This window comes from Acetobacter malorum, from assembly GCF_002153605.1.
Taxonomy (GTDB): Bacteria; Pseudomonadota; Alphaproteobacteria; order Acetobacterales; family Acetobacteraceae; genus Acetobacter; species Acetobacter malorum_A.
Genome location: NZ_JOPG01000022.1, coordinates 1 through 56,313, shown reverse-complemented (window position 1 = coordinate 56,313; position 56,313 = coordinate 1). Strand labels below are relative to the sequence as shown.

58 protein-coding genes, 1 tRNA gene and 1 riboswitch (1 of these 60 only partly in view) are annotated in these 56,313 nt (G+C 57.7%); of the genes, 31 read left to right on the top strand and 28 right to left on the bottom strand.

Annotation, left to right across the window (positions count from 1 at the left end):
* A protein-coding gene (locus tag HK23_RS10015) for a hypothetical protein (RefSeq protein ID WP_086653853.1) crosses the window boundary here: on the bottom strand, positions 1-405 show its 5' portion. The gene continues 72 nt to the left of window position 1, outside the view; only the first 405 of its 477 coding nucleotides appear in the window; the start codon lies at positions 403-405; the stop codon falls past the left edge of the window.
* Positions 406-437: 32 nt separating this feature from the next.
* Here HK23_RS10015 and prmC point away from each other — a divergent pair, with 32 nt between their 5' ends.
* Complete coding sequence (gene prmC, locus HK23_RS10010; protein WP_086653852.1) at positions 438-1,325, top strand: peptide chain release factor N(5)-glutamine methyltransferase; 888 nt, start codon at positions 438-440, stop codon at positions 1,323-1,325.
* A 46-nt stretch (positions 1,326-1,371) separates the two neighbouring features.
* On the opposite strand, the gene HK23_RS14950 is transcribed toward prmC, so the two are convergent.
* The 3 genes from HK23_RS14950 to HK23_RS09995 form a co-directional block, all read right to left on the bottom strand.
* Positions 1,372-2,106, bottom strand: a complete 735-nt coding sequence (locus tag HK23_RS14950; RefSeq protein WP_475638734.1) for a hypothetical protein — start codon at positions 2,104-2,106, stop codon at positions 1,372-1,374.
* Between the two features lie 157 nt (positions 2,107-2,263).
* A tRNA-Met gene (locus tag HK23_RS10000) sits at positions 2,264-2,338 on the bottom strand.
* Between the two features lie 88 nt (positions 2,339-2,426).
* A complete protein-coding gene (locus tag HK23_RS09995) occupies positions 2,427-2,885 on the bottom strand; it encodes an MlaD family protein (RefSeq protein ID WP_086653851.1) in 459 nt (152 codons plus the stop codon).
* A gap of 129 nt (positions 2,886-3,014) precedes the next feature.
* Here HK23_RS09995 and HK23_RS09990 point away from each other — a divergent pair, with 129 nt between their 5' ends.
* Together HK23_RS09990 and HK23_RS09985 are read left to right on the top strand one after the other, a co-directional pair.
* On the top strand, positions 3,015-3,863 hold the full coding sequence (locus HK23_RS09990) for an undecaprenyl-diphosphate phosphatase (protein WP_086653850.1): 849 nt from the start codon (positions 3,015-3,017) through the stop codon (positions 3,861-3,863).
* A gap of 100 nt (positions 3,864-3,963) precedes the next feature.
* Positions 3,964-5,493 carry an amino acid permease gene (locus tag HK23_RS09985; protein ID WP_086653849.1) on the top strand — a complete coding sequence of 510 codons (1,530 nt, stop codon included), beginning with the start codon at positions 3,964-3,966 and terminating at the stop codon, positions 5,491-5,493.
* A gap of 30 nt (positions 5,494-5,523) precedes the next feature.
* Here HK23_RS09985 and HK23_RS09980 read toward each other — a convergent pair whose 3' ends face one another.
* Both HK23_RS09980 and HK23_RS09975 read right to left on the bottom strand, forming a co-directional pair.
* The gene (locus HK23_RS09980) at positions 5,524-6,606 is read right to left on the bottom strand and encodes an ATP-grasp domain-containing protein (RefSeq protein ID WP_086653920.1); all 1,083 of its coding nucleotides are present in this window, start codon (positions 6,604-6,606) and stop codon (positions 5,524-5,526) included.
* A 29-nt stretch (positions 6,607-6,635) separates the two neighbouring features.
* Positions 6,636-7,211, bottom strand: a complete 576-nt coding sequence (locus HK23_RS09975; RefSeq protein WP_086653848.1) for a DedA family protein — start codon at positions 7,209-7,211, stop codon at positions 6,636-6,638.
* 222 nt (positions 7,212-7,433) lie between these two features.
* Here HK23_RS09975 and HK23_RS09970 point away from each other — a divergent pair, with 222 nt between their 5' ends.
* Genes HK23_RS09970 through HK23_RS09935 form a run of 8 tightly spaced genes read left to right on the top strand, consistent with a single transcriptional unit; the run spans position 7,434 to position 15,296 of the window.
* Positions 7,434-8,438, top strand: a complete 1,005-nt coding sequence (locus HK23_RS09970; protein ID WP_086653847.1) for a lytic murein transglycosylase — start codon at positions 7,434-7,436, stop codon at positions 8,436-8,438.
* Positions 8,435-9,316, top strand: a complete 882-nt coding sequence (locus HK23_RS09965) for a septal ring lytic transglycosylase RlpA family protein (protein WP_086653846.1) — start codon at positions 8,435-8,437, stop codon at positions 9,314-9,316. Before HK23_RS09970 ends, HK23_RS09965 begins: the two co-directional genes overlap by 4 nt.
* A gap of 8 nt (positions 9,317-9,324) precedes the next feature.
* Positions 9,325-10,542 (top strand): D-alanyl-D-alanine carboxypeptidase family protein, encoded by a 1,218-nt coding sequence (locus HK23_RS09960; RefSeq protein WP_063908207.1) that lies wholly within the window; start codon positions 9,325-9,327, stop codon positions 10,540-10,542.
* 3 nt (positions 10,543-10,545) lie between these two features.
* Positions 10,546-11,184, top strand: coding sequence for a dTMP kinase (tmk, locus tag HK23_RS09955; protein ID WP_086653845.1), 639 nt, complete (start codon positions 10,546-10,548; stop codon positions 11,182-11,184).
* On the top strand, positions 11,171-12,136 hold the full coding sequence (locus HK23_RS09950; RefSeq protein WP_086653844.1) for a DNA polymerase III subunit delta': 966 nt from the start codon (positions 11,171-11,173) through the stop codon (positions 12,134-12,136). The genes tmk and HK23_RS09950 overlap by 14 nt, the downstream gene beginning before the upstream one ends.
* Entirely contained in the window at positions 12,133-13,674 is a 1,542-nt protein-coding gene (gene metG, locus HK23_RS09945) for a methionine--tRNA ligase (protein ID WP_086653843.1), read from the top strand. The genes HK23_RS09950 and metG overlap by 4 nt, the downstream gene beginning before the upstream one ends.
* Positions 13,675-13,685: 11 nt before the next feature.
* Complete coding sequence (locus HK23_RS09940) at positions 13,686-14,474, top strand: TatD family hydrolase (protein ID WP_086653842.1); 789 nt, start codon at positions 13,686-13,688, stop codon at positions 14,472-14,474.
* 18 nt (positions 14,475-14,492) lie between these two features.
* Positions 14,493-15,296 (top strand): MBL fold metallo-hydrolase, encoded by an 804-nt coding sequence (locus HK23_RS09935; RefSeq protein WP_086653841.1) that lies wholly within the window; start codon positions 14,493-14,495, stop codon positions 15,294-15,296.
* A 135-nt stretch (positions 15,297-15,431) separates the two neighbouring features.
* Here the strand turns inward: HK23_RS09935 and HK23_RS09930 are convergent, their stop codons facing one another.
* Entirely contained in the window at positions 15,432-16,310 is an 879-nt protein-coding gene (locus HK23_RS09930) for a universal stress protein (protein WP_062140187.1), read from the bottom strand.
* Positions 16,311-16,373: 63 nt separating this feature from the next.
* Positions 16,374-17,009, bottom strand: a complete 636-nt coding sequence (gene pdxH, locus HK23_RS09925) for a pyridoxamine 5'-phosphate oxidase (RefSeq protein ID WP_086653919.1) — start codon at positions 17,007-17,009, stop codon at positions 16,374-16,376.
* Between the two features lie 167 nt (positions 17,010-17,176).
* On the opposite strand from pdxH, the gene fabI reads away from it, so the two are divergent.
* Together fabI and aroC are read left to right on the top strand one after the other, a co-directional pair.
* Positions 17,177-18,016 carry an enoyl-ACP reductase FabI gene (gene fabI, locus HK23_RS09920; protein WP_086653840.1) on the top strand — a complete coding sequence of 280 codons (840 nt, stop codon included), beginning with the start codon at positions 17,177-17,179 and terminating at the stop codon, positions 18,014-18,016.
* Positions 18,017-18,024: 8 nt separating this feature from the next.
* Complete coding sequence (gene aroC, locus HK23_RS09915; RefSeq protein WP_086653839.1) at positions 18,025-19,095, top strand: chorismate synthase; 1,071 nt, start codon at positions 18,025-18,027, stop codon at positions 19,093-19,095.
* A 3-nt stretch (positions 19,096-19,098) separates the two neighbouring features.
* Here the strand turns inward: aroC and HK23_RS09910 are convergent, their stop codons facing one another.
* Positions 19,099-19,530 (bottom strand): OsmC family protein, encoded by a 432-nt coding sequence (locus HK23_RS09910; protein ID WP_086653838.1) that lies wholly within the window; start codon positions 19,528-19,530, stop codon positions 19,099-19,101.
* Between the two features lie 257 nt (positions 19,531-19,787).
* Between HK23_RS09910 and HK23_RS09905 the strand changes: the two genes are divergently transcribed.
* The gene (locus tag HK23_RS09905) at positions 19,788-21,290 is read left to right on the top strand and encodes a malate:quinone oxidoreductase (protein ID WP_256940146.1); all 1,503 of its coding nucleotides are present in this window, start codon (positions 19,788-19,790) and stop codon (positions 21,288-21,290) included.
* Positions 21,291-21,345: 55 nt separating this feature from the next.
* Here the strand turns inward: HK23_RS09905 and HK23_RS09900 are convergent, their stop codons facing one another.
* The 7 genes from HK23_RS09900 to HK23_RS09870 form a co-directional block, all read right to left on the bottom strand.
* Complete coding sequence (locus HK23_RS09900) at positions 21,346-22,755, bottom strand: carbohydrate porin (protein ID WP_256940152.1); 1,410 nt, start codon at positions 22,753-22,755, stop codon at positions 21,346-21,348.
* A 315-nt stretch (positions 22,756-23,070) separates the two neighbouring features.
* On the bottom strand, positions 23,071-23,595 hold the full coding sequence (locus tag HK23_RS09895; protein WP_086653837.1) for a 6-pyruvoyl trahydropterin synthase family protein: 525 nt from the start codon (positions 23,593-23,595) through the stop codon (positions 23,071-23,073).
* Positions 23,588-24,316 (bottom strand): 7-cyano-7-deazaguanine synthase QueC, encoded by a 729-nt coding sequence (gene queC, locus HK23_RS09890; protein WP_086653836.1) that lies wholly within the window; start codon positions 24,314-24,316, stop codon positions 23,588-23,590. The genes HK23_RS09895 and queC overlap by 8 nt, the downstream gene beginning before the upstream one ends.
* Positions 24,317-24,319: 3 nt before the next feature.
* Positions 24,320-24,964, bottom strand: a complete 645-nt coding sequence (gene queE / locus HK23_RS09885) for a 7-carboxy-7-deazaguanine synthase (protein WP_086653835.1) — start codon at positions 24,962-24,964, stop codon at positions 24,320-24,322.
* 45 nt (positions 24,965-25,009) lie between these two features.
* The gene (gene bioB, locus HK23_RS09880; protein WP_086653834.1) at positions 25,010-26,011 is read right to left on the bottom strand and encodes a biotin synthase BioB; all 1,002 of its coding nucleotides are present in this window, start codon (positions 26,009-26,011) and stop codon (positions 25,010-25,012) included.
* A gap of 135 nt (positions 26,012-26,146) precedes the next feature.
* Entirely contained in the window at positions 26,147-27,187 is a 1,041-nt protein-coding gene (locus HK23_RS09875) for a threonine aldolase family protein (protein WP_086653833.1), read from the bottom strand.
* A 55-nt stretch (positions 27,188-27,242) separates the two neighbouring features.
* A riboswitch (SAM-I-IV-variant riboswitch) is annotated at positions 27,243-27,359 on the bottom strand.
* Between the two features lie 95 nt (positions 27,360-27,454).
* Positions 27,455-28,228, bottom strand: coding sequence for an SDR family oxidoreductase (locus HK23_RS09870; RefSeq protein WP_086653832.1), 774 nt, complete (start codon positions 28,226-28,228; stop codon positions 27,455-27,457).
* A 147-nt stretch (positions 28,229-28,375) separates the two neighbouring features.
* Between HK23_RS09870 and HK23_RS09865 the strand changes: the two genes are divergently transcribed.
* Together HK23_RS09865 and HK23_RS09860 are read left to right on the top strand one after the other, a co-directional pair.
* A complete protein-coding gene (locus HK23_RS09865) occupies positions 28,376-29,299 on the top strand; it encodes a LysR family transcriptional regulator (protein WP_086653916.1) in 924 nt (307 codons plus the stop codon).
* 101 nt (positions 29,300-29,400) lie between these two features.
* The gene (locus HK23_RS09860) at positions 29,401-29,682 is read left to right on the top strand and encodes a putative hemolysin (RefSeq protein ID WP_063908220.1); all 282 of its coding nucleotides are present in this window, start codon (positions 29,401-29,403) and stop codon (positions 29,680-29,682) included.
* A 599-nt stretch (positions 29,683-30,281) separates the two neighbouring features.
* Here the strand turns inward: HK23_RS09860 and HK23_RS09855 are convergent.
* The gene (locus HK23_RS09855; RefSeq protein ID WP_086653831.1) at positions 30,282-30,536 is read right to left on the bottom strand and encodes a hypothetical protein; all 255 of its coding nucleotides are present in this window, start codon (positions 30,534-30,536) and stop codon (positions 30,282-30,284) included.
* Between the two features lie 291 nt (positions 30,537-30,827).
* Between HK23_RS09855 and HK23_RS09850 the strand changes: the two genes are divergently transcribed.
* The 14 genes from HK23_RS09850 (at position 30,828) to HK23_RS09785 (ending at position 45,602) form a co-directional block, all read left to right on the top strand.
* Positions 30,828-31,514, top strand: coding sequence for a phosphoadenylyl-sulfate reductase (locus tag HK23_RS09850; protein ID WP_063908221.1), 687 nt, complete (start codon positions 30,828-30,830; stop codon positions 31,512-31,514).
* A gap of 51 nt (positions 31,515-31,565) precedes the next feature.
* A complete protein-coding gene (gene cysD / locus HK23_RS09845) occupies positions 31,566-32,360 on the top strand; it encodes a sulfate adenylyltransferase subunit CysD (RefSeq protein ID WP_061491034.1) in 795 nt (264 codons plus the stop codon).
* Between the two features lie 24 nt (positions 32,361-32,384).
* On the top strand, positions 32,385-34,277 hold the full coding sequence (cysC, locus tag HK23_RS09840) for an adenylyl-sulfate kinase (protein WP_086653830.1): 1,893 nt from the start codon (positions 32,385-32,387) through the stop codon (positions 34,275-34,277).
* 136 nt (positions 34,278-34,413) lie between these two features.
* The gene (cysT, locus tag HK23_RS09835) at positions 34,414-35,265 is read left to right on the top strand and encodes a sulfate ABC transporter permease subunit CysT (protein ID WP_086653829.1); all 852 of its coding nucleotides are present in this window, start codon (positions 34,414-34,416) and stop codon (positions 35,263-35,265) included.
* On the top strand, positions 35,262-36,065 hold the full coding sequence (locus tag HK23_RS09830) for a sulfate ABC transporter permease (RefSeq protein WP_086653828.1): 804 nt from the start codon (positions 35,262-35,264) through the stop codon (positions 36,063-36,065). Before cysT ends, HK23_RS09830 begins: the two co-directional genes overlap by 4 nt.
* Complete coding sequence (locus HK23_RS09825; RefSeq protein WP_086653827.1) at positions 36,062-37,135, top strand: sulfate/molybdate ABC transporter ATP-binding protein; 1,074 nt, start codon at positions 36,062-36,064, stop codon at positions 37,133-37,135. The genes HK23_RS09830 and HK23_RS09825 overlap by 4 nt, the downstream gene beginning before the upstream one ends.
* Before the next feature lie 146 nt (positions 37,136-37,281).
* Positions 37,282-37,626, top strand: a complete 345-nt coding sequence (locus tag HK23_RS09820) for a DUF2849 domain-containing protein (RefSeq protein WP_086653826.1) — start codon at positions 37,282-37,284, stop codon at positions 37,624-37,626.
* 26 nt (positions 37,627-37,652) lie between these two features.
* Complete coding sequence (locus tag HK23_RS09815; protein WP_086653825.1) at positions 37,653-39,347, top strand: nitrite/sulfite reductase; 1,695 nt, start codon at positions 37,653-37,655, stop codon at positions 39,345-39,347.
* Positions 39,334-39,822 carry a DUF934 domain-containing protein gene (locus HK23_RS09810; RefSeq protein WP_086653824.1) on the top strand — a complete coding sequence of 163 codons (489 nt, stop codon included), beginning with the start codon at positions 39,334-39,336 and terminating at the stop codon, positions 39,820-39,822. Before HK23_RS09815 ends, HK23_RS09810 begins: the two co-directional genes overlap by 14 nt.
* Before the next feature lie 18 nt (positions 39,823-39,840).
* Entirely contained in the window at positions 39,841-41,853 is a 2,013-nt protein-coding gene (locus HK23_RS09805; RefSeq protein WP_086653823.1) for a glycosyltransferase N-terminal domain-containing protein, read from the top strand.
* A complete protein-coding gene (gene lpxK / locus HK23_RS09800) occupies positions 41,853-42,839 on the top strand; it encodes a tetraacyldisaccharide 4'-kinase (RefSeq protein WP_373270325.1) in 987 nt (328 codons plus the stop codon). Before HK23_RS09805 ends, lpxK begins: the two co-directional genes overlap by 1 nt.
* On the top strand, positions 42,836-43,756 hold the full coding sequence (locus HK23_RS09795; RefSeq protein ID WP_086653821.1) for a lysophospholipid acyltransferase family protein: 921 nt from the start codon (positions 42,836-42,838) through the stop codon (positions 43,754-43,756). Before lpxK ends, HK23_RS09795 begins: the two co-directional genes overlap by 4 nt.
* A 100-nt stretch (positions 43,757-43,856) precedes the next feature.
* A complete protein-coding gene (locus HK23_RS09790; RefSeq protein WP_086653820.1) occupies positions 43,857-44,654 on the top strand; it encodes an inositol monophosphatase family protein in 798 nt (265 codons plus the stop codon).
* A 93-nt stretch (positions 44,655-44,747) separates the two neighbouring features.
* On the top strand, positions 44,748-45,602 hold the full coding sequence (locus tag HK23_RS09785) for a lipid-binding SYLF domain-containing protein (RefSeq protein ID WP_082881782.1): 855 nt from the start codon (positions 44,748-44,750) through the stop codon (positions 45,600-45,602).
* Positions 45,603-45,645: 43 nt separating this feature from the next.
* On the opposite strand, the gene mltG is transcribed toward HK23_RS09785, so the two are convergent.
* The 10 genes from mltG to HK23_RS09735 form a co-directional block, all read right to left on the bottom strand.
* Positions 45,646-46,641, bottom strand: coding sequence for an endolytic transglycosylase MltG (mltG, locus tag HK23_RS09780; RefSeq protein WP_086653819.1), 996 nt, complete (start codon positions 46,639-46,641; stop codon positions 45,646-45,648).
* A gap of 11 nt (positions 46,642-46,652) precedes the next feature.
* Positions 46,653-47,939 (bottom strand): beta-ketoacyl-ACP synthase II, encoded by a 1,287-nt coding sequence (gene fabF / locus HK23_RS09775; protein WP_082881756.1) that lies wholly within the window; start codon positions 47,937-47,939, stop codon positions 46,653-46,655.
* A gap of 84 nt (positions 47,940-48,023) precedes the next feature.
* Positions 48,024-48,263 (bottom strand): acyl carrier protein, encoded by a 240-nt coding sequence (locus tag HK23_RS09770; RefSeq protein WP_006557907.1) that lies wholly within the window; start codon positions 48,261-48,263, stop codon positions 48,024-48,026.
* A 274-nt stretch (positions 48,264-48,537) separates the two neighbouring features.
* Positions 48,538-49,281, bottom strand: a complete 744-nt coding sequence (gene fabG, locus HK23_RS09765) for a 3-oxoacyl-[acyl-carrier-protein] reductase (protein WP_063908232.1) — start codon at positions 49,279-49,281, stop codon at positions 48,538-48,540.
* A 20-nt stretch (positions 49,282-49,301) separates the two neighbouring features.
* Positions 49,302-50,246, bottom strand: a complete 945-nt coding sequence (fabD, locus tag HK23_RS09760; protein WP_086653818.1) for an ACP S-malonyltransferase — start codon at positions 50,244-50,246, stop codon at positions 49,302-49,304.
* 111 nt (positions 50,247-50,357) lie between these two features.
* Positions 50,358-50,909 (bottom strand): YdcF family protein, encoded by a 552-nt coding sequence (locus HK23_RS09755; protein WP_256940145.1) that lies wholly within the window; start codon positions 50,907-50,909, stop codon positions 50,358-50,360.
* On the bottom strand, positions 50,906-52,165 hold the full coding sequence (locus tag HK23_RS09750) for a class I SAM-dependent methyltransferase (protein WP_086653817.1): 1,260 nt from the start codon (positions 52,163-52,165) through the stop codon (positions 50,906-50,908). Before HK23_RS09750 ends, HK23_RS09755 begins: the two co-directional genes overlap by 4 nt.
* Before the next feature lie 14 nt (positions 52,166-52,179).
* Positions 52,180-52,926 carry a glycine betaine ABC transporter substrate-binding protein gene (locus HK23_RS09745; RefSeq protein ID WP_086653816.1) on the bottom strand — a complete coding sequence of 249 codons (747 nt, stop codon included), beginning with the start codon at positions 52,924-52,926 and terminating at the stop codon, positions 52,180-52,182.
* 240 nt (positions 52,927-53,166) lie between these two features.
* On the bottom strand, positions 53,167-53,541 hold the full coding sequence (locus tag HK23_RS09740; RefSeq protein ID WP_231866173.1) for a hypothetical protein: 375 nt from the start codon (positions 53,539-53,541) through the stop codon (positions 53,167-53,169).
* A gap of 190 nt (positions 53,542-53,731) precedes the next feature.
* Positions 53,732-54,778 carry a lipid A deacylase LpxR family protein gene (locus HK23_RS09735; protein WP_086653914.1) on the bottom strand — a complete coding sequence of 349 codons (1,047 nt, stop codon included), beginning with the start codon at positions 54,776-54,778 and terminating at the stop codon, positions 53,732-53,734.
* A gap of 320 nt (positions 54,779-55,098) precedes the next feature.
* Here HK23_RS09735 and HK23_RS14865 point away from each other — a divergent pair, with 320 nt between their 5' ends.
* Positions 55,099-55,803 carry a cold-shock protein gene (locus tag HK23_RS14865; protein ID WP_082779481.1) on the top strand — a complete coding sequence of 235 codons (705 nt, stop codon included), beginning with the start codon at positions 55,099-55,101 and terminating at the stop codon, positions 55,801-55,803.
* Positions 55,804-55,907: 104 nt separating this feature from the next.
* Here the strand turns inward: HK23_RS14865 and smpB are convergent.
* Positions 55,908-56,313: SsrA-binding protein SmpB (smpB, locus tag HK23_RS09725; RefSeq protein ID WP_143217545.1), on the bottom strand; the 406-nt coding region annotated here is incomplete at its 5' end.

The window sequence follows — 56,313 nt, the reverse complement described above, 5'->3', positions numbered from 1 at the left end:
TTGCAGGAAAAACTCGGTAAAGTTATCTGACCCTAAAGCGTAAAAATGATGGTGGTCAGGGTTGTGCAGGGTGCCATCACTGTTGACTTCGTGCGTCTCTACCCGGCCTTCCGGGGTGCGGATCGTAATCTCCCCGCAGAGCGTATAGGTGTGCTCAAGGCGGCCAGCTGGTGTGGTGACCCGAATAGTTTTTTCCGGGGTCTGATCATTGAGCCGGATAGTGGCTGCGAGTGTGCCATCAATATAAATGCGGGAGACTTCCGAGATTTCAGCGCTCGCTTTGCCGTCCGTCACGGTAAATTCGCCCGCCAGTGCGGGCGCTGCGGCAAGCGGTGCTGTGACAAGAGCAGCACAAACCGCTAAGGCCGTGCGGGAGATGGGGGAGATGCTGAAAAAACGCGTCATGAAACCCGAACCGCTGACAGGAAAGTAATCTTGTGACTAGAGCAGAAAACAACCAGACCGGCCAGACTCTGGAGCAACTGCTCGCTCTGGGCGCCCGGGATCTGGCTGACGCCGGGATTGAGTCGCCACGACGGGAAGCGCGTCTGTTGCTGACTTACGCTCTGGGACTAACGCCGGAACAGATGCTCTCTCGCTCCCCGCGTGATCTGGTGCCAGAACAGCCTTTTCTGGCCTATCTGGCACGGCGAGCCGCGCGGGAGCCTATGGCTTTTATTACCGGCAGCCAGGGCTTCTGGACGCTGGATCTGGCGGTTTCGCCCGCCACTCTGGTGCCTCGTGGCGATAGTGAAACTCTTCTGTCCTGCCTGCTTGATTATTGCCCGGAAACGCAAAGCCCCAAAACCATGCTGGATCTGGGGACGGGCACGGGTTGCCTGTTGCTGGCCGCTCTGGCGGAATATCCGCACTCCTGGGGGATTGGGGTGGATATCAACCCGGAGGCTGCCGTGCTGGCGCAGGAGAATGCCCGGCGTTGCGGGCTGGCGGAGCGGGCGCTCTTCATGGCCGGGGTGTGGGACAACGCCTTGCAGGGCAAGCGCTTTGACGTTGTGCTGAGCAATCCGCCCTACATCCCCACAGCCGATCTGGCCGGGCTGATGCCGGAAGTGCGGCTGCATGAGCCTCTCGCCGCGCTGGATGGCGGGGATGATGGGATGGAAGCCTATCGGGTGCTGTGTGCCCGCATGCCCCATGTGCTGACGCAGGATGGTGTGGCGATCTTTGAAATTGGGATCGGGCAGGGGGATGATCTGCGCGCTGTGGCGGCTGAGACTGGTCTTGAAGTTCTGGAAATCCGTTCCGACTTTGGAGATGTGCCAAGAGCCGCAGTTTTGCGGGTCTGTCGTGAAACAGGCGCATAAAAAACAGGTTGGCTTTATGGCTGCTGATTGATAATATGTCGAAAGCTTATCCTTTTGGTAGCGATGGTCTTCTTTTAGCCGCTACCCGGACAAGCCATGGGGCTTTTTCACTCAGCAGCGGTTTTTTCTGCGCTGGACTAAGCCCGTTCCGAAAGACAATTCGGCCTTCAGTCAGGAAACGCGTCTTAACACAATAGTCTTGGACTGTTTCTTCATGCAGAACGCCATGAACAGGAAAGTGCTGCGATAGCTCATGAATGTAAAACGGATGCGAACCAGAAATCATCGCTCCAGCGGTGGGAGTGGTGGTACTTCCCGGCATCTGAATGGTCAGATCCCGATGAACCGGAATCATGTTTTTGATAGCCATGGACCGGATGTCCGTGTGCGTGGGACAGCCCAGCAGCTTTTTGAAAAATATCTCCAGCATGGTCGGGATGCGACAGGCGCGGGTGACCGTGTTGCCGCTGAAGCCTATTTTCAGCATGCCGAGCATTATTTCCGCATCATGAACGCCATGGCGCAGGCCGCTCAGCAAAGCCAGCAGGAGCGTGCAGAACGTCAGGCCGCACGTCAGTCCAGCCGGCCACAGATGAACGCTGGCGACGAAAATAATGAGAACCGTCAGGACGCTGAGGATGCACCTCAGCCGCACGGCGAAGCCGAGCCTCAGCCGGAATTTTCTGAGCACTGAGAAAAAAAGACCATGTGCTTCAGCCCAGACTTTGATGATGGGCTGAAGGGCAGGGTATGCCGCGTTCCATGCTGTAGTTTGCAGCATGGGAACAGCATTGCCGCGGCAGCTGTGTGCAACGTGCAATGTTGCCCGCTTAGCGATTTTTAAAACGGGAAAAGACCGAACCCTTTAAAATCAGCCTGACATGCCGCCGGTAAGTTTAAAACTTACTGCGACTAAGCGCCTGATTTTTAAGGAAAGATGGTAGCGGCGGACGGATTTGAACCGCCGACCAAGGGATTATGATTCCCCTGCTCTACCGCTGAGCTACGCCGCCATCGTTCGGTGGAGGTGATCTACTATCGTGAGGGGGAGGCCGTCAAGACTGAAGTCTGAATTTGTTACAAAAAATGTGCAGACCGCTCTTACTGGGCCAGATTTCCGCCTCCAAAGATATAATTGCTGACCTGCTGCTCCAGGCTGGACGGTTCAATCGTGTGGGTCATCAGGCTGCCGGGTGTGACCGGGGTGTGAGATTTGCCCGGTTCGATAATCAGGGCATTATCGGATGAAAGCGTACTGCTGCCGATTGTCAGCGTGCTGTCTTCCGGCAGTTTCAGCTCCGAATTCAGCCGGAAGCGGACAATGGCCATCTGAGAGACCGGATCCAGCGTGATGGAAGAAACACGGCCGACATTTACACCGGCAAGATTCACATCCGCACCACGGTTCAGGCCATTGGCGGAGACAAAGCGGGCGGAAAGGTCATACCGATCCTGCCCCGGTGCTGTCTGGGTGGCACGGGCATAGAGCGCAAACGCCAGAGTGCCTGCCAATACTGCGCCGCTAAAAATGCTTGCGCCTGCGCGGCCACGTCCAATCATAAGTGTAATCTCTCCATTTATCCTGCTGTGGCGTGGGGCGCCTGAACCCATCAATGCTTGCAGCACGTACGCACATGGTGCAAGGACAACCTTCCTTCTTTGATGCGGCCAAATCAGGGTTTGTAACGGATGTCTTTCATTCAGGCGATGATCATAGCGCTCCTGCAAGGGGCGACGGAGCTTTTTCCAGTCAGTAGTCTGGGGCATGCCGTGATCTTGCCTGCGCTGCTGCACTGGTCTTTTGACCAGCACGCTCCGGCGTTTCTGCCGTTTCTGGTCATGCTGCATCTTGGCACTTCCGTCGCCTTGCTGATCTTCTTCTGGAAAGACTGGGCCGCTCTGGTCAAAGGCGCGCTGGGTGGGGCGGGTCAGAGCCTGCAAATGCAGAGCCTGCATATCCTGAGCCTGCTGGTGGTTGCGACTATCCCCGCCGTGGTTATCGGGGGCCTGTTTGAACATATGCTCCGCAGCCTGTTCGGCTCAGCCTCTGCCGCTGCCATTTTCCTGTTTCTGAACGGTTTTATGCTGCTTCTGGCGGAAAGACTGCGCGGTATTTCCGGGCGGACAGACGTTCGTACCGTGGCGGATATGACCTACAAAGATGCGGTCATTATTGGTCTGTTCCAGTGCATCGCGTTCTTCCCCGGCTTTTCCCGCTCAGGGGCGACCATCTGCGGCGGTCTGCTGCGTGGACTGCGGCACGATACAGCCGCGCGCTTTTCCTTTCTGATGGCCGAGCCCGTTATTATCGCTGCGACGGTGCGGGAGGCCTTCAAGCTCCGCTCCGAGCCGTTTGATCCCGCCCAGATGCATCTGGCGATGATTGCCGCGGTTGTGTCCGGCGTTACTGCGCTGGCCAGCACGGCTTTCCTGATGCGGTATTTCCGTGACCATGATAGATGGGCGCTTTCCCCATTTGCCTACTATTGTATGGCGGCTGGCGCGATCGCGACCGTAATTTTTCATTTCTCTTCGTGAACGAATAACCTACGCTGTGCCGGGTGTAGGGTAATACTGTATTGGCAAGCCGGGCTGGATTATCAGGCCCGGTTTTTGGTTGGAGGTTACACAGGCTCTCATGGGGTTTTCATCCTGCCCGGACACAGGGCGGTCTCGTCGCAAATCACTTGAGAGAATTGAGCAGGAAAACGGTGCTCAACGGCTGAAGAGAACGCTGGGGCCTGTGCAGCTCACCATGCTCGGCGTTGGCTCAACCATCGGGGCTGGCATTTATGTCATGACCGGTACGGCTGCCGCCAACTATGCCGGGCCGTCCATTTTGCTCTCCTTCATTGTGGCCGGGCTGGCTTGTCTGTTTACCGCGCTTTCCTACGGTGAGCTGGCCTCGGCCATGCCGGTTTCAGGCTCAGCCTATACCTATGCCTATGTGTCCATGGGTGAGGCCTGTGCGTGGGGTGTCGGGTGGCTGCTGTTGCTGGAATATGGCATTTCCTGCGCAGGTGTTGCAGCAGGCTTTTCCGGCTATGCTGTCAGCCTGCTTCAGGATTTTGGTATCCAGATCCCACATGCACTGACCACCACTACCTTGCAGGTGATTTTTGATAATGCCGGGCGGCATATTTCCGGCGGGGGTCAGCTGGATCTGGTTGGAGCCTTTTCCATCCTTGTCGTGACGGGCCTGCTGATTCTGGGGGTGAAGGAATCCCTGCGGATCAATACCGCCATTGTCTTTCTTAAGGTGGGGGTTCTTGCTGTCTTTGTGGGGGTTGGCCTATGGCAAATTCACCCCGCTTACTGGACGCCTTTTATCCCGCCGCATGAAGGCGGATTCCGCTACGGTATACCGGGGATCTTCCGGGCAGCCTCCATCATTTTCTTTGCCTATGTGGGGTTTGAGGCGGTTTCAACAGCCTCCTCCGAAGCGCGGAACCCCCGGCGAGATATTCCGGTCGGGATTATCCTCTCTCTGCTGATTTGCACGGCAGTCTATATGATTGTGGCAGCTGTTCTGATTGGGGTTGTGCCCTGGAAACTCCTGGACGTAGCGGACCCGTTGGCAGTGGCGGTCAATGCCATGCATCAGCCCTGGCTGGCGTTTTTTGTTAAAATCGGTGCGGTTATAGGCCTGTGCTCCGTGCTGTTCGGGCTGCTGTATGCCCAGAGCCGCATCTTCTTCGCGATGGCGGAAGACGGCCTGCTGATGCCGCTTTTCAGCAAGCTGCACCCGCGTTACTGCACGCCATGGATCGGCACCATTCTGCTGGGTGTGGTGGTAGCCATTGCGACCGCGACGTTGCCGATCGATATCATTGGCGATCTAGTCAGTCTTGGAACGGCGACAGCCTTTGGGATTGTCTGTTTTACGGTCATCTGGATCCGTAATACGGCTCCCGACTTCCCGCGCACGTTCAGTGTGCCGGGTGGCGGTTTCACCGTGAAGGGGATCTGGATTGGCTATGCGCCGCTGCTGGGCATCCTGTTCTGCGTGATTATGGCAGCACCTCTGTTTGTCGATATGATTTTTGCGTTGTTTTCCGGAGACCCGGTGCCCGCCACTCTGCTGGCGGTCTACTGTGGGATCGGCTGGGCCAGCTACCGGTTTTATGGCCGCAAACATTCCCGCCTGGGGCGGGAACTGGCAGACTAAAGCTGTGGAGAGGCTGCTTAAGGCAACCTCTTAGTCGTTCATGGGGTAGGAGGCCAGCAGGCGCTTCTGCCGCCGCCACAGGCGCACCCCGTGCCACAGACCGCTGGATTTCCAGCCTTCCTTTTTCTTCTTGGCCCCAATGCGGAATGTTTCCCGATAGTGGTGAAACTGGGCGGCATAAGCCTCGCGCAGGGTCGTGCTGGAATCCCAGATGTGGGTTGCTTCCGAGCCGACACCGTTGATTTCGATAATCTCGAATTTCTCGCCCTGTTTGAGCGCCTCAACGGACTCGAACTTCACATCCACGCGGCCAAAATGGAAGTCGGGGATGTCCTGCATGATCTCATCCAGCCGGTTGACCAGAGCCGGGGTGATATCCGCAGCACCATTATGGAAAATGGCGCCTTTGCAGTGGTTGCCAGCAAACACGAGGTCGAGCGTTTCCCCTTCAGCCAGCACGTCATTCAGGCGCGCTTGCAGGCGAGGGGTGTAAATATGCAGCAGTAGGCTGGTCCGGGGATCCTGCTTGAGCAGATCCAGAACCGTGGAGCGGCCATCTCCCACCAGAACGGGAATATCTTTGTAGGTGAGGGAGGAAATCTCACCGCGCGGGCTGTCCGGGTGGCGGATATAGAACAGGCCAGCTTCGTGCTTGTAGGGAATCAGGCGCTGGAGAACCAGTTTGATCCGGCGCGGGAAGGCGGCCAGAGCAGCCGTCAGTTCCGCTTCCGTGCGGGCCAGTTTGACGCCGGTACCGTTACAGCCGACATCGGGCTTGACTACAACAGGAACGCTCAGCCCTTTATCCGCCAGCGCTTCCAGCGCACGCTTTGTGTCATCTGTGCCTGTGATGAGCGTGGTGTAGGGCGCAATCCAGCGGGAGGCGACGCTGCCTGCCATATCCAGAATGCCGCTTTTGCTCTCACCACACAGGCCGCCGGTTTCAATTCGCGGGTTGGCGGCGGTCGGGGTGCTGAAGTCTCCGTACCGGATGCCCAGCAGGATCCAGTAAATGACAACGGGCGTATAGAATGCCCAGCCCGGCCAGAATTCAAAGCTGGACAGCGGAGAGCCGGGTTTGCTTTTGGTCTGTCCTGAAGGAGTGGAAGCCATCTGGGGCTGAGACGATGTGGGCAGCTGGGTCATTTTCCCTGCTTCTGAATGCGGGCGGCAATGCGACCCATAATGATAATGACCAGCACAAAGCCGAAAATACCGACCCAGCGCCAGGTTCCGAGATGGGTCAGCAAAAACCCACCGATGCGCAGCGATAGCGCAAAAAGGGCAGATGTCCAGATCATGGTGGCCAGAATGGTGGCCAGAGTGAAGGTGCGCAGGCCAGCATTGAAAAACCCGCAGGCCGTATAAAGCGGCAAACGGGTGCCGGGCACAAAGCGACTGATAAACACGACCTTAAACAGTTTTTGCGTCAGCCACTGGCGTTGCACATCTCGCTCCGGCGTTTCAATCCATCTGCGGGCTGGAGGCCACCGGGCGGCGAGGTAACCTAGCCCATACAGGCCGACATCTCCTGCAACAATTCCGACATAAAGCGCGATTAAAGCTGTGCCGGGCGCCAGTGTGTGCAGATTGACCTGTATGGCGGTAAGAACTGTTGCAGCATCTTCAAGAATAAAGGTGGCGACAATGACAATGAGAACCTGAAAGAGCGGCTGTGTTGTTGTCAGTTCAAGAAAATGGTCCAGAGATCCGGGCATACAGAAAAAGGGTCCACAAGTCGGAGTGCAGGGGGCGTAACAGGATGCGGGGAGAGAAGGAGTCTCCACACGCCCGAATGTCAAGCAATACAGCGCAGACTAAAGACGCACGCAGTGCGAAACCTGCCGTATGGCTGTATGTGAGAGACAGAAAAGATGTGGGAGGATAAAGTGACGTCCTGTCCCGCTGGTTTATGCGTGTAACAACAGGGCTGATACGGAATGCTGAGAAGACGATTTCTTGTGGGTGGGGCTGTGTCCGCCGCTGCGGTGACCCCGGCTTTTGCAAAAAGCAAAGTGACGCACGCCTCCTCTTCTGCCGCTGAGCAGGGGAGCTATGCTGCGTTTCTTGCCGGTGTGCGCCGGGAAGCCATCAGCAAAGGCCTGTCCGCTTCTGTGGTGGACGACGCGCTGGCGCTGACGTCGGAACCCAATGCAAAGGTTCTGAAGGCAGACCGACATCAGCCGGAATTCACTCTGACATGGGCGCAATACAAGGCCCGCGTAATTACCGATAAAAAGATTTCAGACGGGCAGGCCGCTGTTAACAAGCGTGAGGCTCTGCTCGGCAAGGTGAGTCAGCTTTATGGCGTGGACCGCGGTGTGATTGCCGGGATCTGGGGCCTCGAATCTGCATATGGCACCAAGATGGGCACGTTCCATGTGGTCGATGCGCTTGCGACTCTGGCGTATGACGGTCGTCGAGCCGCCTTTTTCCGCACGGAACTGTTCAAGGCTCTGGCTATTCTGGGGCAGGGTGACATTACGCCCGCGGGAATGCTGGGGAGCTACGCCGGGGCCATGGGGCAGCCGCAGTTCATGCCGAGCGCTTATGAGCAGTATGCGGCCAGTTTCCCTGCTGGTGGCCGACGCGATATCTGGAACAATGAGGGCGATGTGTTCGCCTCTATTGCCAACTATCTGGCCAAATGCCACTGGATTGCCGGTCAGCCGTGGGGCGAGGCCGTTGACGTCCCGGATTCCATTGATCAGGGGCAGATCGGGCGGACAATTGTGCGTCCGGTTTCCTACTGGGCCACGCAAGGCGTGAGGCCGCAGGTTGGTGGTGACTTTACCCATATGGGGCTGAGTGGTGCCATTATCCGGCCTGATGGTGTGGGGGGCGAGGCCTACATGGTGTACCACAATTTCAACGTCATCCGGCGGTATAACCCGTCCGATTTCTATGCTCTGGGTGTTGGTCTTCTGGGTAGTGCCGTGGCGTGAAAAAAGCCGTTCTTCTCTGTTGCGTCGGTATGGCGGCCTGTTCCAGACCGCAGCAGCCTGCGGTAAAGCCTAATGTGCATTATGTGGTTGGTCCCGCCTGGCAGGCTGGAGCGGCATGGGTGTATCCGAGAGAGGATTTTTCCTATCAGGCCATGGGGCTGGCTGTTCGTCAGCCAGCGTCTGCTCAGCCGCTGACCACAGATGGAGAAATGCGGAATCCGCTTTCCATGACAGGAAGCCATCCGACCTTGCAGCTGCCTGCGGTCGTGACGGTGATCAATCTGGACAATGGGCGGGAAATTACCATCCGCGTGAATGATCGCGGTCCGGCAGAAGCAGGGCGCGAACTGGGACTGTCATCCAAGGCGGCAGACCTGCTTGGGGTGGGCGCGGAGCCTGCTCGTGTCAGGATTGTGGAGGATGAAGCCGCCAGTCGTCAGCTGGCGGAAGTGCTGCCCGGTGGCCCGATGTTGCAGATTAACGTCGCTCCGCGGGAAGCTGTAAGGCAGACGGACCTTGGTGGTTCGGGTACTATCCTTCAAAATACAGGCGTGTCACCTCAGCCGGAACAGCAGGCAGCCTCCGCAGGGCAGGCTACGGCTCAGACAGCTGTCCAGTTGCCGGAGCTTCCGGTCCAGTGGCGGCAGGGGCAAGCCGTTCCGACTCAGCTTTGGGTTGAGACGGCAGATTTTACAGCGCGCGGGGCGGCAGCAAGGCTGGCCGCGCAGGATGGAGGCTCGGTCTGGCCTTCTTTCACGCCACAAGGCAAGATGTGGGCTGTCCGACAAGGACCTTTTACGACTATAAGCGACGCGGATGCGGCCCTGAAGCGCGCACTCGCTGATGGCTTGACCGGATCTCATATCGTCGTCGAATAGGAAAGAACGTGCAAACTCGACGGTTTCTTCTCGCAGGGGGCGCAGCCCTCCTCTCAGGTAGTTATTCTCTGACTGCTTTTGCCCGCAAGCCAAAGGGGGCGCATCCGCATGCGGCTGCTCCTGCCGCTGCGGCGCCTCAGCCTGATGGAGTAGCGCAAACACCTGCGACCACGCCTGTCGGCCCGCTGGATACACTGGCGCGCTGGGCGTGTATTATTGACTATAAGAGTGGCGCAACCCTGCTTGAAAAAGCAGCGGATGAACGCATGCCTCCGTCTTCTCTGACCAAGATGATGACGGCTTATGTCACGTTCAGCATGCTCAAGGCTGGCCGTCTGCGGCTGGATCAGGCTCTGCCGGTAAGCGAACGCGCCTGGCGGATGCAGGGTTCTCGCATGTTTGTGCCGCTGGGGCAGAGCATTGCGGTGCAGGACCTTATTCAGGGCATGGTCATTCAGTCCGGTAACGATGCCTGTATCGTGCTGGCGGAAGGAATTTCCGGGTCTGAAGAGCAGTTTGTCGCGCTGATGAATGACATGGCGGGCAAGCTGGGGCTGACTAATTCCCACTTCATGAATGCGACGGGCTGGCCTGCGGAAAATCACTACATGACCGCCCGCGATGTGGCCTATCTGGCTCTGCGGCTGATCCATGATTTCCCGGAATATTATCATTATTTCTCGGAAAAAGAGTTCTTCTTCAACAAGATCCATCAGGCAAACCGCAATGCACTGGTGGTTAAAGGACTGGCTGACGGTCTGAAGACTGGCCACACGGACGCGGGCGGGTTTGGCCTGTGTGCTTCGTCTGAACGCGAAGGCCGCCGGGTCATTATGGCCATCAACGGCCTGCCGACGGATGGTGCCCGTGCGCGTGAAGGTGAACGCCTGATGGGCTGGGCGTTTGCGAACTTCGAGTCCGCGACCATTGTCTCCAAGGGCGATGTGCTGGAACAGGCTCCCGTCTGGATGGGGGCCAGCCAGACGGTGCCGCTGGTGGCTGCGCAGGACTTCACCATGATGCTGCCGCATGGCTGGCGGAATGGGACTCATCTGTCTCTGGACTATCAGGGGCCGCTGGCGGCTCCCATCCAGCAGGGGCAACCGGTAGGGCAGTTGACTGTTATGCTGCCGGGTGGCCGACAGGCGCTGGTGCCGGTGGTGGCAGGGCAGAGTGTGCCGGCTCTGGGTGTTCTGGGGCGTGCAGCGCGCCGTCTGCACCTCTGAGCCATGGCAAAGGGTCTGTTTGTTACGCTGGAAGGTAGCGAGGGGGTGGGGAAATCCACCCAGCTCCGCTTGCTGCACTCCGCTCTGGCCTCTCTGGGGCATGATGTTCTGACCACGCGGGAGCCGGGTGGTTCTCCGGGGGCAGAGGATTTGCGACAGCTTTTGCTGTTTGGCAAAAACCCTCTTTCTCTGAGGGCTGAGATCCTGACGCATTTTGCGGCACGTGCTGACCATCTTGACCAGATGATTACTCCAGCACTGGCCGAAGGGCAGATTGTGATCTGTGACCGGTTTACGGATTCTACCATGGCCTATCAGGGCTATGGACGCGCGGAAGGAAACCCGGACGTGCTGGATCTTATCTCCCGTCTGCAAAGTCAGTTGGGGCGTGATCCGGACGTAACTTTTCTGCTGGAAGCACCACGGGATGTGGCCCGCCTGCGGCTCGCCGCACGCGGTGCGCCGGTTGACCGGTATGAGCAGTCCGACGAGGCTTTTCATGCCCGGGTGACCGCCGGGTTCCGGGAAATTGCTCGCCAGAATACCGGGCGGATCCGCAGGTTGCAGACGGATGCGCACTCAGCTGAAGAGATTAACAGTCTGATTGTGAAAGATATTCTTTCTCATATTGCGCAGGCTTAAGCCGGTGCAGGGTGACCCGCGTCAGGCCTCCTTGCATCTGCATGGGCATGCAGAGCCTTTGCAGGCGTTTCGCAAGATCTTTGAAAGCGGGCGTCTGCCGCATGCCTGGCTGATTACCGGGCCGCCGGGCATTGGCAAGGCGACCTTTGCTTTCCGTCTCGCCCGAATGATTCTGGGTGGGGAAGAGCCGGAAAGCCCAGCTGGGCGGCGAATTTCTGCCGCGACGCATGCGGATCTATTGGTTGTCAGCCGCAGTTTTGATGAAAAAAAGCAGCGCTATCGTGGCGAGATTGTTGCGGATGAGGTGCGGCCTATCAATGCCTTTCTGCGGCGTACGGCGGCGGAAGGCGGCTGGCGGGTTGTGATTGTGGATGGTGCGGAATGGCTCAACCGGAGTGCCGCCAACGCGCTGCTGAAAATTCTGGAAGAACCCCCACCAGCGGCTGTGCTGCTGCTGACATGCTCTGCACCAGGGCGTCTGTTGCCCACCATTCGGAGCCGGTGCCGTAGGCTGGAACTCGAGCCGCTGGATAGCATGGACATGATGGCCGTGTTGCGGGAAATCCAGCCCGAGGCCTCCGCTGAGGAAGTTGGCCGCGTGCAGGCCGCAGCGCATGGCGCACCCGGGCGCGCCGCGGCCTTTCTGGCGGATCAGAATGGGCAGATTGCCAGTCTGGTGGAAGAAACCCTTAACGGGCTTTCTGCCAGCCGAGGCTATGAAATTGCCGAAATCGTTCTTCGCAAGGATGGCGGTTTTAATTTATTTTTCAGTCTGTTATCGGACTTTCTTCAGGAGCGTGCGCGTCAGGCTGCCCGGCAGGGGAATGCCGCGTGCGTTGCTCTGGCAGACGCATGGGAGGCGATCATGCGTCTTCAAAGCGAGACGGAACGCTTTAATCTCGATAAACAGGAAACACTTCTCGAAGCCATGACTATTGCGAGCATTGCATGACCCGCCCTTTTTACGTCACGACCCCGATTTATTATGTGAACGGCGCGCCGCACATTGGCCACGCCTACACCTCCGTTGCGGCAGATGTGCTGGCACGTTTTCATCGTCTGGCCGGAGATGATGTGTTTTTTCTGACCGGCACGGATGAGCACGGCCAGAAAGTGGAGCAGGCGGCGCAGGCGGCAGGTGTGGAGCCCAAGGCTTTTGCGGACCGGGTGTCTGATGATTTCCGCAGCATGGCAGACGCCATGGCCATCTCCTACGATGATTATATCCGCACCACTGAGCCGCGGCACATCAAGGGTGCGCAGGCACTGTGGCAGAAAGTGGCGGAAAATGATGCCATTTATCTGGGGGCGTATGAGGGCTGGTATGCCCTGCGCGATGAATGCTTCTACGGGGAAGACGAGCTGATTGACGGGCCGAATGGCCAGAAAGTTGCGCCGACAGGTGCGCCGGTTGAATGGGTTAAGGAGCCGTCTTACTTCTTCCGTCTGTCCCACTTTCAGGACCGTCTGCTGGCCCATTACGAGGCACACCCGGAGTTCCTTGGTCCGCATGGTATGAAGCGGGAAATCGTCAGCTTTGTGAAGCAGGGGCTGCGGGATCTTTCTATCAGCCGCACCAGCTTCAACTGGGGTATCCCGGTGCCGGGTGACGACAAGCATGTGATGTATGTCTGGTTTGACGCGCTGGCGAACTATCTCAGCGCACTGGACTACCCGGATACAGCAGCCCCGCGCGCCCGTTTCTGGCCTGCAAGCCAGCATCTGGTCGGTAAGGATATTGCCCGTTTCCACGCCATTTACTGGCCTGCATTCCTGATGGCAGCGGGGATTGAACTGCCGAAGAAGATTTTTGCAAACGGCTGGTGGACTGTTGAAGGCCAGAAGATGAGCAAATCTCTGGGCAATGTGGTCGACCCGCGGGATCTGGTGAAGGAATTCGGACTGGACGCCGTGCGCTTCTTCCTGCTCCGGGAAGTGCCCTTTGGGGGTGATAGCGATTTGTCTCGCAAGTCCCTGATTATGCGGAATAATATCGAGTTGGCGAATGATCTGGGTAATCTGGCCCAGCGTACGCTGTCTCTGGTGGCCCGCAACTGTGGGGGCGTTCTGCCGGAACGCCGCACACTGACGGAAGAGGATACGCAGCTTCTCAACCATGTGGCCGTGCTGCCCGAGCTGATGGCCAGTCAGATGGACCGTTGTGCCCTGACGGATGCGCTGGAAGATGTGTGGAAAGTCATCCGCGCCTGTAATGCCTATATCGACCATCAGGCTCCGTGGGCGCTCAAGAAGACCGACCCGGAACGGATGAGCGACGTGTTGCGCGTGCTGGTGGATGCTCTGCGTGGGATCGCCACCGTGCTTCAGCCCTATATGCCGCAGAGCATGGACCGGATGCTGACGCAGCTTGGTGTGACGGAAGAGGAGCGCACATTTGCGGCTCTGGAAACACCGCTGCCGGGAGGCCGTCAGCTGCCTGCACCGCAGGGGATTTTCCCGCGCTATGTTGAAGCCGCTGACCCTGCGTGAATGAGACGAGTATGACTGGACTAATCGACTCTCACTGTCATCTGGACCACTACACGGATGAAGAACTGCCAGCGCTGCTGACGGCGGCCAAAGAGGCCGGCGTCAGTGGGATGGTCACCATCGGCACACGTCTGGCCCGTGCGGATGAGCAGAAGCGCTTGACGACGTTCAATACGCCGGATGTGCGGGTATGGTGCACGGTTGGCACGCACCCGGACCATGTTGAAGAAGTGCCTGTGCCCTCTGTGGAAGAGATTATCGCAATCGCAGATGCACCGAACGTCGTGGGGATTGGCGAGAGTGGTCTGGACTATTTCCACGGCGTGGAAGAGGTCAGGCCGCTCCAGCAGGAGAGCTTCCGGCAGCATATTGGTGCCGCCCGTGCGCTGAATGTGCCCATTATCATCCATGCCCGGCAAGCGGATGAGGATGTCGCGCAGATTTTGCGGGACGAGTCCGCGAAGGGGGCCTTTCCCATCCTGCTGCATTGCTTTGCGTCTAGTGTTGATCTGGCCCGGTGTGTGGTGGATCTGGGTGGCTATGTCAGCTTTTCCGGCATTGCGACTTTCCCGAAATGCGGGGAATACCGCGAGGTTGCGCGGGACCTGCCGGCAGACCGTATTCTGGTCGAAACCGATTCCCCGTATCTGGCGCCCGTGCCGCGCCGTGGGAAGCGGAATGAACCCGCTTATGTGGCCTATACGGCGGCCTGCCTTGCGCAGGAGCGCGGGCAGGATCTGGCGGATTTCACACAGATGACGACCGATAATTTTTTCCGTCTCTTCCGTAAGGCGGTCTGAGCAGGAAAGACAGACGGTATGAAGGTGACAATTCTGGGATGTGGCGGGTCGGCCGGTGTCCCCATGCTCGGCGGCGAAGACGGCCATGGCATCTGGGGGCAGTGTGACCCGAAAGAACCCCGGAATATCCGCACCCGTGCTTCGATTTTCATTCAGATGGAAGATGGAGAAGGGATTCTGGTGGATACCGGGCCGGATATCCGTGCCCAGTTGCTAACGCACGGGATCAGCGCCTTCAAATCCATTTTCTACACCCATGCCCATGCTGACCATATTGCCGGGCTGGATGAGGTGCGGGGTATCAACCGTGTGGTGAAGCAGCCGATTACGGCCTACGCCACGCCCTCCGTTCTGGAAGAAATTCAGACCCGCTTTAACTATGTTTTCCAACCCTGGACCCCGCCACATTTTTTCCGGGCTGTGGTTGAAGCGCATCCGGTGCCGCTGCATGGGGATGTGGTGATGGGGGGCTACAAGGTCTCGCTGTTTGAGCAGAGCCACGGGCGCATCCCGTCATCGGGCCTGCGTTGTGGGGATTTTGCTTACAGCACAGATGTTGTGGAACTGCCGGAAGCCTCATTCAAGGTGCTGGCAGGGGTGGATACGTGGATTGTCGATTGTTTCCAGAAGGAGCCGCATAGCGCGCATGCCTGGCTGGACCGGGTGCTGGAATGGAAAGACCGTGTCCAGCCGCGTCGCCTCATTCTGACCCATCTGGGGCCGGATATGGACTGGGCGTGGATGCAGGCCAATCTGCCTGATGGTGTTGAAGGCGCATGGGACGGCCTGAGCTTTACGCTACCAGACCCGGAAAAAGCCTGAGGGTGGTTTGTGGTCGGGTTTTGTAAGAGGCAGACCGCTATAAAGCTGTAAGGCAAAAAATACCCCCGGACAGCCTAAGGGACCGGGGGTATTTTTTTACCTACAGGTGTTCTCAAACCCGCTGAAGTTCGGGTTTTAGCGGCTCATCAGAACCGTCAGGTCAGCATGTTCCAGAATATAACGGGTCACGCCGCCCAGAATGAGCTGACGCAGGCGGGAGTGGGAATAGGCCCCCATCGCCAGCATATCCGCATCAAAGTCATGGCAGGCCGCCAGCAGGCCTTTGCCGACATCCCGGTCAACCGGTGGGAAATCGACAGAGTCGGCTTTGATGCCGTGGAAAGACAGGTAGTCGATCACATCGCGCGCCTTCGGGCCGCGACGCTGATAATCCTCACAATGCAGAACGCGCACAGCTTCGGCTGTCTGAGCCCAGGCCAGAGCGCCGCGCAGGGCGGATGAAGATTCGGCCGTACCGTTCCAGCCAATGCAGACGCGCTTGATCATGCCTTTGGGGGGCGTGCGCGGCGCGATTACAACAGGGCGGCCGCTATCAAACAGAACGGCATGCAGCGTTTCGGAAGAGGAGACTTCCGCCCCGGAATCCGGATGCGGCACCAGTGTGAAGTCCGACAGTCGGGCGTGAGAGGGGACAATCTCACTTTCCGCACCGTTGATGATGTTGAAGCTGATGCTTGGTTTATCCCACGGGAAAACCGAGTGAGGCGAAATCACTTCAATATCCGGATGTGCGGCGACGAAGCGTTCAAACAGTGCCCGCACTTCATGCGCATGGCGTGAGCTTTCATGCTCAGCGGTGCGCATCAGATCTTCCACCATTGCGCCGGACAGACCTTCACCAGCCAGTGGTGCAATGTCCCGGCCATCCGGGCGGACATGCAGCACAGCCAGATGCGCGCCAAAGCGGCGGGCAAAATTGTAACCCCGAATCAGCGCGGCTTCCCCATTGGAAGTGCTGACCATGGGGAGCAGGATTTTACGGACGTCTTTCATTGTTCTTGTTCTCCGCGTTGATAAGAATCGGGCTGGCCGACCGGTTGATCTGTTCCGTGAGAGTTATGGATATAAACGCGTGACATTCCAGTGGTTTCCGTCGCGCGTCCATGTCGCGCGATCATGCAGGCGGTAGGGTCTTTCCTGCCAGAACTCAAAACAGGTGGGCGTCACGCGGTAGCCGGACCAGTTGGCCGGGCGCGGAATGAGATCCTGCCCCTCATAACGGGCTTCCACATCCTTCAGGCGCTGCTCAAAAATGGCGCGGTCTGCCAGTGGGCGGGATTGATCAGAAGCAACAGCCCCCATCCGGGAGATACGGCTCCGACTCGTAAAATAGGCATCCGCCTCTTCCGTGCTGACCGGGGTGACCGTGCCTTCAATCCGGATCTGCCGGCGCAGGCTTTTCCAGTGGAACAGCAAGGCAACATGCGGATTTTCCGCCAGTTCATTCCCCTTGCGGCTGTCCTGATTGGTGTAGAAAACAAACCCGCGCCGATCCATGCCCTTCAGCAGCACAATCCGCGCCGAGGGGTGGCCATTCGGCGTGCTGGTGGCAACCACCATGGCGTTCGGATCTGAAGGCTCGGTTTTTTCAGCCTCCTGCATCCATTCGGAAAACAGGGTGAACGGATCGGCCGCAAGGTCAATCAACGCTTGCGAGGAGGCCGGGGAGGGAGTGGAAGTCGATTCAGTCATGCCCTGTTCTTTCAGCATCGAATTAAAGCCGCTCTTCACGCTTTGTATCGAAAGGGAAGAATGGTTTGAAGCGTTAGCAAGCGCTTAGGTCTTGTTTAGCAGGCTGTGGTATGCGACCAACCGCTACAGTTTTAGAGCACACTCAACAGACAGGTCGAGGTCACAGCATGTCTTCCAACAACACCACATTGCCCGCCCAGGGAACATTGATGCAGGGCAAAAAAGGTCTGGTAATGGGTGTTGCCAACGATCGCTCCATTGCCTGGGGTATTGCGCAGGCGGTTGCGGCTCAGGGTGGTGAGATGGCTTTCACCTATCAGGGTGAAGCACTGGGCAAGCGGGTTAAGCCGCTGGCTGACAGCATTGGGGCCTCTTTGGTTCTGCCGTGTGATGTGACGGATGAGGCTGCGCTGGATGAGCTGTTCGCCACGCTGGAGAAAAAGTGGGGCAAGCTGGACTTCGTGGTGCATGCTATTGGCTGGGCCGATAAGCAGTTCCTGCGCGGGCGGTATGTCGATACCCCGCGTGAGGCTTTTCTGACCGCCATGGACATTTCCTGCTTCTCCTTTACCGCAGTGGCTCAGCGCGCCTCTGCTCTGATGAAGGATGGCGGTTCTCTGCTGACCCTGACGTATCTGGGTGCTGAGCGCGTGATGCCGCATTACAATGTGATGGGTGTTGCCAAGGCGGCTCTGGAAGCCTCTGTGCGTTATATGGCGGCAGATCTTGGGCGAGACGGCATCCGCGTGAACGGTATTTCTGCCGGTCCCATCAAGACGCTGGCAGCCAGCGGGATTGGCGATTTCCGCTACATTCTGAAATGGAACCAGTATAATGCTCCGCTGGAGCGCAATGTGGCTCTGGAAGAAGTGGGCGGTGCAGGGCTTTATATGCTCTCCGACCTCTCTTCCGGCGTAACGGGTGAAATTCACCACGTTGACTGCGGCTATAACATTGTGGGCATGAAAAACCCCACGGCTCCGGATATCTCTGTAGCAGGCGACTGAGGTTTACTGTGTCCTACAACAGCTTTGGCCATCTTTTTCGCGTCACCACCTGGGGTGAAAGCCATGGACCGGCCATTGGCTGTGTAGTGGATGGTTGCCCGCCCCGCCTGCCTCTGACCGAGGCGGATATTCAGCCGTTTCTCGACCAGCGGCGGCCCGGCCAGTCTGCCTTTACCACCCAGCGCAAGGAGCCGGATGCCGTGCGCATCCTCTCCGGTGTGTTTGAAGGGCAGACAACGGGCACCCCGATTTCTCTGCTGATTGAAAACACGGATCAGCGGTCCCGCGACTACGGCGATATTGCGCAGACCTATCGCCCCGGCCATGCAGATCTGACGTATGACCTGAAATACGGCATCCGCGACTATCGCGGCGGCGGCCGGTCTTCCGCGCGTGAGACGGCCTGCCGGGTGGCAGCCGGTGCAGTGGCGCGTCAGGTGCTGGGGCAGGGGGTGCGTATTCGCGGGGCTCTGGTGCAGCTTGGCCCGCATAAGATCGACCGGTCTCGCTGGGACTGGGATGAAGTGACCCGCAATCCGTTTTTCTGCCCGGATGCGGCCTGCGTGCCGGAATGGGAAGAGTATCTGGCTGGCATCCGTAAAGCGGGGCTGTCTATTGGGGCTGTGATTGAGGTTGTAGCGGAAGGCGTTCCGCCCGGCCTTGGTGCCCCGGTTTATGGCAAGCTGGATTCCGATCTGGCCGCCGCCCTGATGAGCATCAATGCCGTTAAAGGCGTGGAAATTGGGGATGGGTTCGCCTCTGCCGCTCTGACCGGCCTTGAGAATGCTGACTCGCTGTCCATGCAGGATGGCCAGATTGCCTTTGGCGCAAACCATGCCGGTGGCATTCTGGGCGGTATTTCCAGCGGTCAGCCAATTGTGGCCCGGTTTGCTGTCAAGCCGACCAGCTCAATGCTGGCACCGGTGCCGTCTGTGACCCGTGATGGCCAGAATAAAGAGGTGATTACCAAAGGGCGGCATGACCCGTGTGTCGGGATTCGTGCGGTGCCAGTGGGAGAGGCCATGATGGCCTGCGTTCTGGCAGACCATCTTTTGCGGCATCGTGGACAGGTTGGCTAAGGCTTAGCCAACCAGTTTGGCGTCCAGTGTGATGTTCGCCTTGAAAAGCTTGGAAACCGGGCAACCGGTCTTGGCCTTGTTGGCGAGTTCCTGAAACTGCTCCGGTGTCGCGCCGGGCACTTCGGCTTCCAGCTTAAGGGCGACGGCATCAATTTCAAAACCATCTGCAACCTTGTTCAGGCTGACTTCCGCCTTGGTATCGATGGAATTTGCCGTCAGACCTGCGTCTCCCAGAATCAGGGAAAGCGCCATGGAAAAACAGGCTGCGTGTGCAGCACCCAGAAGCTCTTCCGGATTGGTGCCGGGTTTGCCTTCAAACCGGGTATTAAACCCGTAGGGCTGATTTTTCAGGGCATGGCTTTCCGTGGAGATTGTGCCATGCCCTTCCTTGATGGAACCTTCCCAGTGGGCGGTGCCATGTTTTTTAATCGCCATAATCCAAAATCCTTTTTTACTGTCGGGCAGAGTGTGCATAGAACGCAGCCTCAGCCGTTAAGTTCACGCAATGCTGCTCCGCTCTCGCAGAGATGAGAACTGCCCCGAGCTGAAAATGTGGCATAGGATAAGCGCATAACCACACGGGTTACCTCACGCCCGCTCTTGCACCGGAGCGGGAACCACGGCATGCGGGAAAGACCTTCTGCCCGTCTCCTGCTTCCGATGGGAAGAAATGGGCTGATAATGCGGAGACCATGATGAGTTCCACCACGACCGATCCTTCTTCATCCGTTGATGTCGCCCTGATTGGTGGAGGCGTGATGAGCGCCACCCTTGGGGTGTTTCTCCGGCAGTTACAGCCGGACTGGCGCATCAGTATTTTTGAGCGTCTGGATAGCGTGGCGGAAGAGAGCTCGGACGCGTGGAATAATGCGGGCACCGGCCATTCCGCACTCTGTGAGCTGAACTATACGCCGCAGAAGGCCGATGGCAGCGTGGATATCAGCAAAGCTGTGGCGGTGAATGAGGCGTTCCAGATTTCCCGCCAGTTCTGGTCTCATCTGGTTGAAAACGACATTATTGCCTCTCCGCGGGATTTTATTACCCCCGTGCCGCACATGAGCTTTGTCTGGGGAGAGGCCAATGTTGCCTTTCTGCGCAAACGCCATGAGGCGCTGAATGCACATCCGCTGTTTGCTGGGATGGAGTATTCTGAAGATCCGGCTCAGATGGCGCAGTGGATGCCGCTTGTCATGCAGGCGCGGCCGCCCGGCCAGCCTCTGGCCGTGACGCGGAGCCTGAACGGGACGGATGTGAACTACGGTGCGTTGACGCGCCTGTTGTTCAGCTACCTGACAGAAACCGCCGGATGCACTCTGCATACCAAGCATGATGTGCTGAATATCAAGCGCGGCCCGGATGGTCGGTGGCAGATTCTCGTGCAGGATCTGCGCCTTAACACACAGCGCACGGTTAATGCCCGCTTTGTCTTTATCGGTGCCGGTGGGGGCGCGCTGTCTCTGCTCCAGAAAACAGGCATCCCGGAAGCTAAAGGGGTTGGCGGGTTCCCGGTCAGCGGTCAGTTCCTGCGATGCACGAACCCGGAAATTGTGGCGCAGCATCGGGCAAAGGTTTACGGAAAGGCCTCTGTTGGTGCACCGCCCATGTCTGTGCCGCATCTGGACACCCGCATGATTGACGGCAAGCCCGCGCTCCTGTTTGGGCCGTATGCTGGCTTCTCCACCCGCTTCCTCAAACATGGGTCTTTGATGGATCTGCCGCGCTCCATCCGGCCTGATAATATCAAGGCCATCCTGTCCGTCGCTCGGGATAACTGGCCGCTGACCAAATATCTGATCGAGCAGGTCATGCAGTCCAATAGTGAACGGATGAACGCTCTGCGTGACTTTGTTCCCACCGCACGGTCCAAGGACTGGGAATTGGTTGTGGCAGGCCAGCGTGTGCAGATTATCAAGAAAGACGCCCAGAAGGGTGGGGTTCTGCAGTTTGGCACGGAAGTGATTGCCAGCCAGGATGGCTCGATTGCTGCGCTACTTGGTGCTTCTCCGGGGGCTTCCACCGCAGCTCCCATCATGCTGACCGTGCTGAAAAAATGTTTTGCCGAGAAGCTGCCGGAGTGGGATGCAAAGCTGAAAGCCATGATCCCGTCTTATGGTCAGACGCTGGCTAACAATCCGGATTTGTGTGCTGAACTGCGGGATAAAACCACGAAGGTTCTGCAACTGAGTGAGGTCTGAGCTTTTTTTCCTCTGCTGTGCTTCCTAAAAGATGGAGGCGCAGCAGAGGAGCGTTTTAGAAAATCTCGATATGGCTTTTAAAGCCAAGCATCGCGGCGTTGGGCAAATTACCCTGTCCATTGGGCCGGAAATAATATTCAAAGACCGGCTGGAAGATGACGCCACGCATCACATGGATCGCGTAATTCACTTCCAGAACGCTGGTGTGACGCTGGATGCCGGTAGCGTGGTTAATCATGGGTTGAGAGGTGCGGCGTAGCAACGCCTCTGTTCTCTGCACGTTTTGGGCAATATGAGTGTAGGTGAACGCAACACCTATGGTGTCGTACGGGCGGCTGCGCCAGAAGCCTCGATTCAGCAGGGCGCAATAAACCTCATAATCTCGCAGGGCGGTGCGTGGATCGTTATAGATCAGCCCCCCAAGAGCCGTGATGCCTGAGTTGGTCTGGTTTTTACGGTAGCGCAGCACTTGCTGGTCCAGCATAAGCCAGCTTGACCAGCTATATTGATGTCGTGCCGGTTGGTTACCGGTCAGCGCATAGGGCTTTCCACGGTTGTCCCGGTAGGTATCTGCAACCGATACATCCTGCAAAGCAGCACCAATTTTATAGTGGCCGGGCAGGCTGTGGCTCCGGCCCGTTTTTGGCTCCCAGCCGACTTCAACTGGCACAACATGACCGACAATATTGGCTCCGTTGAACTTGAAGCCGGTGCGATGCTGCGCAACCTGATAAATACCGTCTTCTGCAAAATAGACACCAGTCTGCACGTAGACATCACGCGCTGGCCGCCCGCGCACGCGGAAAGCCCATGTGGCGGCAGGATAGCCCGGATAGTAAGAGCTGTCTGAAATGCCCTTGGGGCGGCCACATATGCTGCCGTTCATGAAGTTGCAGAACAGTTCACTGGCAGCAAAGTCTGAAAGCTCGGACATGCGCCCACCCGCTATGGCAAGGCGGTTCCCAAACAGGTTTTCTTCCGCATAGAGCATGACGAGATGCACGGCCACGTTCCCCGCTCCGCCATAATCTTCCGAACTATGGTTAAGCCAGTCTCCAAACATACGGTTTGCCGTGGTGCCATAACGCCCGGTCGTAATCATATGTGTGGCCAGACCTTTCAGTCCGGCCAGTGTCTCCCAGTCGATATTCAGAGAGGCGGCATATTGTCCGGCATTACTGGCCCCTTGCCGGTAGGTGCGAAATGCCTCGCCGCGGGCAGGTGGGGTGATCGCGCCTGCAAATTCATTGGTGTTGGCCAGCAGAAAGGCAATGCCGTGTCGTCTCAGCCAACTCGTCACGCCGCCGGGATCTGCAAACAGGGCTTCTGGTCGCGCAAAGGCTGGCACCGTTGAAGGAGGCGCGCCTTTATCGGGCAAGGGGGTATCAACCCGGATAGCGGGTTCGTTCCTCAGTTCCTGATCATCTGTCTGGGCGTAGGCAGGCGTAAAACAGAGAAAGGACAGAAGAAAGAGAAAAAAAAACGTAAGTGTTGAAGGCCATTTTTTGACGTGTAGAGCCTGAAGCACATCGAAAAATGGTATTTTATGAAGAAGGTTAGAAAGAGAGAGCGGGGATTTTTCCAAAAACTAACCCATTTATTTTATTTTTGTTTGTACGGGTTATTATTCATACAATTTCAGTGGAGTTAAAGAGGAAAGAGCCGGGTCAAGAAAACGTGTTTATAGGCTTGGCCCGAGCCAGAGATGACTGCAATTTTGGGAGTGCCTTGATGGTCTGAGAGGGATCTGTCGGGCAGCGCGGCGTAAACGGTACCTCCGTCAGTCGGAAATCGACATGTCCGCGCGGTGCCACCAGCAGGATTCAGGCGGGCGCACTGCGGGGATCATGTCCTCCGGGTTGCCGCTGAAGGTCACGGTGTTGGTTGGAGTTTCCTGCAGCGAGACCTCCGTGCAACGGAGCACGTCGTCATCAGCGCGTAGAAAGGCACTGAGTTTCGCCATCATCAGGCAGACCATCAGTTCCGTTGTCGGGTCACCCGGTGTTATGACAATACGCTGTGCGCGGGCAGGTTCGTTGGCCTGAAACCACGCCAGTAGGGGATCATCTTCAGCCAGTTGTAAGGCGTGATCCAGTTTTTCATCCACAAAGCGATGCCACGTGCTTTTTGCCCGCTGGAAAGAGACGGGCATATTACCTTTGCCATCCAGCCGTGCGCGGGTGGTGGGGCTGAGGCGCACGGTGACAAATTCATTGTGCCCATGAGGCAGGGCACAGGACTCACTGGCTCCGTGAATCAGGCGGTGCCCCATGGAAAAGCGACGGGTAAAAACCAGATCAGGCATCGGTCTTCTCCGCGACATACTCTTCCCACCCGGCCCGACGCAGGGCGCAGGCGGGGCACTCCCCACAGCCATGCCCCCATGGATGCAGGGTGCCGCGGTCGCCCAGATAACAGGTATGGCTTTCCTGATTGATCAGAGACACAAGCGGGGCTCCGCCCAGTTCTTCCGTCAGTTTCCAGGTTTCGGCTTTATCAATCCACATCAGCGGCGTGTGCAGCACGTAACGTGAGTCCATACCCAGATTCAGGGCGACCTGCACGGCCTTGATGGTGTCATCCCGGCAGTCCGGATAGCCGGAATAATCCGTCTCACACACGCCGGTGACAATATGGCGAATACTGCGGCGGGCGGCGAGGGCTGCGGCAAAGGTCAGGAAAATAATGTTGCGGCCCGGCACAAAGGTGTTGGGCAAGCCATCTTTTTCCATGGCGATTTCTGCATTGCGGGTGAGAGCCGTTTCAGAAATATCGCCCAATGCTCCCAGAGCAAGGGTGTGGTCCATGCCCAGCCGTTCTTTCCAGAGCGGGTTTTGCGCACGCAGGCCATCCCGCAGGGTCTCGCGGCATTCCAGTTCCACCGCATGGCGTTGGCCATAGTCAAAGCCCAGCGTTTCCACTCGCCCAAAGCGGGCGAGGGCCCATGCCAGACAGGTGGCGGAATCCTGGCCGCCGGAAAACAGGACCAGAGCAGCTTCATCAGAGGCACGTGCGGGAGTGGACATGGGTCAGGGGATACCGGTCAGCTTGTGGGTCTGTAAAGAAAGGCCCCATTTGGGGTGGGCCAGACAGTAACGAATGGCGGCCTGTATATTGTCGTTCTGGTTCGGCCCGTCCATGGGTTGCAGCCAGAAATGCCTGAAATCAAGATGCTCCACCGTGGCGGGATCCAGTCCCGGCTGCGGATAAACCAGCTTGAGTTCTGTGCCGCTGGTCTGTTCCAGTGCAGCGCCCGCTTTGGGGCTAATGCACAGCCAGTCGATGCCCTCCGGTGCGCGCAGCGTGCCATTGCTTTCCACTGCAATCGTGAAATTGCGGGCATGCATGGCGTCGATCAAAGCGGCATCGAGCTGAAGCAGCGGTTCGCCGCCGGTAAAAACCACCAGTCCCGGTACCGTCATGGCGGCCCCAGACTCAGGCCAGAACCTGGCAATGGTCTCGGCCAGCCTCTCAGCAGTTTCAAACTTGCCGCCGCCATCACCATCCGTGCCGACAAAATCGGTGTCACAGAACTGGCAGATCGCCTCGGCCCGGTCGGCTTCCCGACCAGACCACAGGTTGCATCCTGCAAAACGACAGAACACGGCTGGCCGCCCAGCCTGTCCACCCTCACCCTGCAGGGTGAGAAACATTTCCTTGACCATATAAGACATGCGACAGCTCCTGACGCAGATCAGGCAAGGAATGCAAGAGACATTTTAGACGGAAATGCCAGTTGTATGCATGCCCAGCTTATCCAGCAGCTTACGATCCCGCGAAGCCTGCGGGTTTGGCGTGGTCAGCAGACGCTCACCGTAGAAAATGGAATTGGCACCGGCAAGGAAGCACAGGGTCTGTGTTTCATCGCTCATGTCCTCACGGCCAGCGGCCAGACGTACCCGGCTTTTGGGCATGCTGATACGGGCTGCTGCAATCATACGGACAAAATCCAGCGGATCGACTTCTTCAGAGTCACCCAGTGGCGTACCCTTCACGCGTACCAGCAGGTTGATCGGAACGCTTTCCGGATGTGCGGGCAGGGAGGCGAGGGCGGCGATCAGACCGGCGCGATCTGTCTCGTTCTCACCCATGCCGACAATGCCGCCACAGCAGACATTAATGCCCGCGTCCCGCACGTTGGACAGCGTATCCAGCCGGTCCTGATAGGTGCGGGTGGTGATGATGTCGCCATAATAGTCTGGCGAGGTATCCAGATTGTGGTTGTAGTAATCCAGCCCGGCGTCACGCAGCTTGCCTGCCTGTCCGGCGTCCAGCATGCCCAGTGTGACGCAGGTTTCCAGACCAAGACCTTTGACGCCTTCGATCATGGCGCAGACTGTTTCCAGATCATGTTCCTTGGGGGAGCGCCATGCGGCCCCCATGCAGAAACGGCTGGCTCCGGCCTCTTTGGCCTTGCGGGCTTCCGTCAGCACGGCATCCACAGCCATCAGGCGCTCGGCCTTCACGCTTTTTTCGTGCAGCGCGCTCTGCGGGCAGTAAGCGCAGTCTTCGGGGCAGCCACCGGTTTTGATGGAGAGCAGTGTGGAAATCTGCATTTCCGTAGGGTCAAAATGCGCCCGGTGCGCGGCCTGAGCGCGGAACATCAGCTCCGGAAACGGAAGGTCCAGCAGAGCCTGAATTTCCGGCACCGTCCAGTCATGACGGACTTCCGGCAAAGAGGCTGAGGGAGAACGCGTTACAGGAGAAGAACCGTCAGGCATGCGCAAAGAACCAGATTTTAAGTGAAAAGTAGGACTGAATATATCCGGTTTACCCCGGCAAGACCAGCCTGCAGAATGACGGGGATGGCCCGGATTGAGATTTCATTTCGGGCCATAGGGAAAAGGAATATCCCGCTAGAGGGCCGCATGCAGGCTTTTAATGTCAGCCGCCAGCGCATCGACCTGTGCCAGATCCGCATCCCACGCGAACATGAAGCGCGCGCCCCCGCCGATAAAGGTGTAAAAGCGCCAGCCTTTCTCTCGCAGGCCGTCCAGAAGGGTTGAGGGGGCTTTCAGGAAAACGGCATTGGCTTCGGGCGGGAACATCAGCTCCAGCCCCTCAAGCGGGAGAATGTGTTTGGCCAGATGCGTCGCGGCTGCATTGGCGCTTGTCGCATTGCGTAACCATGCACCGCTTTCCAGCACACCGACCCACGGGGCAGCCAGAAAGCGCATTTTGGACGCGAGTTGTCCGGCCTGCTTGCAACGGTAATCGAACCCTTCCGCGAGGTCACGGTCAAAAAACAGAATGGCTTCTCCCACGGCCATGCCGTTTTTGGTGCCTCCAAAACACAGCACATCCACGCCGGATTGCCAGGTCATCTCTGCCGGGGAGCATCCAAGGGCGGCACAGGCATTGGCAAAACGGGCACCATCCATATGTAAACGCAGCCCCAGATCGCGGCAGACTGCGGAAATGGCCTGAATTTCAGTCAGTGTATAAACCTGCCCGGTTTCGGTCGGCTGGGTAATGGTGACGGCGCGGGGCTTGGGGAAGTGAATATCCGTGCGGTCTGTTGCCAGTGTGCGGATGGCGTCCGGCGTCAGCTTACCACCCTCGGTGGGGGCGGGCAGGAGTTTGGAGCCGTTGGAGAAGAACTCCGGTGCGCCACACTCATCTGTTTCCACATGGGCCAGCGCGGAGCAGATCACACTGTTATAGGACTGACACAGGGAGGCCAGCGCCAGAGCATTGGCGGCCGTGCCGTTGAAGGCAAAAAAGACATCGCAGTCTTTTTCAAACAGGGAGCGGAAGGCGTCGGCAGCGCGGGTGGTCCAGATATCCTCGCCGTAGGCTGGGACGTAGCCCTGATTGGCCTCCTGCATGGCGGCAAGAGCCTCAGGGCAGATTCCGGCGTAGTTATCGCTGGCAAACTGTTGGGTAATCTGTGTCATGTTTGATCTCTTCAAAACGGTGCGAGATCAAAAGACAAAGCGACGACGCGCGTGGCATGGGTCCGTTATTGCCGGTCTTCTGGCCACATCCCTTCACTGCAAAGCAGGGAAGGCACCACCTTGCACGGACGCAGGTTGGTGTCAGGCGTCGGCCTGACTCTTGATGCTTCTGAGCCTACTCATAAATAATCGATAAAAAAACACAACAAATTGTTGGAAAAGTGTGAGGAAGGAGCAGGGCATGCGCTCCTTCCCCAACAGGCCGGGTTATTTGGTGGTGTAGCCGCCATTGACCAGAATGGTCTGGCCCGTCATCCACCAGCCTTCCGAGACCAGAAAACGGACGAACGGGGCAATATCCTCAATGTCCGTCAGGCCGGTTTTGCTGAAGGCAGAAAGGGCGGCGGCGGTTTTATGATATGCCACGGCATCCGGCGCTTCCTGACCGTAAAAGAAGGGCGTATCCATCGGCCCCGGACCAATGGCGTTGACCGAAATACCGCGTGCGCCAAACTCCTTGGAGGCTGCCCGCGTGAAATGCTCCACCGGGGCCTTGGCGCCGGCATAGGTGGAGTAGAACGGGGTGTAAGCCCCCAGCAAAGACGTGACGAGGGTCAGCAGTTTGCCGTTGTCATTCAGGTGCAGCCCGGCTTCCTTGATGAAGAAATAGGCCGCCTTGGAATTGATGGCGAACATTTCGTCAAATTCGGCTTCCGAGGTTTCCGCAATCGGCTTTTTCAGCACTTTACCGACGGTGTTGATGGCAATGTCGGGCTTGCCGATGGCGGCAATGGTGTCCGCAAACAGTTTGCTGTTGGCGGCTGCGGTTGTCAGGTCCGCCTGCAGAGCAACGGCCTGCACACCGGCGGCTTTCAGGTCGGCCAGAGTTTTCTCGGCCTCGGGGCGCGTGGCGTCACTATTATAGTGAATGGCAATGGCTTTCACGCCATGTGCGGCCAGATCGCGAGCAATCAGGCCACCAAGATTCTTGGCGCCACCCGTAATCAGAGCGGTTTTTCCTTTGAGACTGTGGTCTGCCATATCCGGTTGTCCTTTTATTGAAAGACACCGCAGGATGCGGACTTTCATGAGGAAAACAGTATCATCTCGTTTTTCTTAATAAATAGGTGTCTTTAAACAACACTTGTCGTATAATCCGAACAATAGGGCGTGTTACCCGAGGGTGTTGTGGACCGGATTGATCTTTTTCGTATTTTTCTGCGTGTTGTAGATTCCGGCAGTTTTTCAAGGGCTGCGGATACTCTCAACATGCCCCGGTCCTCCGTTTCGACCGCTATTCAGGCGCTGGAAAGCCGGGTAGGGGCGCGCCTGCTGTCCCGCACAACGCGCACGGTTTCCACCACGGCGGATGGTCGGGCTTTTTACGATGTCTGCCTCCGGCTGGTGGCAGATGTGGAAGAGGCGGAAGGTCTGTTCCGGCGGGATAAAGCGACACCGCGCGGCGTTTTGCGCGTGGATATGCCGGGGCGGATCGGCCGGTTGATCGTGGCCCCGGCCTTACCGGAATTTCTGGAACGCTACCCCGAGATTGATATTGAGCTGGGCGTGACCGACAGACCCGTCAATCTGGTGGAAGACGGGATTGATTGCGTGCTGCGTATTGGCCCGTTGCAGGATTCGGGCCTGATTGCCCGTAAGATTGGTGAATTGTCGCTGATTAACGTCGCAAGCCCAGCCTATCTGGCTCGCTATGGTAGGCCCGGCACCCCGCAGGATCTGTCGCAACATCTCGCTGTTGGCTATGCATCCGCCTTCAGCGGACGCGTGGAAGAGTGGGAATGGCAGGAAAACGGCCAGTTACATACCTGCGCCATGGCCGGGCGCGTCACGGTCAACAGTGCGGAAGCCCTGATAGCCTGCTGTCTGGCCGGTCTGGGGCTGATTCAGGTGCCCGCCTATGATGTTCAGCAGCAGGTGAAATCCGGGGAACTGGTAGAAGTTCTGCCAGAATGGCGCGCAGAGCCAATGCCCATGACGTTGCTTTACCAGCATCGTCGGCATTTCTCTCATCGTTTGCAGGTCTTTGCGGACTGGTTGTGCGCGTTGCTGGAATCCTGTCTTCATGAGGCGGGCGAGGGACGGTCGGCATGAAAAAATTCGGAAAACATTTACAGACGGGTGTGCAGGGCGTGACAAATCCCGACCCATACGAGAGACTATCTTTCAGATAATCAAAACAGGATCTTGCTGCCATGACCGTTACGTTTTCTCGTCTGACTAAAGCCGCTCTGGCGGTCTGTGCCGCAGGGATGCTGGCAGGGTGTGAACACCATACAGAAGACCAGAGCCGTAACAGCGTTCGGCCGCTTCGTATTCCCAATCCGGCCGCGCTTTATTGCACTAAAAAAGGCGGCACGCTGAGCATGAAGCAGGACGCAACTAAAGGGCAGGTTGGCTACTGCCATCTGCCAGACGGTACGGTGATGGATGAGTGGGAACTGTTCCGCCGGGATAATCCGAGCCCGACAAAATAACGGCGTATCGCAGAAACCATCCGTTGTGGCTGATCGGTTTGCTAAGGCAGGCTGGTTAGCGACGGTGGCGGTTGATGCGTGACTTGCCTGAGAAATTAAGGGCAGGGCATGCGTCAAGGCGCTCTTGCACGGGCCGTTGGTGGTCACAGGCTGATTTAAAGAGTTCCTTGGAGTGGACGGCCTCATAATAATGCTGCCCCGACAGATCCTCTCAATAAAGGCGCACGGAAAAGCGTGGTTTGGTGCATCCATGCGGTTCACATGCTGAACCTGGGGCCTGCGGGCTATCATCTGTGACGGCTCGCGGCGTGTGGCATTGGAAGCTGGAATATCTGAGCTTGCAATGGGATTGGCACTTGATCCGATGCATCACCCAAGAGGATCTGCTCTTGAACATCAACTCTTGAGCGTTCGGTTATGGCGGGCAGCTAGTGAGTGAACTTGTGAGTGATTATGCAGGTTGAGGGGAATGGGTCTGGCAAAATTTGTGGGGTCTAATGCGCTGGGACATAAATCGCATAAGATATATTATGCCAACTAAATTGTATCTGGGTGTCGGCGCGGCCATTTGTTGCGTTGGGCACGCCGACTGTCAGACATTAGAGTGCTGGGCCCGTGTCAGCGGCTACCAAGGCCTGAAGAGCGTTGCGGCTGAGATGCGTGATCTTCTCTAATGCATTGTTTTGGAATAATTTTCTGTTCGTGTTCGTTGTCAGATACGCGTAAGGCGCGCGCAGAGCGCCAGAGAGTGCTGTGAAGCGTTTTACGCGATGAATAGTCTCGGCGGCGCCGTTCGGCTCTGTATGCCTTTTTACGGGACTCTCCTGCTGGGTGGGTTCGCGCGTTTCTTTCATTGCTTCCTGTGCACACTGCCCCGTAACGCCTCATGAGATAAAGTTGGGCTGCGGATGTGATCTTCTCGTTTTTTGAGCGTTTCTACGGGCCGGCTTGTTTCAAAAATGACAAATAACTGTCTGGCAAAAGACATCGCGTGGATTTTGAGCTAGAAAACATCGTCTGTGTGTGTGGAATACCTTGCCTGCAAAATACGAAATTCTTTCGTGGAGAATGGGCTTGAATCGGTGTCAATTTACGTGCAATATCCTTTAAATACTATTTCACGTAGTTGTTATTGGAATTCCCGAATGTCTGTTGCCCGGTCAGTTTTGACAGTCTTGCGCTCCCAGGCTCAGGATCCTGTCAGACTTCTCAGCGCAGCATCTGCTCAGCTTGGTAAAAAGGTGGGCGTGATGTCCTCCTTTGGTGCGGAATCAGCTCTTTTGCTCGCTTTTGTCGCGGAAGTTGACCCGGATATGCCCGTGCTGTTTCTGGAAACAGGCAAGCATTTTCCGGAAACACTGGCCTATCGCGCCGAGCTGGCGCGCTTTCTTGGTCTGAAAAACGTGATTGATGTCCGGCCAGCGCAGGCTGAGGTGCAGGAGCGTGACCCGACTGGAGAACTCTGGGCCTTTGACCCGGATGCCTGCTGCCGCCTGCGTAAAGTTGAGCCGCTCGATCTGGCCACGCTGCCCTATGAAGCACTTGTAACCGGACGCAAGCGTTCTCAGGCTTCCACCCGTGCGGCGCTGCCGGTGGTGGAAGAAAAGGAAGGCGGTGCACTTCGCCTCAACCCGCTGGCGCTCTGGGAGGCGGAAGATATTACACGGGAAATGGCGCGCCGCGGCCTGCCCCCGCACCCGCTGGTGGCGGAAGGCTACCTCTCTATCGGCTGTGCACCCTGCACGCGCCCTGTTGGCCAGACGGCAGACCCACGCGCCGGGCGCTGGGCCGGGCTGGCCAAGACAGAGTGCGGCATTCACACGGCTTCCTGACAGTTCAGGACACCTTATCTCTCTTTTCTCAAAACAGGTTTGACCAGACAAATGGACCATCTTGATCAGCTCGAGGCACAGAGTGTCTTCATCCTTCGGGAAGCCTACCGCAAGCTTAAGCCGCTCGCCATGTTGTGGTCTTTGGGCAAAGATTCCAACGTCATGGTCTGGCTGGCCAAAAAGGCTTTTCTGGGCCGCGTGCCCTTCCCCGTCATGCATGTAGATACCGGTAAGAAATTTCCGGAAATGTATAAATTCCGGGATGAATACGCCAAAAAGTGGGATCTGGACCTGCTGCTGGGCACCTGCCCGCCGGTTGAGGAAATGGACCCGTCCCTGCCTCCGGCAGCCCGTTCTGCCGCCCGCAAGACGGCCGGTCTCGCTGCGATGATTGAAAAGCACAAGTTGCAGGGCGTGATTGCCGGCATCCGTCGTGATGAACAGGGCACCCGCGCCAAGGAACGCGTCTTCAGTCCGCGTGGTGCCAGCCACAAGTGGGATATCCGCAACCAGCCGCCGGAATTCTGGGACCAGTATGCCACCCCGCATGAGGAAGGCATGCACATCCGCGTGCATCCGCTGCTGTCATGGCGGGAGATTGATATCTGGCGCTACATCGAGCGCGAGGGCATCCCGCTGGTGGATCTGTATTTTGCCAAAAACGGCAAGCGGTATCGCTCTCTGGGTGATCAGGACATTACCAACCCGGTTGAAAGCAATGCCAGCACACTGGCTGAAGTTATTGCCGAACTCGAAACCACCCGTACATCCGAACGGTCTGGTCGGGCCATGGATCATGAATCCGAAGATGCCTTCGAGCGGCTGCGCGTCGCCGGTTATCTTTGAGCCTTAGCGGACTGGAATAGAATTATGACGAATACGCTTTCCCCCTCTGCGGCTCAGTCTCAGGAGCCCGCGACGCCGATCGTTATCGTCGGTCACGTCGATCACGGTAAATCGACGCTGATTGGTCGCCTGCTGCATGACACGGATAATCTGCAGGACGGCAAGGTCGCCCAGATTATTGCGTCTTCCAAAAAGCGCGGGCTGAAGGTTGAATGGAGCTTCCTGCTCGACTCCCTCCAGATCGAGCGCGATCAGGGTGTGACGGTTGATTCCACCCGCATCCCCTTCCTGCTGAATAAGCGGGAATTTGTGATTGTGGATGCGCCCGGCCATCGCCAGTTCCTGCGCAACATGATCACCGGCGCAGCCGATGCGGAAGCCGCTGTGCTTGTGGTGGATGCGGCTGAAGGGGCACGGGAACAGACCCGTCGCCACGCCATGCTGCTGCACCTTATTGGTATCCGGCATGTGATCGTTCTGCTGAACAAGGTCGATCTGCTGGACTTCGATCAGGCGAAAATTGAAGCAGCAGAAAAATCCGTCTCCGAGCTTCTTACAAAGCTGGATCTGGAAGCCGCTCTCTTCATCCCGGCCTCTGCGCGGGATGGCGATAATATCGCCAGCCGCTCCGAGCGGATGCCCTGGTATAGCGGTCCGACCCTGACGGAAGCTCTGGCACAGGTCCCCTCACCTGCGTCCCGCGCTGAACTTCCGCTGCGCCTGCCGGTGCAGGATGTCTATCGCTTTGACGACAAGCGCTATGTGGCAGGCCGTATTGAGCGCGGTCGGGTGCGCGTGGGCGATACGGTGATTATCGGGACGCAGAAAACCCCTGCGAAGATTTCCTCCATCGCAAGCTGGCACACCGCGCCGCAGATTTCTGCCGCCGCGGGTCAGTCCGTCGCCGTTACGCTGGAGCCGGATGTGATCCCGGACCGTGGTGATCTGCTTCACAAATCAGAAACTCCGCCGGTTGCGGCCTCCCGCATCCGCACGCGCCTTTTCTGGCTGCGTCAGGAGCCGTTGCGTGTGGGTGAAAGCTTCCACCTGCGTCTGGCGACGGCAGAGCATGCTGTGACGGTAACCTCCATTGATTCCGTGGTGAATCTGGATGACCTGCAGAAATATGCTGGTGAGGAAGTTCCGGCAGAAGGCTTTGCAGAAATCACGCTGTCCGCGGCGGAAACCATCCTGTTTGACCCCTTCGTGCCGGGCACGGCAGACGGGCGCGGCGTTCTGGTGGACCGTCAGCAGCGTATTGTGGGTGGTGCACCGCTACTGGGGCCAGCCGCTATCGCGGATGGTGAAAAGGTTATTCACCCCACAGGCAGCAACGTCACAACGCAGGACCGCACACGCGCCAAGGGTCATCGTGGCGGGGTGTTCTGGCTGACCGGTCTTTCCGGCTCCGGCAAAAGCACACTGGCACGGGCAACGGAAGCCGCTCTCTTTGCTGATGGTGTGGACGTTACCGTTCTGGACGGAGACACTCTGCGCGCTGGCCTGTGCAAGGATCTTGGTTTCTCTGAAGTCGACCGGACTGAAAATGTTCGTCGCGCAGCGGAAGTCGCCCGTATCCTGCGGGATGCCGGTCAGGTGGTGCTGGTCGCGCTGATTTCTCCTCTGCTTTCTGACCGCGCTCTGGCTCGTCAGATTCTTGGAGAAGAGTTTGCTGAAGTCTTTGTGGATGCGGACCTTGCAACCTGTGAGCAGCGTGACCCCAAAGGGCTGTATGCGGCGGCACGGTCTGGCAAGATCAGTGGCTTTACAGGCATTGATGCACCTTACGAAGCACCGGTCAGCCCTGCCCTGCACCTGAAAACCAGCGCAGGAAGTGTTGAGTCCGAAACAAAAACACTTGCATCCTTTATCAAAGACACCGTCAGATTATCAGGTGCGCTGAAAGCTCGCTCTTAATCAGGGCGAAACACGGGTCAGAAGATAGTGTTGCCGATTGCAACCTCTGTTCTGGCTCGTGCGCTTTCAGGGTTGTGCCTGAGGATGGCGGCAGGAGAAGGATGACGATGCGTACCGGTCAGGCTTTTAACGCAGCATGAAGCAGGCTGTTTTGTCCTTTTTGCGGGGCGGCGGGTCCGCCCTGCCCGGTTATCGGCTGGCGCTGGGAGGCACACTGCTCTGGACGGGCTTTTTTATTGTCCTGCCCCTGTGTGCGCTGATCATCCGCCCCTGGCAGGATGGTGTGGGCGCTATGGTTGCGGCAACGCATGACACGCGCATGTTTGCCGCTCTGTGGACCAGTTTTTCCAGTGCCTTTGTCGCAGCCTTGCTGAATGTACCCCTTGGGTTGCTGTTGGCGTGGGCGCTTGTGCGCGGGGATCTGCCCGGTCGCAAGGTTGCAGATGCGCTGATTGATCTGCCGCTTGCTCTGCCAACCGCTGTATCCGGCATTACATTGGCCACGCTTTACGGCCCGCAAGGCTGGCTGGGCGCACCGCTCGCAAAACTTGGTCTGGTACTGGCTTATAGCCGGACCGGTATTGTACTGGCGCTGATGTTTGTCGGCCTTCCGTTTGTGGTGCGCACGGTTGAGCCTGTGCTGAAAAACCTGCCACGCGACATGGAAGAAGCTGCCGTTTTGCTTGGGGCCAGACCCTGGCAGGTGGTCACCCGCGTTGTTATCGCCCCTTTGCTCCCTGCTCTGGTGACAGGCTTTGGGTTGGCTTTTGCTCGAGGTGTTGGGGAATATGGCTCTGTGATTTTCATCGCAGGGAATCAGCCCTTCAAAAGTGAAATTGCCCCATTGCTAATTGTCGTCAGGCTTCAGGAATTTGATTACGCGGGTGCTACGGCCATTGCGTTGATCCTGTTGCTGACGTCCCTGCTGGCGCTGGTTCTGGTCAGTCTGGTGCGCAGGCGGTTGTCTGTGTGGGGTGAGCAGAGATGAGAAAATATTCTCTCTGGGTTCTCACATGGGGACTGATTGTTCTGGTGCTGCTTATGCCTCCGGCCGTGGTGGTGGCCGAGGCGCTGAAAAACGGACTGGCTCCCGCTCTGGCATCTTTGTCTGACCCGGATGGTCTGGCAGCCATCTGGCTGACGCTGGAAGTCACGGTCGTCTCTGTGGTGGCGAATACCATCTTTGGTGTTCTGGCTGCCTGGGTGCTGACAAAATATCGCTTTCCCGGCCGGTCTGCGCTGCTGGTGCTGGTAGAGCTGCCGCTGAGTATTTCCCCGGTTGTCTCCGGCCTTGTCTGGCTTTTGCTGTTTGGGGCACAGGGCTGGTGGGGGCCGGCGCTGGAACAGGCTGGTATTCATATCGCCTTTGCCGTGCCGGGTATCATGCTAGCAACCATTTTTGTCACCCTGCCCTATGTGGTGCGTACTCTTGTGCCGCTGATGGAGCAACAGGGGCGCGATGCGGAAGAGGCTGCGATGCTGGCCGGGGCCGGGTTCTGGAATATTCTCTGGCGGGTCACGTTGCCCGGTGCACGGGTTGCGTTATTTTCCGGCATTTTGCTCACCACGGCGCGGGCCATGGGGGAATTTGGCGCGGTTTCCGTCGTGTCTGGCCACATTCCGGGCATGACCGAGACCATGCCTCTGCATATTGAAAGTCTTTATAATGGATACCAGACCGTTGCGGCCTTCAGCATGGCAGCACTTCTGGCGGGTATGGCGATGATGGCCGTCCTGCTCCGCTCTGCGCCGGAGTGGCTGGCCCGCTGGAGGGAGAAGCAGGCATGAGTGTGCAGGTTGAGCATCTGGTGCGCTACGCACCGGGCAGCACGCGGCGTCTGCTGAATGATGTCTCGCTGGATGTGCCAACAGGGGCGTTTGTGGCGCTGGTGGGTCCATCAGGTGCCGGGAAAACAACCCTGCTTCGGGCTATTGCCGGGCTGGATACGTTTGAGCAAGGCGCCTTACTGCTGGATGGGCAGACGATGGGCAGTATGCGGGACCGTGCCCGCAAGATTGGCTTTGTCTTTCAGAATTACGCCCTGTTCCCGCACATGACGGTGGCAAAAAACATTGCTTTCGGGCTGGATGTACTGCCCCGTTCAGAGCGGCCTTCCCGCTCTGCTATTGCAGCACGTGTGCAGAAACTGCTGGACCTGATGCAGATTCCGGATGCCGGACCGTCTTATCCCATGCGGCTTTCCGGCGGCCAGCGGCAGCGTGTGGCACTGGCTCGTGCCCTGGCAACGGGCCCTAAATTGCTACTACTGGACGAGCCTTTCGGGGCGCTTGACCCCATTGTGCGGCGCTCTATTCGCACATGGCTGAAAGCCCTGCATGAACGTCTGGGGCTTACCACTATTCTGGTGACGCATGATCAGGATGAAGCCGTAGAAATTGCCGACCGTATTGTTGTCATGCAGCATGGGCAGATTGTGCAGGATGCCACGCCGGAAGAGCTGAACCGTAACCCGCAAACAGCGTTTGTTATGGAGTTTCTGGGAGAAGCGCCGTCTTTTAACGGCATCGTGCGGGATGGTCTGATGGTGCCGGATGAAGCTGGCCTTCTTCCTTTTCCGGTTGATGCATCTGTTTCTCCCGGCGCGGTTACGGCCATGCTGCGACCGTATGAAATTCAGGTATGCAGACCTGACGAGTGTTCCGCGCAAGGACAGGTTGTCTCTCTTCTCGCGGAGGGGGCGCGGAACGGTTATCGGCATTACAGGGCACAACTGGCTGAGCGTTCTGTTCCGTTCTGTGTGCCGGATTGCACGGAAAATACTGTGGAAATTCAGGCCTCTGGCCTGCTTGATATCAGCCGGGCCAGATTGTTTCGGGACGGGGAGCGTTGCGGATAAACGGGTCTCGCTGAGCCGGGATGTTATTTTATCACGAAACGTCGTGCTTCATTCCTGATCACTCAAAATGGTGCGTGGTATATTGATAATATATCACGCATGATGTAATTTCTTTATCCAGGGATCGTTCCGGAAAGGGATATGCTGTGGATCGCAGAAACAGTCGCCGGGATGCTGAAGGCACCAGCGTCATCACCGCCAATCGTCTTTTGGATGGCCGCATCGTCTGGCTGGCTGCCGATGGCCAGTGGGCGACGCTGATTCAGGACGCAAAACTCTTCCCCAACAGCGCGGTTGAGGAGGCTCTGAAAGCCTGCAACGCCCGCGCGCAGGAAGAGGCTCTGGTGGGAATTTATGGCGTTCAGGTTACCGAGACAGACTCGGGCCCGCTACCCGTCACCAGCCGCGAGCGCATTCGCGCCGGTGGCCCCAGCGTACATCCTGATTTCACGCCAGACTGGCATGCGCCCCACCCTGCTCCGTACGCCTGAACAGACGATCAAGATTGGCTTTTTCCATGTCTCATTCTCCATCTGCCGCACTGCCCGTCGGGCATTATGCTTATGATGACGTTGACCGCACGTTTCTGAAGCAACGCGTTGCTCAGTTTAAAGACCAGGTTGAACGGCGTCTGTCTGGTGCCCTGACGGAAGAGGAATTCAAGCCGCTCCGTCTGATGAACGGCCTGTACCTTCAGCTGCACGCCTACATGTTGCGGGTCGCCATTCCCTATGGCGTGCTTGATGCGAAGCAGATGCGCACGCTCGCGCATATTGCCCGCACGTATGACCGCGATTACGGGCATTTCACCACCCGCCAGAATATTCAGTTCAACTGGATCCGGCTGGAAGACACGCCGGAAATCCTGAACGTGCTGGCCGATACGGACATGCACGCCATCCAGACCAGCGGGAACTGCATTCGTAACGTGACGGCAGATCAGTTTGCCGGTGCGGCTGCTGATGAGGTGCTGGACCCGCGTGTGTATGCGGAAATTCTGCGGCAGTGGTCCACTCTGCATCCGGAATTTACGTTCCTGCCCCGTAAATTCAAAATTGCCATTTCGGGCAGCCAGCAGGACCGTGTTGCGGCGCGTTTCCACGATATTGGCCTGATTGCGCGTGAGGGTGAAAACGGTCGCCCGGTGTTTGAAGTCTTTGTCGGTGGTGGCCTGGGTCGCACGCCGATTATTGGCGTCAGACTGCGGGATGACCTGCCGGAAGAAGATCTGATTGCATATCTGGAAGCTATTCTGCGCGTCTATAACGCGCATGGACGGCGCGACAATATTTATAAGGCGCGTATCAAAATTCTGGTTCAGGCGCTGGGCACGGAAGAATTCCTCAATCAGGTAAACGCAGAATTTGCCGCCATGGACCGGGCGCGTTACCGCCTGCCTGAAGCGACTGTTGAGGCAATCCGCGCGCGCTTTGGTGCACCGGATTTTGCCCCGGCAGGGAATGCCGCGGAAAAACTGGCCGCGCAGCGTAAGGCTGATCGGGCGTTTGATGCGTGGGTCCATACGAACACCCACCCCCACAAGCAGCCGGGCTATTGCTCAATTACGGTCTCCTGCAAACCGGCTGGCGGTATCCCGGGGGATGTGACCTCGGCGCAGATGGACCTTCTGGCTGATCTGGCAGAACGCTACAGCTTTGGGGAGCTCCGCATTACCCACCTGCAAAACGTAGTGCTGGGCCATGTGCGGCAGGATGCGCTGTATGACGTCTGGCAGTCGCTGGAGAAAAACGGCCTTGGGGAAGCCAATATCGGCTTCATCACTGATATTGTGGCCTGCCCCGGTCTGGATTATTGCGCGCTGGCCAATGCCCGTTCCATCCCCATTGCCCAGAAGCTCAGCTCCCGTTTTGCCAATGCTGATCTGCAGCGGGAAATTGGCCCGCTGCGGCTGAATATTTCCGGGTGCATCAATGCCTGCGGGCATCATCATGCCGGGCATATTGGCATTCTGGGGGTGGATAAACGCGGTGAGGAAGCCTTCCAGATTACGCTGGGTGGTTCCGCTGGCGATGGTGACGCCTCCATCGGGCAAATTCTGGGGTCTGCCATGTCGGAAGATGAAACGGTTGATGCAATCGCCCGGATCATTGATACGTATCTTTCCAGACGAACGGCGGGTGAGCGGTTTATTGAAACGTGCCGCCGTTTAGGCACAGCACCATTCAAGGACGCCGCATATGCCACTGCTTGAGAACGGCCAGATTATTCAGGACACATGGCAGATTGCCGTTGAGGGGGAATCTCTTCCGACAGGTGATGTGCTGGTGCCGCTGGCTCGCCTTTCTGAAGGGCTGGGCCGGAACAGCGATGCGCGGCTTGGTGTGGTGCTGAGTTCTGCTGACGACGTTGAGACTCTGCGGGACGCCCTGCCCCGGCTGGATGTTGTGGCGCTGACCTTCCCTGTGTTTCGGGATGGTCGCCCCTTCACACAGGCGCGGGCATTGCGTGAGCATCTGCACTTTAAGGGTGAAATTCGGGCTGGCGGGCATGTTCTGCCGGACCAGTATGAATTTCTGCTCCGGTGCGGCGTGACGGCGATAGACTTACCCGAAGGTGCTGATCCCGCAGTCTGGCAGCGGGCGCATGAGGCCTTCACGGTCGCCTATCAGCCCTCCATTCTGAATGAGCAGGCAGAAGGGTTTGCCTTCAGGCGGAGGCTGGCCTAGCGCGGGAGATCTGGCACTGTGGCGCGTCTTCCGCATTCCGCCGGATCTTTTGTTCGAAAAATTCTTGTCACAACAATCCGGGGCTATCTGGGCCTGACCCTGCGCACCACGCGCTGGACGTTTAGTATCGACCCGGAGGCCCGCGAGGTTCTGACCTGTCAGGATGGCCGCACGGCAGTTGTGGCTTTCTGGCATGAGGTCCTGCCTCTCACCCCGGCTTTATGGTGGTGGGCGGAACCGCAAAATCCAGCCATGCGTCTGCATGTGCTTATCAGCCGTAACCGGGATGGCCGGCTAATTGCCGATATTGTCGGGAAATGGCGGATCTGGTCCATTGCCGGGTCTTCCGACACCCGTGGAAAAAACAAAGGTGGCGCTGCGGCATTGCGCCGCATGCGGGCCAGATTACGGCATGGCGGCATTGTTGCTATTACGCCGGATGGCCCTCGTGGTCCGCGTCGGCAAGCTCAGCAAGGCGCAACCGCACTGGCTGCCCTTGTCAGAAAGCCGATTGTCCCCGTTGGTGCCACCTGCCGGGGCATTCGTCTGAACTCATGGGATAAAATGATTTTGCCGCTGCCTTTCGGGCGCGGTCATTTTGTGTGTGGCGCTCCGCTTATTCTGCCGCGCGAGAAAGAGGCGCAAGCCGAGCATAGTGCAGATCGGCTGCTGGCGGAGGCGATCACCAAGGTCACGCTGGAAGCCGAGCAGCCATGGGTGGATCATCCGGGCCGACAGAAGGAAAAAGTCTGGCTCGCGCCGCTATCTCTTCAGCCGTCACGAGTCTGGGGCTGGGTGGCTACGGGTCTTGCGCCTGCACTGCCTTTCCTGCTGCGCTGGCGGCAGACACGCGGGAAGGAACTGCCGGATCGCGTGCGGGAGAAGATGGGCTTTGCCTCGCATGAGCGCCCGGCAGGCTCACTTGTCTGGTTCCATGCGGCCAGTGTTGGTGAGCTGGTATCCATTCTGCCGCTCATGCAGCTTTGTCTGGAGAAAAAAACAACGCTCACGGTGCTGGTTACAACGGGGACGGTTACGGCGGCGCGTCTGTTGCAGCAACGCCTAGAGCATCCCCGGCTTATCCATCAGTTTGTGCCGCTGGATGTGCCGCGCTGGGGGCAGCGTTTTCTGGCGCACTGGCGGCCACAGGCGGTGGTTTTCACAGAGAGTGAACTCTGGCCGAACCTGATTGGGCTCTGCCACCGGCAGAACGTTCCTGTCGCACTCGTCAATGGTCGCATGTCGGAACGCTCTTTCAGAAACTGGAGCAAGCTACGCCCCGTTGCCCGGCGGATGCTGGAGCGGTTTGCATGGATTGCTGCCCGCTCCGAAGAGGATGCTGAGCGGTTCCGTCAGTTGGGTGCCCGCTCCCTGACGAAAGCTGGCGATCTCAAAACAGCCGCCCCGCCCTTGCCGGTCAATCAGGCAGAATTGCAGGCAGTTCAGCAGCTGCTTGCCGGGCGGCCGGTATTTCTTGCTGCATCCACGCATGATGGAGAAGAGGACGCGCTCCGGCAGACGGTCCAAACCTTGCGGACACGCTTCCCATCCCTTCTGACCATTATCGTGCCGCGTCATCCGGAACGGGGTGCTGCCGTCAGTTCCCTCTTCGGTGGGGCCCCACGCAGAGCTTTGGGGCAAGTCCCGACGCCGAGCGATGCTGTATGGGTGTGTGACACACTGGGGGAACTCGGACTGTTTTATCGGCTGGCGAGTCTTGTTTTCATAGGCAATAGTCTGCCTGATGTGCGGACGGGCGGTGGCGGGCATAATCCGTTTGAACCGGCTCGTCTGGAGTGTACACTGGCAACCGGGCCTCGTGTTCAGAATTTTCAGGAAGCCTTTGCCGTTTTGGGTTCAAGTGTGGCGACCGTTCACTCGGCAACTGAACTGGCTGACTGGGTGAGTGCCATGCTGAACGATCCTGAGCGTCGGCAAACCTGTGCGAAACAAGCGCAGGCTGTGGCGACTGCCAATATGGGCTTGCCGGAACAGTTGGCAGATAAAGTTCTGGCGCTTCTGTCATCATGATCCAGCCTCCCCGTTTCTGGTCAGATCCGCAGGCAAAAGTGTTCCCCTGGTTGCTGTCTCCTCTCGCGGCATTGGTAGCGGCCTGCGCAGAAAAGAGGCAGAAGAAAGCCGGCTGGAAAGCGCCCGTCCCGGTTTTGTGCTGTGGCAACCTCACCACTGGAGGCACAGGGAAAACAACCGTGGTGCTGGATCTGGTAGCCCGGCTGAAAAAGCGGAAGATTGCCGTTCATGCTCTCACGCGCGGGTATGGCGGTCGCATCAAAACCGCGACGCAGGTGGACCTTGCTCGCCATTCCGCGAGGGATGTTGGAGACGAAGCCCTCTTGTTGGCCCAGCAGTGCCCAACATGGGTTGGAGGAGACCGGGCGGAATCGGCTCGCGCAGCCGTCGCGGCAGGCGCCACATGCCTGATTATGGATGACGGCTTTCAGAACCCCGGCCTGCACAAAGATATTTCTCTTCTGGTGGTAGATGGTGTGGTCGGATTGGGGAACGGCCACGTTTTGCCTGCCGGACCGCTGCGTGAGTCCCCGGCAGCAGCACTGGCGCGGGCGTCGGCAATTTTGCTGATTGGGCCGGATCAAACTGGTTTTTTGGCGCAGTATGGGGGCATGGTGCCGGATGTCGTTCGGGCTGATTTGCAAACCGCACCGGAAGTTCAGGCGCTCAAAGAGGCGCGCTGCATCGCTTTTGCCGGACTGGGCCGCCCCTCCAAGTTTTTTGACGGGCTCCGACAGGCTGGGGTGAACCCGGTGCGGTGCCTCGCTTTTCCGGATCATTATTTTTATAAAGACCGGGATATGACCCATCTTGCTACACTCGCCCGGCAGGCGGACGCACAGCTTGTGACGACCCCCAAAGATACGGTCCGGTTTCCGCCCGTTTTCAGAAAACAGCTCACGACCGTTGGCGTTGGGCTTCTCTGGCAGAGTGAAGCTGCGCCCGAAGCCTTACTGGACCAGCTTTTAAATCAGAGGCCTGTATGAGCGACGTGCGCATCACACGTCTGATGCGTCTGGAAGCCCGGGTAGCTCAGGCGTTGCTGGACCTGTTTTTACGGATGGGGCCTGCGCGGGCGTCCAGTTTTGCGGGCAGGTTTTGTCGGTTTATCGGTCCGTTGTTACCGGTTTCCAAAATAGCCGACAAAAATCTGCAACTGGCTATGCCGGATTTGAACGCCACGGAACGTGCCCGGATTGTGCGTGGCGTGTGGGAGAATCTTGGCCGTACGGTAGGAGAACTCCCGCATTTATCTCGCTTGCAGGAAAATACCCCCAGTGGACCGGGTTTTGAGGTTAAGGGGGCTGAGTATCTGGAAGAACAGGCCCGGCGCAGCGGCGCGGTTCTGTTTGTATCCGGCCATATCGGCAACTGGGAAATGCTGCCGCCCGGCGTTGCCCGACATGGCACGCCCTTTGCATCCTTTTATCGGGCTGCCGGCAATCCCCTGATTGATGCCATGATCCGCAATTTGCGGGATACGGCCATGGCCCCTACCCCCATGCCGCTTTTTGCCAAGGGCGCGCGTGGGGCGAGGGAGGCTCTGGCGTATGTCTCCAAAGGAGGCCGACTGGGTATGCTGGTGGACCAGAAAATGAATGACGGCGTTGAAGCCACATTTTTTGGCCGCCCCGCCATGACAGCTCCGGCACTGGCAGCTATGGCGTTACGCTACCGCTGCGCGGTCATCCCCGGCTATGTGGAGCGGCTTGGGCCGGCCCGGTTGCGGATTGTGGTCGAACCCCCAATGGAATTGCCGGATACGGGCGATAAGAAGCAGGATCTGAGCCTGATGGTACAGGCTGTGAATGACCGGCTGGAAAGCTGGATCAGGCAAAAGCCGGAAAGCTGGCTCTGGCTGCATCGTCGCTGGCCGAAAGAACTCTATAAACAGAAAAGCTAAACGGCCTCCCACCGGGCGCGGGAGAAAGGCGGTCGCTTCTGCCCAGACTTCAGGCTATGATATTATTTTATAATATTTCTTAATCTGGAGCCTGTTGCCCATGTCTTCACCCAGCCCCGCCCTCGCCTATCGTCTGGAAGCTGCCCGGGCTGTGGTGCAGGACGCTGCCCGCCTTGCCATGTCCATGCGGCCTGCCCCCGGTGGCCCCGAAGGCAAGCAGAAGTCGGCGCAGGACTGGCTGACAGAAGCAGATGGTGCTGTGGAAAGCTTTATCGCCCAACGGATGCAGACTCTGTTTCCAGACGATGGCTTTCAGGGAGAGGAAGGCGGCGTTGCCCGTGCCGGCAGCCTGCGCTGGGTCGTGGACCCGATTGATGGGACGTCTAACTATGCCCGTGGCCGGAACCGCTGGTGCGTTTCTCTCGGGCTGCTGGATGGCGATGAGCCGGTTGCCGGGGTGATTGAAGCGCCAGCGCTGGGAGAGGTCTACACAGCTCTGCGTGGTCAGGGTGCGTTCCTTAACGGCAACCGCATTCAGGCTTCTCCGGTGCAAGACCCGGCCAGTGCCATGATTGAGATGGGCTGGAGCAATCGTGTCCCCAAGCCGGTCTTCATGGAAAAAATCGATGCCATCATGGATCTCGGAGCTATGCCGCGTTCGGGTGGGTCGGGCGCACTGGCGCTGGCGGATGTCGCATGTGGGCGGCTGGATGGCTATATCGAAATTGTCATCAATCTGTGGGATGTGGCGGCCGCTCTTCCCCTGCTGGCGGAAGCCGGGGCCTGTGTGTCGCCGTTCCTGCGGGAAGGCGGTCTGACCGGGCCCGCGACGATTTTAGCGGCAAACCCGCATATTGCGCAGGCTCTGTCCTCTGCCGTAGGAATTTCTCTTGATTAAAAGCGGTAGAGGCTGGCCTTGGGGCCATTCTGCCGCCACAAACGAGACGTAAGGCTAGGCCAGTAATTTAGGCCCATAATGGAGACCACCAGAATGCGGTCAGTTTACCGTTTTTCCTCCTTTTCTCTTGCTCTGGGGATGGCAACTGCACTGACCTGTGCGCCCTTGCAGGCGCGTGCAGCCGACAGCGGGCAGACGCTTGTCGATAAAGCTGCGCTGACGGTGCAGGATATTTTTGTGGGAGCTACGGCTCAGAGCACCGTGGCTGTTAACCTGGGGAAGGCCCGCGCTGTCATGGTGTGTCCTTCCATTTTCCGCATGTCCATCGCCTTTGGTGGGGCTGGAGGTGGCTGTCTGCTGCTGGCGCGTGATGCTCGTGGCTCATGGTCAGACCCGGCTTTTTATACGCTCAGCACGGCGTCCTTCGGGATTCAGCTGGGGGTGCAGAATTCTCAGGCCATGTTCTTTGTCATGACGGACCGAGGCCTGCAGGCGCTGCTGGATAGCCAGTTCCAGTTTGGGGCCAACGCCGGTGTGTCCTTCGCGACCCTTAGCAGCAATGCTGAGCGCGCCAATGCCGGTGCCAGAAATACCGATATTCTTGTTGCGCAGAAGTCTCAGGGCCTCTTTGCTGGTGCGGCTCTCGGGGGCACCAAACTGACAGTCAACAGTGACGCTAACCGCTCCTATTACAGCCAGAGCGTTGGGCCGGAAGACATTGTTGTCTCGATGCGGGTGAATAACCCCGGAGCCGATCCGCTGCGAAGCGTGCTGACGCGTTACGGGAAAATGGCGCCAGCAACCACCAGCACATCAAGCAAGACGACAGCGGCAGCCCAGCGTGCTGCGACAACCGGAGCTGATACGCTCGGCAGTGACGCTGTCAGCACGACGGGATCTGGGAGTGTTGGGAGCATCCAGCATGAAAATCTGGCCCCGGTAAAATAATTACAGGGCGCGGATAAAATCGCGCCCTTACGGCTTCATGCCTCTATTGCTGCGGCGTAGAGGCATGATCGGCTTGTTGCTTCTGCCGAAAAATCTGCACATTTTTATTGTGCTCTGTCAGGCTGGCCGCAAAACTATGGCCCCCCTGCCCATTTGCTACAAAAAACAGCATATTTCCGGTTGCCGGATGCGCGACGGCCTCCAGAGAGGATAAGCCGGGCGAACAAATTGGCCCCGGCGGCAGACCTGCGACCATGTAGGTATTGTAAGGGCTGCTGACCTGAAGATCCGCGTGCGTCAACGCTCTGCCCAGGGGAGGCGCGCCATTTGTCAGGGCGTAAATCACCGTCGGGTCCGTTTGCAGCTTCATGCCCTGTTGCAGTCGGTTGATGAAAACCCGCGCCACAAGAGGCCGCTCGGCTGGAAGAGCTGTTTCCTTTTCAACCAGCGAGGCCAAAGTCACCAACGTCTGCTCATCGGGAATTTCCGGCACCGGGGTGCGTTTGCTCCAGACGGCCTGGACTGCTTTGGTCATGGCTGTCTGCGTGCGCTCCAGCAGTGCCTTGCGGCTGGTATTGCGCAAATATCCATAAGTTTCCGGCATCACGCTGCCTTCGGCGGGCAGAGGTGCATCGTCTTCCAAAAAGGGAGCCGACTGGAGCAGTGCCTGAATCTGATGCGCTGTCAGGCCTTCTGGGATGGTCAGCTTATGTAGGACCGGATGGGCGTGACGTATAATATGCAGGGCATCCTGCATGGAGACAAAGGCGGGAAAATGCAATTCAGCCGCGTGAAGCTGCCCATCTTTCCGCGTGAGTAGAACTGCGGCCAAACAGAGCCGTTCTGTCCAGTACCCGGACCGAAGAACGCCAGCCTGCTGCAATGTATGGATTGTGCTGAGATAGTCGCCATGCGGGATGACAACATCAGTCTCGTGAGCTAATGGCCCCGGATTTTTATAATCGAGCCACGCTTTAAAGGCTGTTCCCCCTGCCCCCATAAGGAGCAGAAGGAACAGAACCGATAATAACCTGCGCATATCGTCCTTTATCAGACGCGGCGGACAACCAGACTGGCGTTTGTGCCGCCAAAGCCGAAGCTGTTGGACAGAGCAACGTTAATCTGCCTCTGCTGCGCCGTATGCGCGACCCGATCGATCACGCTCTCGCGTGACGGGTTATCAAGGTTAAGCGTGGGAGGAGCCACGTTATCGCGCATCGCCAGAATGCAGAAGATGGCTTCAATCGCACCCGCCGCACCAAGCAGATGCCCGGTGGAGGATTTGGTAGAAGACATGGCCAGCGTACGGGCATCATCGCCAAACAGACGCTCGACTGCTTCAAGCTCAAGGTCATCCGCCATTGTGGATGTGCCGTGTGCGTTGACGTAGCCGACGTCCGCAGGGGTAACCCCGGCGCTTTTCAGAGCCGAGCGCATGGCGCGATAAGCCCCATAATGCCCTTCTGCCGGTGCCGTAATGTGATAGGCATCCCCGGACATGCCATACCCTACGATTTCCGCGTAGATCTTGGCGCCACGGGCCTTGGCGTGTTCGTACTCTTCCAGCACAACCACACCGGAGCCTTCACCCATTACAAAACCGTCGCGGTCTTTATCCCACGGGCGGGAGGCTTTCTGCGGCGTTTCATTAAACCCGGTAGAAAGCGCTCTTGCTGAGCAGAACCCGGCAATACCCAGCGGGCAGACCGTTGCTTCTGCACCACCTGCGACCATCACATCGGCATCGCCAAACATGATGAGCCGTGCGGCGTCACCAATGGCATGCACACCGGTTGCACAGGCTGTCACCACAGAATGGTTTGGCCCCTGAAACCCGTATTTGATGGACACATGTCCGGAGACAAGGTTGATGAGGGCTGATGGAATAAAGAAGGGAGAAAGGCGCTTGGCGCGTCCTTCATGCACCGTGATGGAGGCGTCATAGATGGTCTGGAGACCACCAATGCCCGAGCCAATCATCACGCCTGTGGCGCATTTATCTTCTTCAGTCTGAGGCTTCCAGCCGGAATCCTCCACAGCTTCAGTCGCTGCGACCAGTCCCATATGAATGAAACGGTCCATCTTGCGCTGGTCTTTGACCGAGATCCAGTCAGAAAGCGTCAGCTTTCCTTCAGAAGTCGGTCCTTCCGGCACCTGGCCGGCAACCTGCGCAGGCAGATCGCTGGGGTCAAAATGCGTGATTCGTTCAATCCCGCTTTCCCCTGCGATCAGACGTGACCATACGTTTTCGACACCGAGGCCCAGAGGACCCACCATGCCCATACCGGTGACGACGACGCGTCTCCGGCCCGAATTTGCTCCGGCCGACTGCAACAAACCAGCCCGCTCCCCGCTTGAATCTGTCTGGCCCCTCAAGGAGTGAGGGACCTTATATTAGTCTGCAAAAGAAGACGGCCTGACTCAGGCAGCTTTCTGCTTCTCGATGTAGTCAATCGCGTCTTTAACCGTGGCGATCTTCTCAGCAGCGTCTTCCGGAATCTCGACGTTGAAAGCTTCTTCAAAAGCCATCACGAGTTCAACGGTATCAAGGCTGTCTGCACCCAGATCGTCGATGAACGACGCTTCCGGCGTGACCTTGCTTTCCTCGACGCCGAGATGCTCGACCACAATTTTCTTAACCTTGTCAGCGATTTCGCTCATCTGTCTCTGCTTCCTATGTGCCCTGAAAAAGCGGGCAAGTTATCTAGGCGCTTAAGTCTGCCAGTTTGCCTGTTGCAGGTTAAGGCTGAGCATGTCGCTCTTTCTTCCCCTACGCAACAGGGTTGCGGGCGCTTAGCACGTTTTTCCGGTTCACGCCAACATGAACCGGTTAACTGTGTTCCGGACACGTGCATCCAGACCATTTACGGAGCCTGTCTGCCACATCCGGAAACAATTTGCACGACCTCTTGAAGCAATAGCTTCCCGGACGTGTTTATACCATAGCCATGCCGCCATTAACATGCAGCGTTGAGCCTGTAACCCATCCGGCTTCTTCTGTGCACAGATACAGCACTGCGGAGGCCACATCTTCCGGTTTGCCAAGGCGACCGAGCGGAATGGCGCTGGTCAGTTTTTCTTTCTGCGCTTCCGGCAGCACATCGGTCATAGGCGTGACAATAAAGCCGGGCGCCACAACGTTAACGGTCACGCCGCGGGAGCCTGCTTCCTGCGCAAGAGACTTGCTCATGCCCACCATGCCTGCTTTGGCAGCAGAATAGTTGGCCTGCCCGGCATTGCCGGTTGTACCGACCACAGAGGCAATATTCACAATGCGTCCGGCACGGCGACGCAGCATGCCTTTCAGGGCAGCGCGGCACAGGCGGAACGGGGAAGACAGGTCAACATTCAGAACCTGATCCCAATCCTGATCCTTCATGCGCAGGGCGAGTGTGTCCCGCGTCAGGCCCGCATTGTTGATCAGAATATCCAGCGGGGCCCCGGCAACCTCTTCAGCTTTACCGACCAGCGCATCCGCTTCAGCTGCTTCGGACAGGTTGGCGGTAACGTAAAAAGCCCGTTCCCCGCCCAGCTCCTTGACCTGCTCCTGCAGCACAGCTTCCCGCGTGCCGGACAGGACGACTGTCGCACCCTGGGCATGCAGGGTGGCGGCAATTGCACGGCCAATGCCACCGGAGGCACCTGTAACCAGAGCAGTTTTTCCATCAAGCCTGAACATAGTCTTTTATTCCGTTGTTTTTAAAAAGATTTCAGGAGGGTTTCGATGTCTGCTGGCGTGCCGACAGAACTGGTGGAAACTTCCGGATCAATACGGCGAACGAGCCCGGAGAGCACTTTTCCTGCACCGATTTCTACAAACGTATCGATACCCATGCTCGTCATGGCTTCAACGCTTTCACGCCAGCGGACACGGCCTGTCACCTGTTTTGTCAGGGCCTGACGAATCGCATCCGGGTCGCTCACCTTGTCAGCGGTGACGTTGGCAATAACCGGCACGATGGGAGCCGCGATGTCCGCGTTGGACAGAGCTTCGGCCATCACATCTTCCGCAGGGCGCATCAGTGAGGAATGGAAAGGCGCAGAGACCGGCAGTTTGACGGCCCGTTTGATCTTCATTTCCTTGGCGAGCGCAATGGCGTTATCGATTGCTGTCATGGTGCCGGAAATAACAATCTGGCCGCCGCCGTTATCGTTGGCGATTTCCAGAATGCCACCCTGCCCCGCTTTTTCACAGATTTCCTGCGTCTGGGCCAGCGTTGCGCCAATCAGAGCGGCCATTCCGCCCTCACCGGTTGGCACGGCTTTCTGCATGGCCAGACCGCGTGTGCGCAGCAAACGAGCCGCTTCTGTCACCCCAAAAGCGCGACCAGCGGCCAGAGCGGCATATTCCCCAAGGGAATGACCGGCCAGCAACGTCACTTTTCCAGCCAGATCCAGACCGCCCTGCTCTTCCAGAACGCGCAGCACCGCCATGGAAACAGCCATCAGGGCAGGTTGTGCGTTTTCCGTGCTGGTCAGAGCCTCCATCGGCCCTTCAAAAATGGTTTTGGAGAGCTTTTCGCCCAGTGCTTCATCCACTTCTTCAAACACGGCGCGTGCTGAAGGAAAGGCAGCGGCGAGGTCAGCCCCCATGCCGACGGACTGGCTACCCTGCCCCGGAAAAATAAAAGCGTAAACAGCCATAATACCTACTGTTTCAAGAGGTTCTTCAAGCCTGTCAGGCTGAAATCAGATCAAACGCAGTTCATGGAGTGCTGTTTGAAAGGAGAGGAGTGAAAGATACGCTGCCCGTGCTCAGCGCACAATACGCCAGCATAAGACCAGCAAGGCATCCCACAGGCTGGCAATAAGTTCATGCCCAATCCGCAAGCCGGTCCGAAATATGCTCTCTCGCCCTGTGACGGGAAATGGAAACGGCACAGCCCGCACCCGCCATCCGGCCAGACGCATCAGCAGGAGGCAGCGTGGCAGGTGATAAGTACTTGTCGTGAGTGCGAGGTTATGACCATCAAATCCCTGTTCTTTCAGGATTTTTGTGCAATTCACAACGGAGTCAAATGTATCCGTTGCGGCATGGTCTTCAAGAATAGCTTCGGGAGAAATGCCTGCCTCCAGAAGCAACCTGCGCATGACTGACGCTTCTGTCAGGCCATGACGTGGAACGTCGCCCGTGACGAGATAGAGTGGCGCATTCTGCCTTGCGCCAAACTGCACAGCAGCCAGCACCCGGTGCAGCAAAGCGGGAGATGGGGTGCCATCTGGCCGGAGCGCTGCTCCAAAAATGATAATCGGCGTAACCGCCGGTCCGTTTGTCTTGCTTGCCGGTGTTTCTGGCGTCAGCATCATGCTGGCGGCAGGAGGAGGACGCGATTCAGGCGCTCCAGCGTCTGAAAGGTTTCCTGCCATACAGTGCGGAACTTGTTTTCTGGCACGCCACGTGTTGCCAGAATGGCGGCCAGATCGCCGATCGTGCGTTCCCCATCGATAAGAGGCAGAAGTCCCCGCGCCTGCGGTGGTAACGGAATGGGTACAACCAGCGTCCCGAACGCAAATGGCAACGTATGATCCGGCCGCATCTGTTTGGCCAGTTCAATGCCCGGAATTTCCCGCATGACCGGCACAGCATCAAATGAGGACGCGTCCGGTCGTGTGATGCTGGTGCCTTTGCGGACAACATACGCCACATGGGTGGCCATGTTGCCTGTCAGAGATTCTGCGACTATGGCCTGCTCCCGCGCGGGGAGTTGGGCGATACGGGCTCGCACTTTCGGGTCGGGCAAGAATAACGCCGGATCATACCGAGCGGGTTCCATCAGACAGGAGGCTTTCAGCCCTGCCCCGTCTAGCAGATCCAGAAACGCGCCAATTGTATAAGCCCGGTCTCTGGGGTTGAGGAGCAGATCATACAGGCCTGCATCCCCACCACTCAGATGGTCTCCAAAATTTCCATTTTGTCGCAGCCACGCGGTGGCAGGCAGATGGCGCATGACGCGCTTCGCCATCTCCAGCCGTGTAGCCGGTTGTTCCTCAAAAGGAGCAAGTTCTTCCAGAGCTTCCTGAAGCATGTAGACGCCGGTGCGGCCATACGGGGCATAGACCATCAGGCCCATGCCACCATCGGGTGCGAGGGCAGCTTCCAGTCCGGCAAGGGCTGAATCCGGATCCGGCAAATGATGCAGCACGCCACAGCAATCAATGTAATCAAACAGCCCAAGACCAAGAGTGCTCAACTCGGTCAGGGAGCCTTCTACAAAGCGGATATTATTCAGGTCGCGCACCTTGGCGCGGGCCTGCGCAATGGAGAGGGCATGACGGGAGCGATCAACACACACAACTTCGCCCGGCCTGCCTGCCCGCGCCATCTGGGTGGCCAGCATGATGGCTCCGTCCCCCGTGCCGCATCCGGCTATCAGGGCGCGAAGGGGCTGGCTGCGGGAGCGCTGCGCCCCGAACACCCAGTAGTCAATTTCCCGCAGATGGCTGGGGCTGCCAATCAGCAGCCGTTTGGCCTCATCCTGCGGGTTTCGTTCGGGGTAAGGATACGCTTCGTACTGCGCTGCCAGCTCAGTATCCCGCGTGTCGGTGCTGGTGTGGTCTGTCATGCGCTGTTTCTCCCTTAGCGCGGCAGCAATTTGCCTCGCTGCCAGGACTCGGCAGCTTCATCCGCTGTCAGACCTTCTGTACGCATGGCAAAATCCATGGCGCTGATCACCTTGACGCTCAGCATCAGTTCGTCCAGCTCATCCTGCAAATCCTGATCCATGTCATCAGTCAGACCGGGACGCATCAGCATGCGGGCTTCCTGCTCTTTTCCCATGCTGCCCTTAGGGTCGGACAGAATGCGGAAGCCGCCCTGATGAAACAGGAAGCAAGGCTGAATGAGTGGCATGAGGATGCACTCTTTGCTGTTCAATGCTGCCGTAATGGAGGCCAGAGCTTCCTCATCTGGAAGGACGTTAAGGGTAAATCCTGCGTCTGCCAGTGCGTAATCTGCAAGCATCTGCTCAACATGCTTCTGGAGAGATGCCGGGGTGATGATGGTGCGGGAAAGTTCTGGCCCGGCCTGCGCAACGTCGCTCAGAGAGACAACAGGCCCCTCCTCGCGCGAGATGCAGCAACATGCGCTGGGCTGGAACAGCTTTCCAAGGGGGGTGACGCCCGGTGCCAGCAGGTCAGACTCATCCGGCAACCATGCGGATACGTAAAGATCGACTTCACCATTTTTGAGCATGTCTGCCAGAGCAGCTTTCGGGCCGATGACAATTTCCGGCTCCACATCATTCGCTTCCAGAACTCGGATGATAGCCGCCGCTGTCGCCTCATGAACTGTTGAGTCTGGGTGGGCGAGAGTTATCGTCGTCATATCATCTTCCTTAAGGTCAGGCTTGCAGGTCTTGCTGAGACCTTGCAGCAGGAGAAGAGCGGATGTGCAATCCCTGAAATCGCTTTACTGCTCTTCTTGTGGCACGCAGCGCCACCCTGATGCCGCGTTGCGGCAAGGAGAGACGCCAATAAAAAACACCCTGATGCGGGAACATCAGAGTGTTACAGAAAAAGACCGTGTTTGAGGAGAAAGTGCGGCGGTGTGGGGCTACATTTTATGTCATGCAGCCACAATTTTCTCCGGGCGGGGCAGCACCGGGCGCACCATGTGCAGGGCATCGGCAAAAGACCGGAACTGGCCCAGCACGTTTTCCCGAATGGCATCCATCACCACCCAGCTATTCCCGCGGGAATAGATTTTGTAGGCGGGGTCTGCGGTTTCCCGCACCCAGATCAGAACGTAGCCAGACGATACGCCAGCCTGCCGCTGTTCGACGGAAAAAATGTCGGCATCGCAGACGCCCATGGGATGCCCCGCATGAACCCAGCGGGACAGGTATTCCCGGTGGCCCGACAAAATTTCCATCTGGAACGGGATAACATTGCTGACAGATGAGGCATCATTCTTACGCGGCATCAGAATTTCCATTTCCATCGAACACCAGAGGGTCTTTCTGGGTTCAAATGTAAAAGGACGGTTTCCTTAACGCCAAGCCAAAACGTGGGTCTGCGCCTCAGAATGAGGCAGAAACTTCATAAAGTTGCGCAAAAACCACAAAAAAAGAACAATTACAGGAAATTAATGCCTGTTTTTTGTGCAATTGCTCTTTTTGTTGTCAGTCTCTTTAGAATTTCGCCGAAACCATGAGCGACCCGTAGTTGAAGAGGCCGGATTTTGCGCCATCAAACTGCTGAGTCTGCCAGACCTGGCTGTAGGACACGCGGAGGCCATAGAACATAACCGCCAGACCTGCGTGGATTTCGCCCACATCCCACTTCTTGTTCACATGCAGAGAATTGCTGCGCATAGTGTTGCCTTCAAGGGAGGCGTCATAGGCTACGGCCTCACCCGTCACGCCACCGAAGAAATACCATGCAACAGGGCGTGTTGCTTTATAGGCGTCTGTGCCATCTGTCCCGGATGCCTGAATGGTCGGCACGCCAAAGTCGCTATCAAGGCCCTGACCGAAACGGATCATATCGCTGATTTTGCCGTAGATCTGGTAGTCACCAATCGCGGCAGCGGCTGACGGCAGGGTATCAAACTGGACTGGTCCCAGATTGACCAGTGGCAGACGCCATGTGCGGCCACCCTGAACCTGAAAAATTGGCTGGTTTTGCAGCTGGTGCTTCCAGCCCTGATTTTTGGTATCGCCAATAGCGCCGTGGAAACCATTCTGAAGCTGACGCCCCAGACCGGCCGGGCCCATTACGCCGCCCTGAATGCCGAACACGCTGCGTGTGGTGTCTGTATCATTAATCAGGTTGATGGTGCCCAGCAGAAGGCTGGAGTATGGACGATCGCGCAGAAGGCTTGATTGCTGCTGCCCCGGAGCCCATGGGCTGCCAGACTGCGTATCACGCGGCGTGAAGATCATCTGCTGCAGGCCCATGCTGATGCGCTGCACACCGTTCCCCCAGATTGCCTTGTTAATGGCGGCAATAGGTGTGGGAAGTGTATCGGTGCCAGATGTCCAGTTCAGTCGCAGGCCGCTGGTGTAATACTGGTCAGACGTGCCCTTGAGGGTAGAAACGGCATCGTTTTCCCCCTGCAGAGTCCATGTGCCCTGCTTGTCCTGCAAGGGCGTTGCATGTGCAGAGCGAGAAGCAAGAGCGCTACCAGCCAGCATAAGGGTTGCGGCAGCAATATACCTCACGTGGGGTAATTTCATGACGGCGGACATAGCTTTCCTCTCGTTCTGCCAATGCAGAGTCAGTTTTATTTTCTTTAGTTGATTACGCTGCAACAAGAAACCCTGATTCCCAGCTATCCGCCCTGCAGGATGTTCAGTCAGCCTCTATTTGCATCTTTATTGTCACAAAAATGTTATAGCTTGGAAAAGAGATGAAACCCGGCCCGGTTTCATGCTTTTCTGTAGCGACACCACACCCGGTATGGTAAGCCATGTTTGGGTGTGGTTGCAGACCACTCTGCCCATTTTTCAATATCTGGAGAAGCAGATGTCTTCTCCATGCTCCAGGATCAAGACCGTTGAGAAGTAACAGGACCGACCGCAGCTCTCGTTCTCCGCGCCGCGGCGGATTTGACGATGATTTTATGTCAACGCCTTCCTATGGCGAACGCCCCGCTTTTGGCGGTGGTGACCGTGGCGGATACGCTCCGCGCAGACCCGCAGGAGGTGGCGGCCCGCAGGTTATCGCTTCCGGTCCGGAAATCGGAGCGACTGTCAAATGGTTCAACAGCGAAAAAGGCTTCGGCTTTGTTGAACTGTCTGATGGTTCCGGCGATGTCTTCCTGCATGCCAATGCCCTGTCTCAGGCTGGTCACGACGGCGTAAGCCCCGGTGCCACCCTGTCCGTGCGCATCGGTCAGGGCCCGAAGGGCCGTCAGGTTGCAGAAGTCATTTCCGTTGACGAAAGCACAGCTCAGCCGGAACGCCCGCGCGCTCCCGGTGGCTTTGGTGGTGCACCGCGCGCTGGTGGTTTTGGTGGTCGCGCTCCGCGTCCGGCCCCGGACCTTTCCTCTGCTGAAGAAGTGCGCGGTACCGTAAAATGGTACAATGCAACCAAAGGCTTCGGCTTCATCACGCCTGATGGCGGTGGCAAGGACATCTTCGTTCACGCCTCTGCTCTGGAGCGCTCTGGTCTGGCAAGCCTCAACGAAGGTCAGGTCACGAATGTAAAGGTTGTTCAGGGTCAGAAAGGCCCGGAAGCCGCTGCAATCGACGCAGACTAAGTTTTATACAAACGTATAAAACGAGAAAACCCCGCCTTGTGCGGGGTTTTTTTATGCCTGTGTTTTAGAGGGGGAAGCTTAAAAGCTCCTTAAAAAGGCGCGGCTTAGTAGTCTCCGCGTCCTTTGTTTCGTAGCAGTCTGGCCTTGTCTCTCTGCCAGTCGCGGTCGGCAATGGCATGGCGTTTGTCCACGCTCTTTTTCCCCTCACCCAGTCCCAGAGTCACTTTTGCGCAGCCGCGGGCGTTGAAGTGAATATCGAGTGGAACCAGCGTTGCCCCTTCCCGCGCAACAGCACCAAGAAATTTCTCAATTTGCTTGCGGTGCAGGAGCAGCTTGCGCGGGGCGCGCGTATCGAAGCGAGACAGGACGCCACCCTGATATTCGGGAATATAGCTGTTGAGCAGCCACAGTTCCCCGTCGCGTTCTGCCGCAAAGGCTTCGGCAATTGTCGCGCGCCCCATACGCAGACTTTTAACCTCAGCCCCTTTCAGGACCAGACCCGCCTCAATG

Bases quoted from the DNA above. Each gene is read 5' to 3' on its own strand.
- HK23_RS14950 (WP_475638734.1), bottom strand. From the start codon at position 2,106: ATGCTGCAAACTACAGCATGGAACGCGGCATACCCTGCCCTTCAGCCC.
- HK23_RS09995 (WP_086653851.1), bottom strand. From the start codon at position 2,885: ATGATTGGACGTGGCCGCGCAGGCGCAAGCATTTTTAGCGGCGCAGTA.
- HK23_RS09990 (WP_086653850.1), top strand. From the start codon at position 3,015: ATGTCTTTCATTCAGGCGATGATCATAGCGCTCCTGCAAGGGGCGACG.
- HK23_RS09985 (WP_086653849.1), top strand. From the start codon at position 3,964: ATGGGGTTTTCATCCTGCCCGGACACAGGGCGGTCTCGTCGCAAATCA.
- HK23_RS09980 (WP_086653920.1), bottom strand. From the start codon at position 6,606: ATGGCTTCCACTCCTTCAGGACAGACCAAAAGCAAACCCGGCTCTCCG.
- HK23_RS09975 (WP_086653848.1), bottom strand. From the start codon at position 7,211: ATGCCCGGATCTCTGGACCATTTTCTTGAACTGACAACAACACAGCCG.
- HK23_RS09970 (WP_086653847.1), top strand. From the start codon at position 7,434: ATGCTGAGAAGACGATTTCTTGTGGGTGGGGCTGTGTCCGCCGCTGCG.
- tmk (WP_086653845.1), top strand. From the start codon at position 10,546: ATGGCAAAGGGTCTGTTTGTTACGCTGGAAGGTAGCGAGGGGGTGGGG.
- metG (WP_086653843.1), top strand. From the start codon at position 12,133: ATGACCCGCCCTTTTTACGTCACGACCCCGATTTATTATGTGAACGGC.
- HK23_RS09940 (WP_086653842.1), top strand. From the start codon at position 13,686: ATGACTGGACTAATCGACTCTCACTGTCATCTGGACCACTACACGGAT.
- HK23_RS09935 (WP_086653841.1), top strand. From the start codon at position 14,493: ATGAAGGTGACAATTCTGGGATGTGGCGGGTCGGCCGGTGTCCCCATG.
- HK23_RS09930 (WP_062140187.1), bottom strand. From the start codon at position 16,310: ATGAAAGACGTCCGTAAAATCCTGCTCCCCATGGTCAGCACTTCCAAT.
- pdxH (WP_086653919.1), bottom strand. From the start codon at position 17,009: ATGACTGAATCGACTTCCACTCCCTCCCCGGCCTCCTCGCAAGCGTTG.
- fabI (WP_086653840.1), top strand. From the start codon at position 17,177: ATGTCTTCCAACAACACCACATTGCCCGCCCAGGGAACATTGATGCAG.
- HK23_RS09910 (WP_086653838.1), bottom strand. From the start codon at position 19,530: ATGGCGATTAAAAAACATGGCACCGCCCACTGGGAAGGTTCCATCAAG.
- HK23_RS09905 (WP_256940146.1), top strand. From the start codon at position 19,788: ATGATGAGTTCCACCACGACCGATCCTTCTTCATCCGTTGATGTCGCC.
- HK23_RS09895 (WP_086653837.1), bottom strand. From the start codon at position 23,595: ATGCCTGATCTGGTTTTTACCCGTCGCTTTTCCATGGGGCACCGCCTG.
- queC (WP_086653836.1), bottom strand. From the start codon at position 24,316: ATGTCCACTCCCGCACGTGCCTCTGATGAAGCTGCTCTGGTCCTGTTT.
- queE (WP_086653835.1), bottom strand. From the start codon at position 24,964: ATGTCTTATATGGTCAAGGAAATGTTTCTCACCCTGCAGGGTGAGGGT.
- bioB (WP_086653834.1), bottom strand. From the start codon at position 26,011: ATGCCTGACGGTTCTTCTCCTGTAACGCGTTCTCCCTCAGCCTCTTTG.
- HK23_RS09875 (WP_086653833.1), bottom strand. From the start codon at position 27,187: ATGACACAGATTACCCAACAGTTTGCCAGCGATAACTACGCCGGAATC.
- HK23_RS09870 (WP_086653832.1), bottom strand. From the start codon at position 28,228: ATGGCAGACCACAGTCTCAAAGGAAAAACCGCTCTGATTACGGGTGGC.
- HK23_RS09860 (WP_063908220.1), top strand. From the start codon at position 29,401: ATGACCGTTACGTTTTCTCGTCTGACTAAAGCCGCTCTGGCGGTCTGT.
- HK23_RS09855 (WP_086653831.1), bottom strand. From the start codon at position 30,536: ATGAAAGAAACGCGCGAACCCACCCAGCAGGAGAGTCCCGTAAAAAGG.
- HK23_RS09850 (WP_063908221.1), top strand. From the start codon at position 30,828: ATGTCTGTTGCCCGGTCAGTTTTGACAGTCTTGCGCTCCCAGGCTCAG.
- cysD (WP_061491034.1), top strand. From the start codon at position 31,566: ATGGACCATCTTGATCAGCTCGAGGCACAGAGTGTCTTCATCCTTCGG.
- cysC (WP_086653830.1), top strand. From the start codon at position 32,385: ATGACGAATACGCTTTCCCCCTCTGCGGCTCAGTCTCAGGAGCCCGCG.
- cysT (WP_086653829.1), top strand. From the start codon at position 34,414: ATGAAGCAGGCTGTTTTGTCCTTTTTGCGGGGCGGCGGGTCCGCCCTG.
- HK23_RS09830 (WP_086653828.1), top strand. From the start codon at position 35,262: ATGAGAAAATATTCTCTCTGGGTTCTCACATGGGGACTGATTGTTCTG.
- HK23_RS09825 (WP_086653827.1), top strand. From the start codon at position 36,062: ATGAGTGTGCAGGTTGAGCATCTGGTGCGCTACGCACCGGGCAGCACG.
- HK23_RS09815 (WP_086653825.1), top strand. From the start codon at position 37,653: ATGTCTCATTCTCCATCTGCCGCACTGCCCGTCGGGCATTATGCTTAT.
- HK23_RS09810 (WP_086653824.1), top strand. From the start codon at position 39,334: ATGCCACTGCTTGAGAACGGCCAGATTATTCAGGACACATGGCAGATT.
- HK23_RS09795 (WP_086653821.1), top strand. From the start codon at position 42,836: ATGAGCGACGTGCGCATCACACGTCTGATGCGTCTGGAAGCCCGGGTA.
- HK23_RS09790 (WP_086653820.1), top strand. From the start codon at position 43,857: ATGTCTTCACCCAGCCCCGCCCTCGCCTATCGTCTGGAAGCTGCCCGG.
- HK23_RS09785 (WP_082881782.1), top strand. From the start codon at position 44,748: ATGCGGTCAGTTTACCGTTTTTCCTCCTTTTCTCTTGCTCTGGGGATG.
- mltG (WP_086653819.1), bottom strand. From the start codon at position 46,641: ATGCGCAGGTTATTATCGGTTCTGTTCCTTCTGCTCCTTATGGGGGCA.
- HK23_RS09770 (WP_006557907.1), bottom strand. From the start codon at position 48,263: ATGAGCGAAATCGCTGACAAGGTTAAGAAAATTGTGGTCGAGCATCTC.
- fabG (WP_063908232.1), bottom strand. From the start codon at position 49,281: ATGTTCAGGCTTGATGGAAAAACTGCTCTGGTTACAGGTGCCTCCGGT.
- fabD (WP_086653818.1), bottom strand. From the start codon at position 50,246: ATGGCTGTTTACGCTTTTATTTTTCCGGGGCAGGGTAGCCAGTCCGTC.
- HK23_RS09755 (WP_256940145.1), bottom strand. From the start codon at position 50,909: ATGATGCTGACGCCAGAAACACCGGCAAGCAAGACAAACGGACCGGCG.
- HK23_RS09750 (WP_086653817.1), bottom strand. From the start codon at position 52,165: ATGACAGACCACACCAGCACCGACACGCGGGATACTGAGCTGGCAGCG.
- HK23_RS09745 (WP_086653816.1), bottom strand. From the start codon at position 52,926: ATGACGACGATAACTCTCGCCCACCCAGACTCAACAGTTCATGAGGCG.
- HK23_RS09740 (WP_231866173.1), bottom strand. From the start codon at position 53,541: ATGGAAATGGAAATTCTGATGCCGCGTAAGAATGATGCCTCATCTGTC.
- HK23_RS09735 (WP_086653914.1), bottom strand. From the start codon at position 54,778: ATGAAATTACCCCACGTGAGGTATATTGCTGCCGCAACCCTTATGCTG.